Consider the following 55,038-nt stretch of genomic DNA (forward strand, 5'->3'; position numbering starts at 1 on the left):
CACCTGATACTGGCCGCGGCAGAGCAGCGCGTCGGGGAAGTTGATGCACGCCGCGAGCACCTCGATGAGCACCTGCCCGGCGCCGCTTGTGGGCCGATCGGTCTCTTCGAGCCTCATCACCTCGCTTGGCTCGCCGTTCCGGTGCACTCGCCATGCCTGCATGAGGGGCCTCCACAACACTGTCGGCATTACCACTGCTCCGGCGCATACTAAGCGGTCGCTTGCCCCTCTGGGAACAACCTGCCGCTGCCGGTTTCGGCCCGAGGTGGACATGGATGCGCCCGGTCCGGCCCGAAACACTTCGGGCCGGACCGGGCGTGGGACGGGTCCTCAGGCCTGGCCGGGAAGGTGGACGGCACAATCCCGCCCGCGATCCGCCGTCAGGCCTCAGTCCTGGCCGACCACCACTTCGGCGATCTCCGGCGCCGCCGACCCCGCGCTCCAGACCAGGCGTACCGCGTCGGCCGTGCGGCCCGTGGTGGATACCTCGGTGTACGGGCCGACGAGCGCGCCGACGGTCTGCCACGTTCCGTCGGTGCCCCGCAGCTGGATGTCGGCTCGGCCCGCCGACCCGGCGGGCCGCAGGACGATGACGGACCGCACGGGACGCGCGGCGACGAGCCCCACCTCCAGCGCCTCCCCGGCCTCCGGAGCGCGAGCCGCCCGGTAGACGGTGCCCGGGTCTCCGTCGGACGCCGCCCGCAGCGAGGATCCGGTCGCGGCGGGCGGTCCGCCGGTCACCGCACCGTCCTGGGTCACGACGCCGAACTCCCGTACGACGAGCCAGTTGTCCTGGCCCGCGGTCGCCCGTGCCCGCACATAGCGGGCCTTCGTTCCGGCGTCCACGGTCGCGGTGACGTCCGGCTTTCCGGAGAAGGCGGTGAGCTGCTGCCAGCTCTGCCCGTCGGCCGAGTACTCGAGCACCCCTTCGTGGAGGTAGTCGTCGGTACTGCCCGGCTTGGCCATGGCGAGGGTGATGTCGCCGATGTCCCGCGCCCGGCCCAGGTCCACGGTGATCTGGTCACCTGCGGCGGGCGCGCCGTCGCTCCAGAAGTAGGTGGAGTCGTCGCCGTCCAGCATCCGCGCGAGCGTGTTGCTCTGGTACGTGCCCAGACTGGTCGATGCCGAGGGCCGCCCGCTCACCCCGAGAATCCGGTCGTGCTCGGCGTTCGCTGCGTCGATGAACCGGTCCAGCATCCCGTCGCCGACGGCGACCGGCACCTTGCGTCCGTCGAGGCCGGTGTACGTGAAGGACTTCGCCGCGGCGACCTGTGCCGGCAGCTGCTGCCGGAGCTCCCAGGCCTGCGCCCCCTTTCCGGCCCGGGCCGCCTCGACCATGCGCAGGGCGGTGCGGGCGGCGGTCGCCCAGGACTCGGTCGCATCCAGCCAGGGACCGGAGTCGGCGATGAAACCGCGGTCCGGGAGACTGCTGCGCAAGCGGTCGGGCGCCGAGCCGAGCGCACCGAGCACCGAGGAAAGCCGGGCGGCGTCACCGGACTTCCAGTAGCCGGCGAACTCCGCCGCCAGCTCGGGGGCCTGGTCCTTGTTGAGTGCCGAGCTGTAGTTGACGTCGGCGAAGGCCCGCAGCGCCTTCTCGGTGCGGGGGTCGCCGCCCGCGTACTCCTTCAGTCCCTCGCCCCATGAGGTGCGGGGGTCGTACGCGGCGTCGTTCCAGGCGTAGTCGGCAACGGTATGGAGCGCGATCTTCGAGGCGTACGGCTGGATCATCGGGTTGGCGGTGATCCCGGCCAGCTTGCCGGGCAGACCCTTCTCCCGCCCGTTGAACGGGCCGAGCAGCAGCCGGTTGGTCGCATAGTCGTTGACCGGGTAGTTGTCCCACGTCAGGATCGGGTGGTTGAAGACCGTGCGGGCGGCGTCGGCCTGTGCGACGGTCATGGTCGGTGCGACGACACCGACACCGGTCCATTCGACGAGGACATCGGGGTCGAGCTGCTCGGACAGCGCCTTCTTGTACGGCGACGCGGAGACGTCGTAGTACTCGGTGGGGACCATCTGGAGCGGCTGTGCGCCCGGGTGGGTGGAGATGAACTCCTTGTTGACCCGGTTGAGCAGATAGGCCTGCGCCGCGCCTGCCGCACCGCCGCCGGTCCCCCACTTCGCCTTGTCCTCGGCGCAGTTCCAGTTGGTGTAGCTGATGTCGTCGAGCGGCACGGCGAAGGTCCGTACGCCGATGTCCCAGATCGTCTGGAACTTGTCGACCAGCGCCTTGGCGTCGGCGTCCGAGCTGTAACAGACGGAGAGGCCGGGCGAGAGCGCGTACGTGAACTCCACATGCCGCTGGACGGCCCGGTCGGTGAGCTCCTTGATCTGGGCCAGCCGGTCGGCGGGGTAGGCGTCGCGCCACTTCGCGCGGAGATACGGGTCGTCCTTCGGCGAGTACACATAGATGTTCATCTTGTGCTCGCCGTAGTAGTCGAGCTGGTCGAGCCTGGCCTCGTGCGACCACGGGGTGCCGTAGAAACCCTCGATGACGCCGCGCAGTGCGGTGCCGGGCCAGTCGCGTACCGAGAGTCCGGCGACCTCCGCACCCGGATGCTTCGCCTGCGGCAGGACCTGACGCAGGGTCTGCGCGGCGTAGTACGTGCCGGTGGTGTCCTTGCCGGCGAGGACGATGCGACCGGCACCGATGCCGAGGACATAGCCGTCGGCGGGCAGCGCGGACGGGCCGTCGAGGTGCTGGGCGGCGAGCGCGGCGGAGTCACCGACATGGACGGTGAGCCCGCTCCTGCCGGGTCTGTCGCTGCGCACTACGCGCTGTGCACCGGCCCGGCGCAGCGCGGTCTGCACCACCTCGAGGGATGGCTCGTCGGAAGTTGCGCCCGCCACCAGGGTGACCGTGGGGCTGATGGTGATCCGGTCGGATCGGCTCTTCACGGACTGCGGGGTCGGCGTGATGGCGGGGGTCCGATTGCCCGCCGCGACCTTCGCCGGGGTGGCGGTGCGGGTGCTGTCGGCTGCTTGGGCGGGCGGCACGGCGGTCAACAGACCGCCGGCGAGCAGGGTCGCCGCCGCGCCTAGCGCGGTGAGACGGGGTGGGCGAGGCGTCACTGGTCCTCCATTGATCACTCAAGTCACCGGAGTCACACAACACAACAACACCGAATTCAACATCATGTCGCTTACATGTCAATGGTCTGGACAACATCAACACTTGGACCTGGGCTTTTACCGGTGTTGGCCACGTTTCAGCTCTGCCGAAATACCCCCGGGGTATAAATACAGATACCCCCAGGGGTAAACCGAATGGAGGGAGTCGTGCCGTGTTCTTCGTCGACACCATGGAGACAGCGGGCCTCGGCAACCGCAGCTGTCCGGCGGGCGGGCAGCAGGCCGCCGTGGTCGTGGATCCGCCGCGCGACATCGACCGGGTCATCACCGCGGCCGCCCGGCGCGGTGTGCGGATCCCCCTGGCGGCGAAGACGCATCTGCACAACGACCACGTGACCGGTGGCCTGGAGCCGTCGCGCGTCACCGGAGCGCGGTTGGCGGCGGTGCCCGGGGCCTGGGACGGGCAGCGCCTGGCCGCGAGGGTGTCCACGGCCGCGTTGCAACGGGTCTTCGGTGCGGCACTGCTGGCCGTGGCCGTGTTCATGCTCGTCGACGCCGCGATGTGAGCCGCGGCGCCACCCCCGGCCACCAGCCCCCGCCTTCTGGCTCAGGCCAGCGAGAGAAAGAGCTTCTCCAGCCGCGCCCGCATCTGGTCGCGGTCCGCGGGCTCACTGCCGCCGTCGGCCATGCAGTGCTGCAGGCCCGTCGCGATGATCGCGAAACCGGCCCGGTCGAGCGCCCGGGAAACGGCCGCCATCTGTGTGATGACGTCCTCGCAGTCCCGGCCCTCCTCGATCATCCTGATGATCCCGGCGAGCTGGCCCTGTGCGCGGCGAAGTCGGTTGAGGACCGATTTCAGTTCGTCGGCCGCCATGTCGAGTTCCACAACATCCTCCTCCTGATACCCCAAGGGGTATTCTAACCTGAATGGGGAAGGAAGGGCCGAGTCCCTCCTCAGCCCCGGTGAACGAAAGGAAACACTGCTCGTGACCAGCCCCGTCTCCCTCTCCCCCGCCCAGGCCGCGGCCCGTCTCGCGGAGTTCACCGTCATCGATGTGCGGGCCCCCGGCGAGTACGCCTCCGGGCACGTTCCCGGTGCTCTGAACATCCCGCTGGACCGCCTCCACGAGGCCGTGCCCGCGCTGAAGTCCGCCGCGGCCCGCGGATCGCTTCTCGTGGTGTGTGCCTCCGGCGTCCGCTCCACCCGGGCCTGCGACATTCTCGCAGCGGCCGACATCGACGCCGTGACCCTGTCCGGCGGCACCTCGGCCTGGGAGGGCGAGGGCCGCGATCTCGACCGTCCCGCCGGGGCCCGGGCAACCTGGCCGATGGAGCGTCAGGTCCGGCTCGCCGCCGGTTCGCTCGTGGTGGCCGGCCTGCTCGCCGGGGTGCGCTTCCCGGCCGCGCGCTGGATCTCCGCCGGCGTCGGCTCCGGGCTCGTCCTCTCCGCCGTGACCAACACGTGCGGCATGGCGGCGGCGCTGTCGAAGCTTCCGTACAACCGGGCCCCGCACTCGGGCGCGAACCTGGACGCGACGCTGGACGCCCTCCAGAGCTGAGCCGCCCCGTGCCAGGAGGAGCCGGCCGTACGGCAGGAGCCCTCCGCGGCGGGAGGAGCCGGTCACGCACCCGCGCGACCGGCTCCTCCCGCCCCGGGAACGGATCAGACGTCTTCCCGGACCAGGGCGAGCAGGCGGTCCAGTACGCGCGGTCCTCCCGCACGCAGCCCGTCGTGCTCGAACTCGTTGGTCACCCAGGTACGCAGACCGCGGATCGACTCCGCTGTGCGCAACGCGTGCCCGGTGTCGACATACATGTCGTCGTGGTAGACGGCTGCGGCGACCGGCACCTCGTTGGCGGCCAGCCGCTCGGTGTCGTACAGCGGCGCCCAGTCGGTACGGGAGGCCAGCAGCTCGGCCGTCTCGCGCAGCGGGCGCAGCGCCGGGTCCACCTCGAAGTGCCAGGGGTGGATGCTCTCACCCGTGAAGAGCACCGCTCCGTCGCCCTTGAGCGCCGTGGCCGCGTCGAACTGCGGGAATTCGGCACGGACCCGCTCGGCGGCCCAGCCGGTGGGCTGTTCGCCCTGACCGTAGATCGCCTCGTGCATCAGCGCGTACAGCGGATGCCCGGCGAATGAGTTGGCCGTGCGCATCGCTTCCTGGAAGGTGTCGGAGAGTTCGGTGCCGAGCGGCGTACGGACGAAGGCGTTCTCCAGCAGATAGTGCAGCTGGTGACTGCCGTTGCCGCCGCCCAGCATGATGCCGAGGGACTGGAACCCCTCGGGTGTCAAACGGTGTCCCGCGCTTTCCGGGCGGTGCTCGGCGAGGTGAGCGGTGATCTCCCGGGCGCGCTCGACGTCCTGCGGGTAGCGGGCGTAGTGGGCGGCTACCTTGCGCTCGATCCGCGGGTAGGCGGCCCGGTAGACGTCGTCGGCGTGTGCGTCGAGCGAGGGCAGTCCACCGGTGATGAGGACGGCCTTGAGCCCTTCGGGGGCGGCCGAAAGATAGCGGACGGCGCAGAAGCCGCCGAAGGACTGGCCGAGTACCGTCCACGGTTCGCCGCCGGTCAGCTGCGGGCGGATCAGCTCGCAGTCGCGCACGATGTTGTCGGAGCGGAAGTGGGCGAGGTAGTCGGCCTGCTCGCGCGGGCCGCCGCGCAGCGGCAGGGTCTGCCGGTTGGCCGGGGTGGAGAGGCCGGTGCCGCGCTGGTCGAGGAGCAGCACACGGAACTCCTGCACGGCTCGCCCCAGCCATGCCTCCGTGCCGATGAAGCGCCTGGCGCCGAAGCCGGGGCCACCCTCCAGATAGACCAGCCAGGGCAGCTCCTCGCCGTCCTTGCCGCTCGCCACGGCCTCCCTGCCGAAGACCTCGATCTGCTCACCGCCCGGATCGGTGTGGTCGAGCGGGACCGTGAAATAGCGGTCGGTGAAGACGATGCCGGGGTGCCGGTAGCTGTTCACAAGGTGCTCCTGAATCAGATGTTCCACGGACAGTTCAGCACATGGCCGTGACACGGACAGTCGCGGCCCGTGTGCGGCACGCCCGGGGGCCTCCTACCGTGCAGACATGATCCGGTTCGAGCAGGTCAGCAAGGTCTATCCGGACGGTACGAGAGCGGTCGACGGTCTTTCCTTCGAGGTCGCCGAGGGGGAACTCGTCACCCTGGTCGGACCGTCCGGCTGCGGCAAGACCACCACGATGATGATGGTGAACCGGCTGATCGAGCCGTCGTCGGGCCGGATCCTGGTCAACGGCGAGGACATCTCCGGCGTCGATCCGGTGAAACTGCGCCGCCGGATCGGCTATGTCATCCAGCAGGTCGGTCTCTTCCCGCACCGCACGATCCTCGACAACACCGCGACGGTCCCCTCGCTGGTCGGCTGGAAGCGGGCGAGGGCCCGCGAGCGGGCGGCCGAGCTGCTGGATCTGGTGGGCCTCGACCCGAAGACGTACGGCTCCCGCTACCCCGCCCAGCTCTCCGGGGGGCAGCGTCAACGCGTGGGCGTGGCGAGGGCGTTGGCCGCCGACCCGCCGGTGCTGCTGATGGACGAGCCGTTCGGCGCGGTCGACCCGGTGGTGCGTGAGCGGCTGCAGGACGAATTCCTGAGTCTTCAGGCGAGGGTCAGGAAGACGGTCCTGATGGTCACCCATGACATCGAGGAAGCGGTCCGGATGGGTGACCGGATCGCGGTCTACGGGACAGGGCGCATCGAGCAGTTCGACAGCCCGGGGGCGGTGCTCGGGTCTCCCGCGACCTCGTATGTGGCACAGTTCGTGGGCGCCGACCGGGGTCTGAAGCGCCTTTCGGTCACCACGATCGAGCCGGACGATCTGGAGCAGCCGCCGGTCGCGCGGCTGGACGAGCCGGTGAGGTCGGCGGCGGCACGGCTGAGCAGTGCGGGTGCCCGCTGGGCGGTGGTGCTGAACGGCGAGGGCGACCTGCACGGCTGGGTGTCGGCGGACGCGCTGCGGATCGCCGGGGAACATGGCACGGTCGGCGAGCCGGCCCGCCGGATGGACGCCTGGGTGCCGGTCGGTGCACCACTGAAGCAGGCGTTCAGTGAGATGCTCCAGCACGACGCCGGGTGGGTCGCGGTGCTGGACGGGTCGCGGTTCCTCGGCGTGCTGACTCCGGCCAAACTCCACGAGGCGCTGCGCCGCTCGGTGGACGCCGATGCGCAGGGCGTGGGCCGGGACGAGGTGTGGTTCGACTCGGTGGCGGACGCGTAGGGCGCGCGCTGTGCGTCGCAGGCCACGCGCCGGTCAGGACTGGTCCTACCGTCCGCGCCGGTAGCTGCTGCCGTCCTTGGGGCGGACCAGCAGACCGGCGACGACCAGATAGCGGCGCAGCGCCGAGCAGTCCTCGTGCACCGTGAGCAGTGCCTCGTTGACCTCACGTTCGGTGTAGGTCCGGTCCCGCTCGAAGAGCGTCTCGCTGAGGTGGACCAGCAACTGCTCACGGCGTGCCGTCTTGCGGGGGATCGCCGCCAGACGGCCGTGCGAGAAGAGCGCCGCCACCTGGTGCGAACCGCTTGAATCGTTGTCAGGCATGAGGGGGAGCGTCGCAGGCCGCCGGTCTGCGGGCAACGTGTTTTCGGCGCGCCCGCGGGCTGGATGGCGGACGGGGCCTGCCCGTCCCCGATCTGCCGGGCAGGACCTGAGACCGACCGGCAGATGGGAGTGGGAGAAGGAGCGGTTTGCGATGCGTGGTTCATGGCAGAGCTTGCTGACCCGGCCGGCGCCCGGGTTGAGGTCGGTGAGAGCGAGCGCTTCAAAGCGCATCGGGTACCACTGGCGGTACGCCCGGATGCCTTCTCGCAGTCGGCGGTACGAGGCGGTGGTGCCGAACTGCTCCACCCACGGGTGCTCGTCCGGTGGGACGGCCTGGTGGGTGAGCCGGCCGCCGATTCGGACACGACTTCTTCCCGGCGCAAGGGCACCTCGTCCGCGCGCCAACCGCACCCGTACGGTGTGATCGACCATCCAATGGTGATCACTCACCTCTGTGCAAAAGGCGGTTCCGCATGTCCCTGTTCGATCTGCCCCTCGATGAACTGCGTGACTATCGCAGCCGTTCGGTGGAGCCGGAGGACTTCGACGCGTTCTGGTCCGAGACCCTCGACGAGGCCAGGTCCCACGACCTCGACGCCCGGTTCGAGCTGCGTACGGGCACCGGGCTGACGACCGTCGACGTGTACGACGTGACGTTCGCCGGCTTCGGCGGTCACCCGGTCAAGGGCTGGTTCGTTCTCCCGGCGGGCACCACCGAACCGCTGCCGGTGGTCGTGGAGTTCATCGGCTACGGCGGCGGGCGGGGCCTGGCCCACACCCATCTGCTCTGGGCGTCGGCCGGTTTCGCCCACTTCGTGATGGACACCCGGGGCCAGGGCAGCGGCTGGCTCGTCGGCGACACCCCCGACCCGGTGGGCAGCGCGCCCTCGTACCCCGGTTTCATGACCCGGGGCATCGAGGACCCGCACGCGTTCTACTACCGGCGCGTGTTCACCGACGCGGTACGTGCGGTGGAGGCGGCGCGCTCGCATCCGCTGACCGATGCGGCGCGCACCGCGGCCATCGGTGTGAGTCAGGGCGGCGGCATCACGCTCGCCGTCGGCGGGCTGATACCCGACCTCACGGCGATCGCGCCGGACGTCCCGTTCCTGTGCGACTTCCCCCGCGCGCTGACCGTCACCGACCGCAACCCGTACCGCGAGGTGGGCAGCTACCTCAAGACGCACCGGGGCCGGGCCGAACAGGCGAGGGCCACTCTGTCCTACTTCGACGGGGTGCACTTCGCCGCACGCGGGCGTGCACCGGCACTGTTCTCGACGGCTCTGGAGGACATGACCTGCCCGCCCTCGACCGTCTTCGCCGCCTTCAACGCGTACGCCCACCAGGACAAGGCCATCGAGGTGTACGACTTCAACGATCACGAGGGCGGTGGGCCGTTCCAGGAGGCCGCGCAGCTGGGCTGGCTGCCCGGGAAGCTGAAGGCGTGATCCGAGGAGCGGCCCCGGTGCAGCGCCGCGTCAATGCGTTGCGGGGTCGGTGAGCCAGTCTGATCAAACGAAACTGCCTGGGCGTCCGGGCCACCGCCATCGGGTCGGCACGCTTTCGTGTGCCCCGCACGGCCCTCCCTCCCCGGGGCCGACGGCGCCCATGTCCGAGCCCGAGAACGGGCCTGCGTTAATCGCTGGTGTGCGGCCCGGTGACCCTTGTAGGTTGGCAGCGCGACCGCGCCTCCGATGCGCTCGGCTGCGGCTACTTCCTTATGACAACCAAGTGATGCCGCCGCCCCTTTGATCTCGGCAGGCGCGGGCGTCTTCGCCCCGTCGGATCTTTTGGCCGGGGCCCGTCCAATCCATTGAATCCGGGGGGATTCGCTGCCTCGTCACACCCCGCGCGTCTCCAAGATCTGGCCCGAGATGCTCGTGGCCCCGCACGTCTCGGCGGCCGCCCGCTCCCTGCCCCCACCACGGCTCCATCACGGGCCCGCCAGGCCGGACTTGCGCACCTACGAGGGCGGCCCGGCCTTCGTCCGGGAGCCCCGCGAGGAGCTCTTCCTCCTTGCGGTCGGCAACTTCGTCTCCCAGCGGACCTTTTACGAGAGCGGTGAAGAGCGGGACGACCGGTACGCCCGGCTCGTCGGTGAACTCGCTGTGCAGGACCCCGTGTGGACGGCCGGCCTGCTGCGCTGGCTTCGCAGCGAGGGCAACATGCGCACGGCGTCCCTGGTGGGCGCCGCCGCGTACGTGCGGGCCCGGCTCGAGGCCGGGGAGTCCGCAGGCCCGTCCAACCGGTCCGTGATCGACTCGGTGCTCCGGCGCGCCGACGAGCCCGGCGAGCTGCTCGCCCACTGGATCTCGGTGTACGGGCGAAACGTGCCGCAGCCCGTGAAGCGGGGCATCGCCGACGGCGTACGCCGGCTGTACACGTCCCGGTCCCTGCTCAAGTACGACACCGTGTCCAAGGGCTTCCGCTTCGGCGACGTGCTCAACCTGGTGCACGCCTCCCCCGACCCGGACAAGCCCTGGCAGGGCGCGCTCTTCCGGTACGCCCTGGACCGCCGCCACCACCCGGAGCAGGCGGTTCCGCCGGCCTCCGACCACCTGCTGACTGCTCATCGGGCGTTGATGGAGTCGGCTGCGGACGAGCGGCGGGCGGTGGTGACCGGGCCGGGCGGCCCCGAGCGGCTGGCCGCGGCGGGCATGACGTGGGAGGCCCTGGCGGGCTGGCTCCACGGACCGATGGACGCCGCCGTCTGGGAAGCCGCGATCCCCACGATGGCGCCGATGGCGCTCATGCGGAATCTGCGGAACTTCGACGAGGCGGGGGTCTCGGACGAAGTCGCGGCCCGGGTCGCCGCACGGCTCTCGGACGCCTCCGAGGTCGCCCGGTCCCGGCAGTTCCCCTTCCGCTACCTGGCCGCCCACCAGCACGCGCCGTCGCAGCGCTGGGCGGTCGCGCTGGAACGGGCGCTGGGCCACTCCCTGGCCAACGTACCGCCCCTGCCCGGCCGGACTCTGATCCTGGTGGACCGGTCGGACTCCATGTTCTGGGACACCGTCTCCGAGCGGTCCGAGCTGACTCGGGCGGACGCGGCGGCCGTGTTCGGCACCGCGCTGGCCATGCGTGCCGAGCAGGCGGATCTGGTGGAGTTCGGCTGGGGCAGCGCAGAGGTGCCGTTCGAGCCGGGCGAGCCGGTGCTCGAGGTGCTGAAACGATTCCGTAGCCTCGGAGGCACCTACACCACGAAGGCGGTACGGAAGCATTACCAGGAGCACGACCGGGTCCTGATCGTCACCGACGAGCAGGCCGCCTCCTACGACCCAGGCGGGCCGGCCGAACCGGTCCCCGCCGACATTCCGGTCTACACGTGGAACCTTGCGGGGTACCGGCCCGCCCACGGCCCCACGGGCCCCCACCGGCACACCTTCGGCGGCCTCACGGACGCCGCGTTCCGGATGGTCGGCCTCATCGAGGCCGGCCGCGAGGCCGCTTGGCCGTGGACCGCTGAGCCGGCCTGATCCCAGGACACGGCTGAGGAGACCGCTGAGGATCTCGAAGCAGCACCCGACTTGCGCCGATTCAGCCCGCTTTGCATTTACTGGCAATCCGGCATGAGTCGGGTGGCCCGAGCGAGATCTTCAGGAGTCTTCCAGCCGCGCGGGATGAGGTTCCTGGACTCCAGATAGATGCGTGCCACGTCCTCGGGGAGCCGTCGCCAGCTGTCGACCTGCTCGTTGAGCCGGGCCAGGTCGGCGGTCGTCAGAACGGTGTTGAGCTTGTCCAGCGCCTTGCGTACGCCTTCGCTGCCCGCCCGGGACCGGTTGACGACGGGGACGAGGTAGTCGGCGTTCTGCAAGTGCTTGTCGTCGGCGAGCAGGACGAGGCCGAAGTCGTCGAGGGTGGCATCGGTGGTGGTGGTCAGGACCATCTGGTCCTGACCGTTCCGGACGGCCTGTTTGGCCTGGGTGGTGCCGACGCCCTTGGGGTCCACGGCCGTGATGCGGATGCCGTACGTCTTCTTCAGCCCGATTGCGCAGTAGGGGCGTTGTACGCATTCGTCGCCGGCGGCCAGGCGCACGGGCAGTCCGGATCCTCCGAGGTCGCTGAGGGTCTTCAGGTGGTGTTTCGCCGCATACGGGGCGGCGACCGCGAAGGCGTTCCGGTCGACGGCGCGCCCGGGGTCGAGGACGGTGAGGCCACGGGGTGCGGCGAGGGCGCGCAGCGCCTTCATCGTGGCGGTGAGGTCGGGCGAGCCGACGGGGCCTGCGTCGGCGCCGTTCTTCTTGGCGTTCAGCCAGTCCGCGAAAGTGGCCGCGTACTCCGGTACGACGTCGATCTGGCCGCTCTCCAGCGCCGGTTCGTAGATCTCACGGTTGCTGACGGAGATGATCTTTGTGGAGTACCCGGCCCGGTCGAGCAGCAGCGCGTACATCTGGGCGAGCAGATCGCTCTCGGTGAAGCCCGCGGAGCCGATGGTGAGGTGTGTGCTGTCGCCCGGCGGTGCGGTGATCTCACCCTGGTTCTCCAGAGAGGGCCCGGTGGTGCACGCGCTCGCCGACAGCAGGAGCACGAGGAGCACAAGGAGGGCATTGCGCGGCCTCATCCGGATCCCTCGCCGCAAAACCGGTCGGGGGCGAGCCGTTGCGCCACAGCGAAGAGCCCCTCGACGATCAAGGCGAAGACGGCTACGAGCACGGCCCCGGCGACCACCTGCGCGGTGGAGGCGAGGTTGAAGCCCGCGGTGATGATGCGGCCGAGTCCCCCGCCGCCCGCCAGCGCCGCGAGAGTGGCGGTGGCGACGAGCTGGACGGCGGCGATCCGTACGCCGGTGAGAATCAGGGGCAGGGCGAGCGGCACCTCCACGCCCAGCATCAGCTGCCTGCCCGTCATACCCATTCCGGTGGCCGCCCGCACGACGTCGCGGTCGACCTCGCGCATGCCGATGTAGGCGTTGGTGAGCAGCGGCGGTACGGCAAAGAGGACGAGGGCGACGATGGTCGGCCACTCTCCGTGCCCGCCGATCGGGGTGAGGATCAGCAGCACCAGCACGGCGAAGGTGGGGACGGCCCGGCCGATGTTGGAGATGTTGACGGCGAGCGCGCCGCCCTTGCCGAGATGGCCGAGGACCAGGGCGATGGGCAGCGCGATCAGACAGCTGATCAGCAGGCAGACGACAGTGAGGAACAGATGCTGGCCCACACGGTTCCAGATGCCGCCGTCGCCGGACCAGTGCGCCGGGGTCGTGAGCCAGGACCAGGCGGCGGCGAGGGTGTTCACGACCGCCTCCGGGTCCACGGGGTCAGGATTCGTTGCGCGAGAAGAAGCAGCACGTCGGCGGCGACGGCGATGACGACGCAGAGGACGGAGGCGGTGAGCACCTGGGCCTTGAAGTACGTGTTCATCCCGGAGTAGATGAGGTTGCCGAGTCCGCCGTAGCCGACGATCGCACCGACCGTGACCAGGGAGACCGCGGAGACGGTCGCGATACGCAGTCCGGCCATGGCGGCGGGCAGGGCCAGGGGAAGCTCCACGGCGACGAGTAGACGCACGGGGCCGTACCCCATGCCGCGTGCGGCCTGCCTGGTCTCCGCGGGCACGGCGCGCAGTCCGGCGAGGATGTTCCTTACGAGGAGGGTGAGCGAGTACAGGACGAGTCCGGCGACGACGAGCGAGGCGGAGAGTCCGTACACCGGCAGCAGCAGAGAGAACATGGCGAGCGACGGCACGGTGTAGAGGATGGTCGTCACGCCGAGGACCGGGCCGGCCGCCCAGCGCCGGCGGCGCGCCGCGAGGGCGAGCGGAACGGCGAGGACCAGTCCGAGGAGTACGGAGACCACGGTGAGCTGAAGATGCTGGACGACGGCGTCCCAGAGAATCTCGCGACGGCTGGTCAGGTAGGCGCCGCAAAGCCACTCATTGCGCGCGAGGCAGTCGTCGGGAGGCGCGGTCACCCGTCCATTGGAGCGCGGGCGGGCGGGTGGACGCGCGTCCTGATCGACTGTCCGGGGGGACCGTGTGGGGGTCGTACGCGCGTGACGCGGACGGACGGGCGCATGGCGGCACCGCCGAACCGTGCGGCACCGCGGCCTATTCGGACGCTGCTGCCGCGCCCGCGGGGCGTTCGACCTTCTTCACCGTGATGTCGTCCGGTCCGAGCTGCCGCCCGTCGGCCGAGTGGACCTCCAGCGCCCGGGGCGGGCGGCCGTGCCGCAGGTCGACCATCTCCGAGTGCGGTTCGCCGGGATCGAAGAAGTGGCCCTCGCCCCACTGCCGCAGCGCCACGATGACCGGGAAGAGATCCCTGCCCTTGGGCGTCAGCACGTATTCGTGGTACGCGCTGCCGTCGGCCGCCGGAGCCATGTCGAGGATGCCGCCCGCGACCAGATCGCGCAGGCGCGACGCGAGGATGTTCTTCGCCACGCCCAGGCTGCGCTGGAACTCCCCGAAGCGGCGACTGCCGTCGAACGCGTCGCGGACGATCAGGAGCGACCACCAGTCGCCGATCGCATCGACCGAACGAGCCACCGGGCAGTCGCTCTCGTTGAAGCGCGTCCGCTTGACCATGCGGTCCTCCCTCACACCATCGGTTGCAACATGCTACCAGATGAGACTACGATCAACCTGGTAGCAAAATGCAACCAACCTGATCGAGGGGTGTCACATGGCCGGCAGCGAGAGCACGATGCGGTCCGAGAAGGCCGACGGGGGAACACCGGCTCGCGCCCTGTCCGGACGCACGACACTGCTGTTCGCGGTCGCGTCCGGCTTGGCGGTGGCCAATGTCTACTTCGCGCAACCCCTGCTCGCCACCCTGAGCCGGGACTTCCGGATCAGTCCGGCGACCGTCGGCATCGTCGTCACCCTCACCCAGATCGGATACGGTCTCGGGCTGTTCCTGCTCGTGCCCCTGGGCGATCTGGTCGACCGGCGGCGCCTCGTCGTGACCCAGCTGGTACTGCTGGCGACGGCACTCATCGCAACCGGAACCGCGGCCACCGCACCGATCCTGCTGACCGCCCTGGCCGCGGTGGGCTTTCTCGCCGTGGTGACGCAGACCCTCGTGGCGTTCGCCGCGTCGCTGTCCGCCCCGGACCGACGCGGCCGTGCGGTCGGCCTGGTCACCAGCGGAATCGTCATCGGAATCCTGCTGGCCCGCACGGTCTCCGGCGCACTGGCCGACCTGGCGGGCTGGCGATCGGTCTACCTCACATCGGCGGTACTGACCCTTGCGCTCACCCTGTCCCTGCATCGCGTGCTGCCACGACGCGCCACACCGCCCACCCCCATGCGATACATGCAGTTGCTGCGTTCAACACTCGTCCTGTTCGCCGAGGAACGCGTACTCCGTGTCCGAGCTCTGCTCGCCCTGCTGATCTTCGCCGCGTTCAGCACCCTGTGGAGCTGCGTCGCGCTGCCGCTGAGCGAACCCCCGCTGTCTCTGTCGCACACAGCCATCGGCGCGTTCGGGCTCGCCGGGGCGGCGGGCGCGCTCGCGGCCGCTCCGGCCGGGCGCCTGCACGACCGCGGCCTCGCCGGGTGGACAACCGGCGTAGCACTGGCCCTGCTCACCGCGTCGTGGCTCCCCCTCGCCCTCACCCGGCAGTCGCTGTTGGCACTGGCGGTCGGCGCGATCGTCCTCGACCTCGCCGTGCAGGCCGTCCATGTCACCAGCCAGAGCCTGATCTACGCGGTCCGTCCCGACGCGGGCAGCCGTCTGATCGGCGGTTACATGGTCTTCTACTCGGTCGGCAGCGCTACGGGCGCCCTCGCCTCGACAACCGTCTACGCGATGGCCGGATGGGGTGCGGTGTGCGTTCTCGGCGCCGCGATCAGCGCACTCGCGCTGCTCGTGTGGGCGGCGACCCGCAATGAGACGCCTCGGGCAGGCACGACCGGAGCGCCGAGCGCATCCGCCTGATGACCGGGGGCGACGCCCACTGCACCGGCACGGCAGGCCCGGCGAGACCGGGGGCCGGACTTGCTGCGTATGGGGGGCACCCGCGCGCCTACCGCCCGGTACGGCCGCACCTGACGGTAGACCGGGGTTCACATCCCTTCCCCGTATACATACCGAGGAGCCCCCGCATGTCGTCGCCCGGCCTCACCGATGACACCTACCGCTTCGACGATCTGCACGCGCTCTACCTCAACTGCACGCTCAAGCGCTCCCCGGAGACCAGCAATACGCAGGGGCTGATCGACCACAGCCGCGCGATCATGGAGGAGCACGGCGTCACCACCGAGGTGGTCCGGGCCGTCGACCACGACATCGCGACCGGCGTCTGGCCGGACATGCGGGAGCACGGCTGGCAGACGGACGCCTGGCCGGAGCTGTACGAGAAGGTGATGGCCGCCGACATCCTGGTGCTGTGCGGGCCGATCTGGCTGGGGGACAACAGCTCGGTGATGAAACGGGTCGTCGAGCGTCTCTACGCCTGTTCCAGCATCCTCAACGACAAGGACCAATACGCGTATTACGGCCGGGTGGGCGGCTGTCTGATCACCGGGAACGAGGACGGGGTCAAGCACTGCGCGATGAATCTGCTCTACAGCCTCCAGCACCTCGGCTACACGATCCCTCCGCAGGCCGATGCGGGCTGGATCGGGGAGGCGGGGCCCGGCCCGTCGTATCTGGACCCGGGGTCGGGTGGTCCGGAGAACGACTTCACCAACCGCAACACCTCTTTCATGGCCTGGAACCTGATGCATCTCGCCACGATGCTGAGGCGTGCGAACGGCATCCCGGCCCACGGCAACCAGCGCTCCGAGTGGGATGCGGGCTGCCGCTCGGACTATCCCAACCCGGAGCACCGCTGACCCCTCCCCCGGCTGACGAGGCCGCGTCCGGGGAGGCGCGGCGGGCGCACGGCCCTCGCCTCCCCCGGGCGGTCGTCAGTGCTGTTCGGCTGCCGGCTCCAGGACGAAGACCGGAATCTGCCGGTCGGTCTTGAGCTGGTAGTCGGCGTAGTCGGGGAACGCCTCGACCGCGCGCTGCCACCACGCCGCCTTCTCCTCGCCGGTGACCTCACGGGCGTTCATGTCCTGTCGGACCGGGCCGTCCTGCAGCTCCACGCGGGGGTCGGCCACGATGTTGTGGTACCAGACGGGGTGCTTGGGCGCGCCACCCTGCGAGGCGACCACGGCATACGTGCCGTTGTGCTCGACCCGCATCAGCGGGGTCTTGCGGATCTTGCCGCTCCTGGCCCCGCGGGTGGTGAGGAGGATGACCGGCAGGCCCCGCATCGTGGTCCCCTCCGTCCCACCCGAGCTCTCGAACAGCTCGACCTGATCGCGGACCCACTGCGCGGGGCTCGGCTCGTACTCGCCCTTGAGAGGCATGGCATCTGTCCCATCGTCGACATTCGGTTACGCAGACACGCGGACATGCGGGCACAGGTGCGTCCCGCTGCTCCGAGAACTCTTTCATCATTCCGCCCACCCGGGGCCGGGCGGATCCGCGTGTCATGGCGGCAGTCGGGCCGGCGTCAGGGGTGCGGCGGATTCAGCCGCAGTTGCAGCATCGCTTCGAATCTCGCCTCCGGGTCGTCGAGATCGATGCCCGCCACCACGGCCAGCCGCTTGAGCCGGTAGCGGAAGGTGTTGGGGTGGATGTGTACGGCGGCAGCGGCGGCGGCCACATCGCCGAAGGTGCTCAGCCAGGCCTCCAGAGTGTCCGTGAGGGCGGTGTTGTGCTGGGCGTCGTAGGCGCGCAGCCGGATGACCGGGCCGTCGGGGAGGTCGTCCTCGGCGGCGATCCGGTCCGTCAGCTCCTCCAGCAGCGAGGCGGCGTAGACGTCCGACAGCCTTGCGGCCGTTCGCTGCGAGCGGCCGGAGCCGAGAACGCGCAGCGCCCGGTCCGCGTCGGCGCGGGAGCGGCGCAGTTCGGCCGGGCGGGCGGCGAGCCGGCCGACGCCGATGACGGCGGGGACACGGTTGCCTATGCGGCCGAGGAACGCGTCGGCCACCCGTAGCGCGTGCTCGTCCGAACTCGTGGGCAGCACCGCGTAGGTGACGCCCCCGAGTGAGGCCGCGGCCGTACGGGGATGGATCGCGGCCAGGTGCAGGGCGAGGGCCTCGGCGATGCGGTGGCCCGCGGCCACCCGGTCGGGCGCCGACGGCTCGCCGGTCACCGCGAGCGCCAGTACGCATGCGGGCTGCGCGGACAGGCCGAGCCGTACGGCGGCCTGCGGTGCGTGCGTGCCGCCCTCCAGGACCGTGGCGAGCAGATCCGCGCGCAGCCGGCGTTCGACGTCCTCGCCCGTGCGGTGGCGCAGCAGATGCAGGGCGGCCACCTTCGCCGCCTCCTGCAGGGCCTGCATACGGTCCTCGCTCAGCGGTCCGTCGACCACGACCCAGATCGAACCGAGGATCTCGCCGCCTGCGCGGACGGCGATCGCGACGCGGGGCTTGTCGGAGATGCCCGCCACATAAACGGGTTCTTCCTTGCGGTAGAGGGCCTGGAAGGCGCCGAGTTGCTCCAGGGCGCGCAGCTTCTCGGCGGGCACCTGACGGTCGAGGACGGTCGCGATCCTGGCGTCGTCGCCCTCGTCCTGCCGGCTGGAGAAGGCGAGCACCCGACCGCTGCGGTCCTCGACGGTGACCGGGCCGTCCAGCAGTCCGGCCGTCGCGTTGGCCAGCGCGAACAGGTCACCGGCGAGCGGCTCGGCGCCATCGGCCTCGTCGGGGCCGCCCACCGTCCCCAGTTCGTCGACCGCGAGCAGCGACCGCAGCAGCGCGGCCACCTGGGCCCAGGACGCGCCGGGGGTCAGGCCGAGCACGGTCAGGCCGGTGCGCGCGGCCGCCTCGGCCACCGGCCCGTCCACCGGGACCGGGGACCGGACGACCACGGCCGCCGCGCCGAGCCCGGCGGCCCGGTCGACCAGAGCGGCGACCGGCTCGGCGCCGTACACGCCGACGCCGAGCACCACCGCGCCGGGCAGCCTGGCCGGCTCGTCCAGCGGGTCCTGGATGAGCACTCCGCTGACGGTGCGGGCCGGGTCGGCCTGCCCGGCCACCACCTCGATCAGCGTCGATCCCAGATCGTTGAGGATCCGGCCGAGCACGGCCCGCGGCTGCTCCGTCATCTTCACAAGGTAGTTGATCGGAGTTCGTCGACGGCGAGTGCTGCCACCTGCCCGATCACCCGGTCCGCCCGGGAGTTGTGCAGGTCCGGCCGGTCGGACCGGGTGAAGACTGCCACCGCCCAGCGCCCGCCGTCGCGGTCCTCGATCACCCCGGCCTCGTTGCGCCAGCCCGGCAGTGTCCCGGTCTTGCCGGCGACGCGGTAGCTGTCGTCGAAGCCGGACCACAGTCGGTGCGGCCAGATCTGCTGGGACATCACGGCCCGTACCTCGGCGCAGGCTTCGGCGGGGCCGGCCTCGTCACGCCAGATCCGGACCAGCAGTTCCGCGATGTCGCGGGCCGTCCCCCGGGTGGTGCGTTCGGGGACGCACACCGAAAGCTTCAGAAGCTCCTTGGGCCCCTGCGTGGCGAGTGCCGCCATCCTCGCGTGCGCCTCGACCTCGGTGGTCACGCCGAGGTCGGCGAAGAGCGAGCCGGTCAGCTCCAGACAGCCACCGATCAAGTGGGTTTTGCGCAGGCCAAGTTCGGCGAGCAGTCCATTGACGGTGTCGAGACCGACCCGGGCCAATACCACATCGGTGGCTGCGTTGTCGCTCATCGTCAGCATCATGTGGACCAGGTCGCGCAGGCTCATCTCGACCGGGTCGGCGCAGCCGGAAGTGCCGATGCCGCCGTCGCGGTAGTGCGGGTCCACCGAGTGGCGCTGGGTCCTGTCCAGCCGTCCTGCGGCGGCCTCGCGTGCGTAGGCGAGTGCGATCGGGATCTTGAACACGGAGGCGAGGCAGACCGGTTCGTCCGCCGCGACGCCGATCGTGCGGTCGCCGTCCACCTCTCGGGCGAAGAAGTACCCCTGGACCTCGGCGTCGTCGAACGCCGTCCGGATCCTGTTCCCGACGGTGCCTGACACAGTTGCGGTCATCGGCTGATCCATTCGGTCGATTCGGTCACTTCGGCCAGCTGTGCGGGGATCGGGGAGAGTCCGAGCCCCGGTGCGCGGGGCACGTCGAGATGGCCGTCCTTCAGCACGAACGGTTCGGTGATGTCGGTCCGGTAGTAGCGGTCGGACGCGGAGGTGTCGCCGGGCAGGGTGAAGCCCGGCAGGGCGGCGAGGGCGACATTGGCGGCCCGGCCGAGGCCGGTCTCCAGCATTCCGCCGCACCAGACCGGGACGCTGTGCGCGGCGCACACGTCGTGGATCCGCCGGGCCTCCAGATAGCCGCCGACCCGCCCCGGCTTGATGTTGACGACCGAACAGGCACCCATGGCGATCGCGTCGGCCGCCGAGCGGGCCGAGACGATGGATTCGTCCAGACAGATGGGGGTGCGCACCCGTTCGGCCAGTGCCGCGTGGCCCCGGATGTCCTCCTCGTCCAGGGGCTGTTCGATCAGCAGCAGCCCGTACGGGTCGAGCCGGGCCAGCTGTGCGGCGTCGGCGAGGGTGTACGCGGTGTTGGCGTCCACCTGGAGCAGTACGGCGTCGCCGAAGCGCTCCCGGACCGCACGCACCGGTTCCACGTCCCAGCCTGGTTCGATCTTCAGCTTGATCCGCAGATAGCCCTCGGCGAGATAGCCGTCGACGGCGTCGAGCAGTGCGGGGATCGAGTCCATGATGCCGACCGACACCCCGGCCGGCACCCTCTCGGCCGTCGCCCCCAGCCACTGCCCCATCGACAGTTCATGGGCGCGCAGCCAGGCGTCCAGCACCGCGGTCTCCAGTGCGGCCTTGGCCATCCGGTGCCCCTTGAACGCGGCCAGTGCCGGGGCGACCGCCCAGGGGTCGAGCGCCGGGAGGGCGGTGAGCGCGGGCACGAGATAGCTGCGCAGCACGTCCGCCGCGGCCGCGGTGTACTCCGAGGAGTACAGCGGATCGGCCATGGTGACGCATTCGCCATAGCCCTCATGGTGCTCGGTCTCGACCCTGACCAGCAGGATCTCCCGGGTGGTCATGGTGGCGAACGAGGTTCGGAAGGGTGCGACCAGCGGCATCGCGATCCGGCGCAGTTCCACACCGACGAGCTTCATGCCTGCCTCTCCTGACGTTTGTCGATCACGTACCAGCCGTCCCGGGTGAATCCGGTGACGGTGTGTCCCTCGGCCATCAGGCCGCCGAGTACCTCGCGCAGCGCGTAGCGCCATTCGCGGGCCAGGGGCGGGTCGGTGCGGCGCACTGTCTCGATCTCCGTGGGGATCCGGACGAGGACGGTGTCGCCGTCCCGGCGCCCGACGGCGGGGCGGCCGTCGGGCTTGGCGTCCAGACCGACCACGGCGTGTGCACCCGCTTCGTCGACCGTGACGATGTGAGGTGTGCCCGCCGCGGATCCGACGGCATGACGGCCGGTCAGCTCCCAGCGGACCATCAGCCGGTCCGTCTCGGTCCCGGCATTGACCTCGTCCTGCATCGCGCCGTAGAAGTCGGCCAGGTACTCGCTCGGCGCCGCCCCCAGTTTGGCCAGGTTGAAGTAGGCGTTGCGGCTGATCAGCGGGTCGAAGGTCCAGGTGACCGCGGTGATGCCACGGGCCAGGGCCCAGGCCCGCTGATGGAGTTTGACGGCGAAGCCGACATTGCGGCCCCGGACGCTGTCGTCCACCCCGGCGATGTGCGAGTGCAGTCCGGCGGTGGCCAGGAAGCCCAGGCAGAATCCGACCATCCGGCCGTCCTGGTGGACACCGACGACATAGCTGCCGGAGTGGGCGAAGACCCGCAACAGCTCCGGGGTGATCAGCGGGTTGCCGGGAACGGGCCGCCAGACCCGGTCCAGCACCTTGCAGGCCGCCAGCATCTCGTCCAGCCCGTGCAGCTCCGTGACGGTCACGCCGGCACGGTGCGCGGCCAGATCCGCGGCGGCTGCCGCGGCAGCCGCCTCCGTACCGTTCACGATGTCACCCGACCGGGTACGGACAGCGGCTCGCGTACGAGCGAGGCCACCAGGGAGGCCACGAGTGCCGCGCGGCGGGGCAGCTCGGCGACGACCACATGCTCGTCGTCCGCGTGCGCCCCGCCGCCCACGGCCCCGAGCCCGTCCAGCGTGGGCGTGCCCGCTCCGGCGGTGAGATTGCCGTCGGATCCGCCGCCGACCGCGACACCGCGCAGCGGGCCGAAGCCCAGCTCCGCGTAGCGGCTTCGGGCGAGTTCGAACAGCTCCGCCGACGCGCTCGCCTGCAGCGGCGGGCGGTCCGGGCCTCCGGCGAGCCCCAGCGAGGCGCCCGCGAGCACCGGCGCGAGCCCCTGCACGGCACGGTCCACCCGGTCCTGTTCGGCGACCGTCTCCACCCGTACGTCGACCAGCAGCCGGGCCGCATCGGGCACCGTGTTGCGGGTGGTGCCGGAGGAGGCCACGGTCGGCGTCACCGTGGTGCCGGTCGCCGGATCGGCGAGTGCGGACAACGCGAGTACCTGATGGGCCAGTTCGGTGGTCGTGTTGACCCCGCGCTGGGGTTCGAGTCCGGCGTGCGCCGCGCGTCCGGTGATGTTCAGTTCGTAGCCGGACACACCCTTGCGCGCGGTCTTCAGTGCGCCGCCCTCGCTCGCCTCCAGGACGAGTACGGCCCCGGTTCGGCGGGCCTCGGCCTCGATCAGGGTGCGCGAGGTCGGGGAGCCGATCTCCTCGTCGCCCGTGAGCAGGACCGACACCCCGTCCAGGTCGTCGAGCACCGACAGCGCGTGGAACAGCTGCGCCACGCCGGCCTTCATGTCGAAGCAGCCGGGTCCTGTCAGCCGTCCCCCGGCCACCTCGAAGGGGTGCCCCGTCAGCGAGCCCACCGGCCACACCGTGTCGAAGTGGCCGAGCAGCAGCACCCGGTCGCCGGAGCCGAAGCGCCAGCGCAGAGCGGGCCGTCCCGAGCCGTCGAGCCACTCGGGCGCCGCGCCGGTCAGCCGGGTGCCGAGCCCGGCGACGACCCGGGCGCAGTCGGCGACGGCAGCCAGGTCCTCGCTGGGGGACTCGGTGCGGACCAGCTCCTCGATGTCGGCCAACAGGCCCGGCAGCCCCGCCTCCAGGGCGGTGGCGATTGCGGTCACGTCAGCCCACCTTGGGGGTGGCGCGGCCACCGTGGTGAATGTAGGGCGTGCCGTCGGCGAGTGTGTAGAACACGACCGGGAACCAGGACTTCATCCCCGGCCGCTGCACCACGAACAGCCCCGGCTCGACCGGGTGCAGCTCGTACTCCTGCTCCGTGTCGGGGGTCAGTTCGGCCAGCGGTCCGGTGATCCGGTTGAGCATCACCAGGCCGCCGTCCCGCTCCACGATCTCGACCCGGCTGGAGAGCCGCTCGTACACACCGACGTAGTCGGCGGGGTCCACCGCAACCGGCTCCGTGGCCGGCTGGAGGGTGGTGCGCATCGTCACGCCTGCCAGCTCCTGGACGATCTCCGCGAACACCTCCCGGTAGAGGCTCATGGTGTCGCCGCCATTGGTGAGCAGGCAGATCGCCAGGTCGGCCTCGGGCAGCACCCGCAGGAACGCGCTCTGCCCGATCGTGCCGCCGTCGTGTCCGTACACCCGCTGTCCGTCCCAGGTGTCGAGGAACCAGCCCAGCCCCCAGGCGTTCCCCAGGATGTACGGGTCGGGGAGCTCGATCTGCGGGGTCTGCATGGCGGTGACGCCCTCGGCCGAGAGGATCTTGGTGCCCTCCTCGGTGACGCCGTTGTCGAGGTGCAGCCGGGCGAACTGCAGTACCTCGCGCGGCGTCGAGCAGATCAGTCCGGCCGGTCCGGCCGAACGCATCAGGCCCCACAGCGGGGCCTGCAACGGCGGATCCCCCAGATGTCCGATGGCGGCGCGGAAGCGCAGCGCCTCCTCGGGCAGGGTCACGGTGTGCGTCAGGCCGAGCGGACGGAACAGGCGCTCACGCATCAGCTCGTCCCACTGGACGCCGGTGACGACTTCCAGCACCCTGCCGAGCAGTGTGAAGCCCGCGTTGCAGTACGACATGGTGGCGCCGAGCGGGTGGTTGGGAGTGCTGTCACCCAGCAGCGCGGCGAACTTCTCCAGGCAGTCGTCGCCCCGGCCGGTGTCGGTGAAGAGGTCGCCGTCGATGCCGCTGGTGTGGTCCAGGAGATGTCGGAGCGTCACGCCGCGGGTCAGCTCCTCGTTCGCGAGCCGCAGTTCGGGGAGTACGGAGACGATGGGCGCGTCCAGTTCGAGCAGCCCCTCGTCGACCAGGGCCATGGCCACCGTGGTGGTCCACACCTTGGAGATCGAGCCGATCTGAAACAGGGTGTCGGTGGTCGTCTCGATCCCGGCGTCGGTGTTGGCCAGGCCTACAGCGGCCTCCGCGATCAGTTCGCCACGGTGCAGGATGCCGAGGTTGGCGCCGGGGACGGAGTGACGGGCGGTCAGTTCGGTGAGGCGGGCGGTCCAGCGGGCGGACAGGTCGGTGGTGTCGGTCATGTTCGGCTCCGATTCCGTTTCGTTCAGGGATTCCAGGGTGTTCAGCGGGTTCAGCGGTCGGTGTGGGTCGTGACCCATTCGATCAGTCGGCGGGAGTAGTCCTCCCGGTGCGAGGGCCGGCCGTCCAGGAGGAACAGGTGCGAGCCGCCGGGGTACACGACCAGCCGGACCGGCACTTCCCGGCTGCGCAGGGCGTGGAACCACTGCTCGGCCTGGCCGACCGGGCAGGTGTCGTCCGTACCGCCGTGCAGGATCAGGGTGGGCGCGCGCACCGCGTCGGCATGGCTGATCGGCGAGAGCGCTGTCAGCCGTTCCGGGTCGCCGATCTCGTGGGCGGCGATCAGATGTCCTTCTTCCGAGGTGCCCGCCATGCTCTTCAGATCGACCAGGATGCCGCCCGGTACGACGGCGGCGAAGAGGTCGCTGCGGGCGGAGAGCCAGCAGGTCAGATAGCCGCCGTAGCTGTAGCCGGTGAGCGCGATCCGTTCCGGATCGACGAGCCCCTCGGCGACGAGGGTGGCGACCGGTTGCAGGACGTCCTGTTCGTCGGTCTCGCCCCAGGCACCCACGGCGGCCGTGTAGAACGCCTCGCCGTAGCCGTCGCTGCCGCGGACGTTCAGCGTCAGGATCGTCCAGCCCTGCGAGGCCAGCTCCTGGTGGTAGAGGTGGACCGGGTCGGAGTGCGGCGCCCAGGCGTTGTGCGGGCCGCCGTGCACGTCGACCAGCAGCGGCCCGCCCGGGGGTGTCTGAGCGGCGCGGGTGATCATGCCGTGCACCACCGTCCCGTCCGAGATGGTGAACTCGCGTTCGGTGACCGGGTGGAGGGCGATCTCGGGCAGTGACCGGGCCATGTGGTCGGTGAGCCGCGCGGGCTGTCGCCCGGCCGAGGGCTCGCCCGGTTTCCCGGACGTCCAGGCGTCCAGGTCGAGCAGAGCGATCTCGGCGAAGCTCGATGCGTCGGAGACCACCACCGCCGCTCGCCCGGTCTTCGTCGCGACCGAGCAGCCGCTGACCCCGGTGCCGACGGGCAGCGGGGACGCGCTGATCCCGGCCGCGTCCACCCGGTACAGGCGTGTGGCGCCCCGGTCGCGGGCGCAGAACACGATGTCGTCACCGTGGAACTGAGGCAGCGCGCCCGGGTAGCCCGGGCCGCCGCCCATGACGTTGCGGTCCAGAGCTGCGCTGATGGACACCGGCTCCGATCCGTCCAGGGGCTGGCGCAGCAGCTCCAGGTGGCCGACGCCGAACGTGTTCCGGCCGACGACGAGCAGCGCGGCCCCGTCGGGGAACCAGCTCACCGGGCCGGCGAGACCGTCGGCCGGGCCGACCCGGCGGGGCTCGGGCGCGCCTTCCCCGACCCCTACGACATGGGCGGCCGAGGTCCCGAGGACAGCCGCGTCGGGGCCGCTCTGCGCCGGGTAGGCGAGCTGTGTTCCGTCGGGCGACCAGGTGGGCGAGCCGACGTGCCGGTCGGCCTCGGTGAGCTGCCTGACCTCGCCCGATTCCGTCCCGACCACGAACAGTTGCGTCCGGACCGACCCGATCAGGCCCACGCCGTCCGCCTTCCAGCCGAGGGCGTCGATGACCACGGGTGCGCTGTCGTCGCGCCGGGTCGCGGGGGCCGAGAACGCGATCCGTGATCCGTCCGGGCTCCAGACCGGTGTGCCCGCCCCCGCCGGGCACCGGGCGGGCGTGGTGAGTGCTACGGCCTCCCCTCCGTCGACGGGCAGCAGATGGAGCTGTCCCTCGCGCAGGAACGCCAGTTGCGTCCCGTCCGGGGACCAGCGCGGCGCAGTGTCCGCGGGTCCGCGGGTGAGCCGCCGGGCCGGGCCACCTGCGCAACGTACCTCCCAGATGGAGCGCACCACGAGGTCGTTCTCGGCGTCCTGGGTGGTCAGTGTGTAGGCGACGCGTTCGCCGTCGGGGGACAGTGCGGGATCGCCGGGGATCTCGAACCGGTACAAGTCGTCGATCGTCAGTGGTCGGGTCATGACGCCTCCTCGGCGAGGGCAAGGGTGGGTACGCAGGAGATCAGGTTCCGGGTCGTCGGGTGCTCCGGTCGCTCCAGCACCCGTTCGGTGGGGCCGCACTCGACGAGGTGCCCGTCGTCCATCACGGCGACCTGGTCGGACAAGTAGCGGACGACCGCGAGGTTGTGGGAGATGAAGAGCATCGCGAAGCCCAGTTCGCGCTGGAGCCGGCGGAGCAGATTGAGCACCGCGCCCTGTACGGACACGTCCAGGGCCGAGGTGATCTCGTCCGCGATCAACACGGCGGGCCTGGCTGCCAGGGCCCTTGCCAGGGCCACCCGTTGACGCTGGCCGCCCGAGAGCGCGTCCGGGGCGAGTACCGCCCGTGCGGGGTCAATGCCGACGAGCTCCAGGTAGCGGGCCACTTCCGCGTCGCATGCGGACCGGCGTTCGCGTGCTGGTGCCTTGCGGGCGGGTGTTTCGCACGAGGCTGCTTCGCGGGGCAGCGCTTCGGCGACCGATGCGCCGATGGTCATGCGCGGGTCGAGCGAGGCGTACGGATTCTGGAACACCAGCTGCACCGGGCTGCGCCCGCGTCGGCGCCCGGCATCGCTCCCGGCGACCAGTACGCGCCCCGACTGCATCGGGGCCAGCCCGACGACGGCCTTCCCGAGGGTCGATTTGCCCGACCCCGACCCGCCCACCAGTCCGGTGACCGTGCCCTCAGGCACCAGCAGGTCGACGTTGTCCACCGCGGTGAAGCGGCCGTAGCGCACGGTGATCCCGCGCAGTTCGAGTGAGCTCATGACGTGGCCTCCGCTCCGTGCGATGCGGCCTGGGCGGGGGCGACGGCCGTTTCCGCGTCCACGGGGTACCAGCAGGCGACCCGTTGGCCCGGCCCGAAGCCGGCCAGCTCGGGGGCGTCGTCGTGGCAGCGTTTACGGGCGCGTTCGCAGCGCGGTGCGAAGGGGCATCCCGCGCCGGCCTCCCCCGGTTCCGGCGGGCGGCCGGGGATGGTCGCCAGCTCGGTGCCGGGATCCGTGGCCATCGTCGGGACCGCCCCCACCAGTGCCCGGGTGTACGGGTGGGCCGCGCCGCCGACCAGCTGGGCAACCGGGAGGTCCTCGACGATCAGGCCGCCGTACATCACCAGGACCCGTTCGCAGACCTGGGCGACGACGGCGAGGTCGTGCGAGATCAGGAGCAGCGCGGCGCCGGAGTCCGCGCGTACCTCGGCAAGCAGGTCGAGCACCTGTTGCTGGACGGCCACGTCGAGCGCCGTGGTCGGCTCATCGGCGACGATCAGTTTCGGCTCCCCCATCAGGCCCATCGCGATGACGGCCCGCTGTCGCATCCCGCCGGAGTACTCGTGCGGCCGCTGCCGGGCGCGCCGCTCCGGCAAGGGGATACGGACTGCGCCGAGCCGGTCCACGGCGCGTGCCGTGGCCTGTGCGCGGGTCGCGCCGAGGTGCACCTCGGCCACCTCGGCGAGCTGGCGGCCCACGCGCAGGGCCGGATTGAGCGAGGCCATCGGGTCCTGGAAGACCATGGCCAGTTCGGTGCCCAGGCGCGGGTCCGCCCGCAGATCGTGCCCGTCGAAGCGGAGGGTGCCGGCGCAGACCCGTCCTGGATGCGGGACGAGGTCCGCCAGTGCCAGCGCGGTCAGGCTCTTGCCGGAACCCGATTCGCCGACCAGGCCGACGGCCTCGCCCACGCCGATGCTCAACGAGATCCCGCGTACGGCCCGGCGCCCTCCCGGGAACGTCACCCGCAGATCCCGAGCCCGGACCAATGCCCCGCCATCACCGTCAGGGGCTGTTTCATCCTGCGGCTTCACCTGCTGCGGCGTCGCCTCCCGGGCCTGCGGCGCACGTCGGCCGCCGGCCTGTGCGAGTACTTCACCGACCAGCCCGAACATCAGTCCCGTGAGGACCACGGCCGCGCCGGGCGCGAGTGCCGCCACCGGGTTCACATAGATCCGGTTCAACTGTTCGTTGAGCAGCCGCCCCCAGTCGTACTCCGGCGGCTGTACACCCAGTCCAAGGAACGAGAGGCCGGAGAAGGCGACCAGGATGCCCCCTGCCGCCTGGGTGGCGAACAGCACCGACGGCTCGGCGATGTTGGGGAGCAGATGACGTACCACCAGCTTGAACCGGCCCACGCCGAGGATCCGTGCCGCAGCGACGTAGTCCGAGCCCGCGATCGACGCCGTCAGGTTCTGCACCAGCCGTGCCATGGGCGGGACCATGGCCAGCCCCACGGCGAACACCGCGCCGGTGCTGCCCACCCCGAAGATCGTGGCGAGGAAGAGCAGGAACAGCAGCCCGGGAAAGGCGACCAGTACGCCCACGGTGGCGGTGATCAGCCGGCCGAGGCGTCGGCCCACGACCGCCGGCGCCACACCGAGCAGCAGCCCGCCGCCGACCCCGATCACGGCTGCCAGCAGGGTGAGTCGCAGGGTCAGCCGGGTCGCCACCACCACGCGGGCGGCGATGTCGCGGCCGAGCTGGTCGGTGCCCAGGAGATGGGCGGCACTGCTCCCCCGGTTGATCGCGTCCGTGTCGATCCGCGCGGCCTGATCACCGAGCAGGACGGGCCCGAACACGGCGACCAGCACCACCAGCAGGCAGGCGGTGAGAGCGGTGACACCGATCGGCGTCCTGAGCGTGCGCCCCAGCCGGTGCCGTAGCGAGGTGTCTTGGTCCTGATGAGGCATCGTCAACTCCCGCGGACGGTGGACTGGGGGTCGGCGACGGCCACGGCCACGTCGACGGCGAAGGTGATCAGCAGTGCGGCCGCCCCGTAGACCAGCACGACGCCCTGAACCAGCGGATAGTCCTTCTCGGTGATCGCCTGGACGATCGTGGTGCCGAGGCCGGGCCAGGCGAAGACGTTCTCGACCAGTACGGTGCCGGCGAGCAGCGAACTGAACAGCAGGCCGCCCAGGGTGAGCGAGGAGGTCAGCAGATTGGGCAGCGCGTGCCGCAGATAGCGCAGCCGGGCCGGGAGCCGCTTCGCCCGCGCCGTACGCATGTAGTCCTCGCCGAGCACCCGCAGGGTCTCCACCCTGACGATGCGCGACAGCGTGGCCGCCGGGACGACGGTGAGTGCCAGCACCGGCAGTACGTAGGAGTCCATGCCGCCTCGCGAGGCCACCGGGAAGACCGGCCAGGCCACTGCGAACGCCGCGATCAGGCCCACCGCCAGCAGGAATTCGGGCACCGCGCCCAGGAAGCCGGTGACGCCGGTGAAGGCGAGCTCGCCGCGCCGTCTGCGGCCGTCCTTGGTCAGTACGGCGGCGGTCATCCCGACCGGGATGGCAAGCAACAGGATCAGTACGAACGCGGGGACGGCGATCTGCAGGGTCGCCGGGAGCCTGCTGGAGATGATCTCGGAGACGGGCATCTGTGCGCCGATCGAGTCACCGAGCCGGCCGTGGAGGAGATGGCCCACGAAGTCGCCGTACTGCTTCAGCAGCGGCTGGTCCAGGCCGAGCGAGTGTCTGCGGGCGGCGATCAGCGCCGGGTCGGCGGTGGTGCCGAGGGCCGTCCGCACGGGGTCGCCGGGAATCAGATGGATCATCGCGAAGGCGGCTGTGACCAGCGCGGCCAGTGACACCACCAGGCGCCAGGTGCGGCGCAGGGCGAATCCGGCCCAGGGGCTGCGAGCCGTCGTACCCGGGGAGTTCAGGGTGAGCGTCGCCATCAGCCGGCGCTCCGCCGCAGAGTGCTGGGGATGATGCCGGCGCCGTCCACCTTGAAGGTGATGCCCTTTCCGTAGTACCGGAGCGGCCTGCTGACGATGGGCACGATGTCGACGTCCTTGACCAGGGCGGCATCGGCCGCTTCCCACAGTGCACAGCCCGAGGCGCCGGTTCTGGCCGAGGCCTGCGCGGCGAGGCGGTGGTAGTCGGCGTTGGTGATGGAACCGAAGTTGTTGCCCTCGGGCGGTGGCGGTCCGTCGTAGAACTGGGTCAGCTGGTCCGGGAGCGTGACTCCGATGGGTGCCCAGGCGACGTCCCAGTCGCCGCCGCTGAGGGTACTGAGGATGCTGGAGGAACCCGTGGGCTTCGCCGATGCCTTCACGCCGAAGGACGTCCACTGCTGGACGGCCAGTTCGACCGCCGAGGCGACCTGTGCGCCCTGATTGGTCGGATAACCGAGCCCGACGGTGAGGGGCTTGCCGTCCTTGGTCCAGGTATCGCCGGTCTTCGCCCAGCCGGCGGCGGTGAGCGCGGCCGCGGCCTGCGCGGGGTCATGGCCGGGGAGGTTCCCGGTCACCGTGTCGCCGGTACAGGGGGTGGGGGCGGTCTCGCCGATCGCGGTGGCGGGTTTGCCCTTGCCGCCGGTGGCCACGTTTCCGAGCTGCTTCAGATCCAGTACGGAGACCAGAGCCTTGCGTACCGCCGGGTCGGCGCCCGGACGGCCGGCGGCCTGGTTGAACAGGAACTGCCCGAACAGCGCCTCGATGCTCTCGTTCTTCACCCCGGCCGCGTCCAGCCGTTCCTGATCGGCACCGCCGATCAAGGCACCGTTGATCTGCCCGGCCATCAGGAGATTGGCTGCGGTCGACTCGTTGGCGACCACCTTGAACACGAGCTTGCCGGGGAGGCCCGCGCCGGTGGATCCGCGGGGCCCCCAGGCGTATCCGTCCCGCTTGACATATGTGTAGTGGTCGCCCGGGACCGCTTCGGTCAACCGGTACGGCCCGCTCGCGTCGGTGGCCTTGGCCAGCGCATCGGGCGCCGCCAGGCTCTTCTTGCAGAGCAGCGGCAGCAGCCGGGCCATCTGCACGATGAACGGCGCCGGTTTCGACGTGGTGACGGTGACGGTCCGGCTCGCCCTGTCGGCCTTCGCGTCAGCGGTGACGGGGACGGACAGCCCGAGCATCGGAGACTGGTTCTTCGGATCGGCGATGTGGTTGTACTCGGCGGCCACGTCGTCCGCGGTGAGCGGCGATCCGTCCTCGCAGGTCACCCCGGAGCGGATGGTGAACTGCGCGGTCGTGGACGTGGCGGACCATTTCTCGGCCACCCCTGGAACCAGCGAACCGTCGGCTGCGAAATGCACGAGCGTGTCGTACGCGAAGGAGTTCATCGAAATTGCCGTGCTGGCCAGCGCTGTGGTGGGGCTGAGTGTGCCCGGGTCGGCGGCGACGGCGAGCACCACCGCCGACCCCTCACCGCCGTCGGCGGACGAGCCGCCGCCGCAGGCGGCCGCGGTGGCGACCAGGCCGAGCACCGTGGCCACCGCGGCCGCCGACCGGGTCCTGCGCGTGGTTCTGCTGCTCGTCTCCGTGCCTGCGGTGCTGGCCATGGTCACCTCCGAGGGAGCGGCACGCCGCCGCCGAGTGAGGGAACATTAGGCAGCCGCGCACCGGCCCCGAGTGGTCGCGAAGCACGAAAAACCGCCTCGCCGACGGTGCGCCACGACGAAGACGGACGCGAGAATGCGAGGACGTGAACAATCCGGTCGGGCGGGGAGAAATCCGATCGCGCCGGAATCGGGTCCCTGGCAGCCTGTGGCGCATGGCCCCCCAGCACCAGGTACGAGCCCACTACGATGCCCGGACGATCGTGGTCTACCAGGCGTACTCACCGGCAGTCGCTGATCCGTCCCTGCGGGCGAAACGGTTTGTGCCACCGTTCTCGTTCAACCGGATGACCTGGATCAAACCGTCCTTCCTGTGGCTCATGCACCGTAGTAACTGGGCGCAGAAGTCGGGACAGGAACGCATCCTCGCGGTACGGATCACCCGTGCCGGATGGGAGGAGGCCCTCTCCCGGGCCGTGCTGACGACGGCCGACCCGGCGGCCATCGCCCGGGCCGCCGTACACGTCCAGTGGGATCCCGAACGCTCGCTGCGGGGAGCCGCGCTCAATCACTACAGCATCCAGGTCGGGGTCGGACGCGGACTGATCCGCACCTTCGCGGAGGACTGGGTCGTCGACCTGACCGACGTCACTCCACAGGCCCGCAGGATCGCGGCACTCAAGCAGAGCGGCCGGACCGCGCAGGCCCAGCGGCTGCTTCCGCCCGAGCGGATCTACCCGGTGCCTCCGGCCATCGCGAGGAACCTGCTCATCGAGGTGTGAGCGCCGGCTCCGCACCGGCATCGGCACACTCACCCGGTCGATGCTCTCAATCGCCGTGACGATTGAGAGCATCGGTTGCAGCAGCATCTCATCATTCACGCCGCACAGCGAAACGCACGGTACCGAAACCGGCTCACGTACTCCGGGCCTGCGCGGTTGCCTCTACAGCGGTGGCTCGATGAGGAGTTCAAGCAGCCACTGGGCACCCTCAGAGTCACCTGCCGCACCCACGCTGTCGGACGCACCGGGAAAGAGACGCCCCAGGAGCAGGCCCCTCCTCAGGAGTTGAGCAGGTCGTAGAGCGCGACGGCATCGGCATCGGAGTACATCTCGGCAGTATGCCGCCACGACTTCGTCTGCCTTCACGGGCCTCCATGGACCGTCCGTTCCATCGACCGCAGCGGCAGCAACGGTGTCTTCCGGCGGCAGCGCGAAAAACAAAGGGCACAGGCAACGCGACGGGCCCGGGACCGCCAAATGCACCACAGCGGGTTCCTGTTGACCGACAGTCCGTGGCTGCGATTCCCCGGATGCACCTCCGGCAGGAGGTGCATTCCCGTCCGGATCGTCGCCGGTGATCAATACGTCAGGCAAGCGCGGGTGGCATATGTGAGGATCTGGCCATGAGTACATCTTCGCAGTCGCCGGCCGACAGGCTTCAGACGGACCGGCCGCATTCGGCACGCGTGTGGAACTACCTCCTGGGCGGCAAGGACAACTACTCCGTCGACCACCAGATGGGCGACATGATCCTCAAAGCGTTCCCGGACTTCGCCGCCATCGCCCGCCTCCAGCGGGCCTTCCTCGCCCGCGCCGTGCGCTTCCTGACCGCAGAGGCGGGCATCCGTCAATTCCTCGACATAGGCACGGGCCTGCCGACGGCCGACAACACCCACGAGGTGGCCCAGCGGGTGGCCCCGGATTCCCGGATCGTGTACGTCGACAACGACCCGCTCGTACTGACCCATGCCCGCGCCCTGCTCACCAGCACTCCCGAGGGCGCGTGCGCATACATCGACGCCGACGTCAGGGACGCCGACGCGATTCTCGCCGAGGCCGCCAAGACGCTGGACTTCAGCCGGCCGGTCGGGCTGACCATGCTGGGGATCATGGGGCAGCTCCCGGATGAGGACGACCCGTGGGCGCTGGTCGACCGGCTGGTGGCCGCGCTCCCTTCAGGAAGCTATCTGGCCCTCAGCGACGGCACGGACACGAGTGACTCGCTGAACCAGGCCGTCGCCTCCTACAACGCGAACTCGGCAAGCTCGTACCATCTGCGCAGCCCTGAACGGATCGCCGACTTCTTCCACGGCCTGGACCTGGTGGAGCCGGGCGTCGTGCGGACGTCGGCCTGGCGCCCCGATCCCGACCAGAGCCCGGCGGACACCCTGCAGGGTCATGCGGTGAGCGGCGTCGGGCTCAAGGTCTGAGACACCGGGGTCCTCCGGGAGCCGTGACCACGCGGTCCGCGACCCCGGCTCCGGAGGACCAGGGCATGGAACAGGGACCGGAGTGCGCCGACGCCGTCCGACGGCACAACAGACCCCCGCTCGCGTCGAGTTCTACCGGCGCTCGAGCGCGCCCCGTACGAAGGCCGCCTGGCCGGCGTGCTGAAGGTCGTCCGAGATGACGCTGATCAGACGGACCCCGAGGGTGACCGGCGGCGACCATGCCTCGTCGACGACGCGGTTCAGAGCCCTGCCGTCGAGCCCACTGATGAATCCGAGAGTCTGTTCATGGACGTCGTCGTAGTAGCCGAGCAGCAGTTCGGGCGAGCCCACCTGCACAGCCGCGACGTCTGCGGTGCTGTGTCCGTACCCGGTGGCGTCCTTCGCGAAGGGCAGATCGAAGCGGGAGGCCCAGTCCCGGGTGAACCAGACCTGCTCGATATCTGCCGCATCCGAGATGTGGTCGTCCTGGATCCGGGTGAGGTGCCACACGAGCCACGCGATCGTGTTCGCTCCGTCGTCGAGGCGAGCGTGGAGGTCGGCGCGTGAAAGGCCCTCGACCACCGAGTGCACCGTCTCCTGGACGCGGGTGAACGCGTCCGTCAAAAGGTCAGCACTGTTCATGCCCTCACCATCTCCGCTCTCGCGCTCGTCCCCTGCCACCGACACGCGCCGTACACGACTCGGCCGACGGCCACCGCCCCTGACTCACAGGGGCAATTCAGCATTCCGCGTAGGGTGGAGACATGATGTGACGCATGTCCGGAATCCGGGACCCCGTGGCCTCTTTCGTGCCTGGGCGAACCCGATTCCGACGAGGGAGAAGAACCAACATGACCCCGTCGAACCCCATCGACGTCCCCGACGCGTTCGCCGCGTCGTACGGCCAAAACAGCGGCGCGTCCGGCCGTGCCTGGATCACCGCCCTGCCGGCACTGGGCGCAGAGTTCCTGGACCGTTGGACACTGCGGCCGGACGGCTCCGCAGCACATGGCATGGCCTCACTCGTACTGCCCGTGATCCGCGCGGACGGTACACCCGCGGTGCTGAAGCTCCAGCAGGTAACCGAGGACAACATCGGGGCCGCGCCCGGCCTGCGGGCGTGGAACGGCAACGGAGTCGTGCGCCTGCTCGACCACGACCCGGACACCGGCACCACGCTGCTGGAACGACTGGACGCGGCCCGGCCGCTGTCGTCGGTGGCCGACGACACCGCAGCCATGCAGATCCTCGCCGAGCTGCTGGCCCGCCTGGTCGCGGTGCCCGCGCCACAGGGTCTTCGGCACCTGGCCGACATCGCCGCGGCCATGCTCGATGAGGTGGCACGCGCCGTGCCGAGGCTGCGTGACCCCGTCGAGCGACAGCTGGTACGCACCTGCGCGGCGGCGGTGGCCGAACTGACCGGCGAACCCGGCGACCGCCTGCTGCACTGGGACCTGCACTACGACAACATCCTCGCCGGACAGCGGGAACCCTGGCTGGCCATCGATCCCGAACCCCTGGCCGGCGACCCCGGTTTCGAGCTGCTGCCCGCGATGGACAACCGGTGGGCGGAGGTCATGGCGACCGGCGACGTGACACGCGCGGTGCTCCGCCGCTTCGACCTGCTGACCGAGGTACTCGGCCTGGACCGCCAGAGGGCGACGGGCTGGACACTCGGCCGCGTCCTGCAGAACGCGTTGTGGGACATCGACGACGGCAACACCGCACTGGAGCCGGCCCAGGTCGCCATCGCCACTGCCCTGTTGAGCCGATAGGCGCAGGAGTGCTGCCCCGAAAGCCGGATGCGGTTTCAGAGCGGCGGAACCGCGGGTGCTGCGGCCGGAGCCGTTCTGAGGTGGTCGGCGCCCGAGTGCACCGCCCACACGAAGACGCCGAGCGACACGGCCGCGACCGCCACGGAGTCGTACGGTGCCGGCAGGTGGCCGGAACCACCGAAGGTGCCGAGCCATGACAGCAGCGTCAGCGCGGCCAGATGAAAGACGAGCCGGCCTGCCACGGAGTCGACGTGCGCAGCCCCTGAACAGTAGCGCTCAGGGGCTGCGCGACGGTTGTGCGCCCATGGCGTCGGGTGAGACAGCCCTGGCATTCGGCCGCGCCCCGGCGGCGACTACTCCATGGGATAGATGTCCCCGCTCGCCATGCCGCTGAGCTGATCACTCTCCGCTTCGATCCTGCGGGCCTTCTCCTTCAGGCGTTGGCGTTCCTTGGGGTCGGTGGTGCGCTCGGCTGCGTCCTGGAGATCCTTCGCCTTGGCGCGCATCTGCCTCACCCGACCGCGATATTCTTCTGATTCGCTCATGATCACTCCTTGGATCTGCGGACGGAGCGGGCCCCACACGGATCAGGCTTTTCCGGGGCAGCGCACTCCAGGCAGTTACCCACTGTTGTGCCGGACGCGGCAGAGGGTCATCCGCCGGCCCGGCGTCCCGGGCGGCGACGCCGCTCGGGACGCGGTTTCCCACCTCCAGAGTAGGCAGTATGCGCCTGACGTGGGCCTTCACCGTGCTCTCGCTCATCCGTAGCCGCCCACCCGGGCCCCTGCCGGGCCCTCAGCCTCGGGACCGGCGCCAGGGACAGCGGGATGCGCCGGCGCCTGCCCAGTGGGCACCCGCGCCCGGGAAGCCGAGTCCGATCGCCGGCATCCAGGGGGCCTCGGCCGGCGGGGTGCCGTTCCGGGTGGGCCGCAGGCTGCCGGGCTCCCGCACCCCGGGGACCCGCAGGTACGGGCCGAGCAGGCCGCCGGAGAACCCTGTCAGCGCCAGTCCGGCCATGCGCGAGGGCTTGAGCGGGCTCACGCTCGGCGCCGACGTGATGGAGACGGTCACACTCCTGTCCGACGTCCCGGCCGCACTGCGCTCCGCGGCCGGGGCTGCCCTGCCCTTGCCTCCCGGTACAGGCAATGGCGACTTCTGTTGATCACGGAGCAACCTCGGACACGCCACTGCCGTCTTGATCCACAGCAAGGCGGTTCGCCGCAAGCAACAAGCCACGTCCGACCCCCCACGAACGCCCGGGTCCGACCACCGGACGACTATGCACTTTGCGTATACATGAAATGCATAGGTTCCCTGCTGTCGACCCGGCCGCGCGCGAAAGGCTCCCATGCACAGCAAGGCACTGGCGCCCGAGTACCAAGGCGCCCTCACCAAGATGTCGGTGAACTCCTCACTCACGGATGTACTGGCCGAAGGAGTACGTCACTTGAGGGAGGCCGAGCACAGCGGTTCACAACGGGAAGTGGCGCGATGCGGGCTCGCGGTCGCCGAGGCGCATCGCAGGCTCGGCAACGTGAAGGAAGCCGATCAGGCGTGGAAGGCCAGTTACCGGGCCGCCCGCTCGGCCGGTGACCTCGGGGCCATGGCCTGGGCACTGTGGAGCGGTGGGACACTCGCCCGGCAGCGCGGTGAACTCAGGCTCGCTTTCAGGCTGTTGGCACTCGCGGCCGACATGGGGAAACGAGGCGGGGATATCGTCGCCCGTGGCTACTCCCTCGCCGGCCTTGCGGAGACCGGGCGAATACAGGGCGACTACCAGACCGTCGCTGTCCTGCACGAACAGCTGCTCGCCGAGGCACGCGCCCGTGGCGAGGCGCGCCACACCGTGTGGGCACTGGAGGGCATCGCACAGATCCACCGCAACACCGGATCGCTCGACAGCGCCCTGGCCATGTTCGAGGAAGCGGCGCAGTTGGCCGGAAATGCGGACGACCGGCGTGGCCGCGCGTGGGCCCTGCGCGGCATGGCCGACATCATCTCCCTGCGGGACGACGATCCGGAGCGTGCCCTGGCCCTGCTCACGGAGGCCGAACTCACCTGCCGCGAGATGAAGTTGTCCAGTGCGCTCGCGTACAACCACAAGATGCGCGCCAACGTGCTCTTCCGCGCGCGCCGTTACGAGGAGGCGCGCCAGGTCTACGAGGAAGCGCTCGCCGAGTTCCGTGCCATGTCCGAACCCCGCGGTGAAGCGCTGGCCCGGCTCGGTCTCGTCAAGTCGCTCGCCCGGCTCGGCCGCGACCGGAACGAGACCGCCGCCGATCTGGACGAGTTGCGCCGCACCCTGAGCCGGATCGGCCTGCTCAACGCCCGGGACATGGTGGACAAGGCGTACGCCGAACTCGGGGTGACACCGGTCGGTGGAGAGACGGAAGAGGAAAGCGGACGACGATGACACCACCACCCGTAACCCACCGGGCCACGGCACCGCAGATCCTCGCCCGCTGCCGCGACCTCGTACGCCCGGCGCTTGCAGAGGCCGTACAGCGTCTGCACCCGTGGCACGCGGAGATGGCCGCCTTCTCCCTGGGGTGGAGCACGGCGGACGGCAGACCCGTCACGGGCGCACAGGGCAAGGGGGTGCGCCAGGCCCTCGCGCTGCTGAGCGCCGAGGCCGCCGGTGCCCCTGCAAAGGACGCTGTCGTCGGCGCGGTCGCCGTCGAGCTGATCCATGTCTTCTCCCTCCTGCACGACGACATCATGGACGGCGACGAGACGCGCAGGCAGCGCGCCACCGTCTGGAAGGTGTACGGGACCGGCCCCGCGATCCTCGCGGGGGATGCGCTCTTCGCGCTGGCTGTACGGACTCTGGCCGACGCTCCGGGCGTGCACAGTGCGACGGCGGTTCGGCATCTCGCCGGAACGCTGACGGACCTGGTGCGCGGTCAGGCCGAGGACCTGCGCTTCGAGTCCCGGCCCTGGACCGGACCCGAATCGGTGCAGCCGCACGAGTACCGGTGGATGGCCGAGCACAAGACCGGCGCGCTGCTCGGCTGTGCGGCGGGCCTGGGTGGGGTGCTGGCCGGAGCCCCTGCCACAACCGTCGACGCCCTCGCCAGGGCCGGTCGGCATCTCGGGGTGGCATTCCAGGCCGTGGACGATCTTCTGGGGATCTGGGGAGATCCGCAGGTCACGGGCAAGCCCGTCCACAGTGATCTGCGCCGGCTGAAGAAGACGTACCCCGTCCTTGCGGCCCTGGCCACGGACCACCCCGCTGCCCGGCGCCTCGCCACGCTTCTCGGCACCGGCAACCCGCTCGACCGCACCACGGCCCGGCGGGCAGCCGACCTCGCCGAAGAAGCCGGTGGGCGCTCCGCGACACTGGCCGAAGCCCACCAGCAGCTGGAGGGCGCCCGCCGCAGCCTGGACGGCGTTCCGCTGGCCCCGGCTGCGCTCGGTGAAATCCTCGCGCTTCTCCCGTTCTTCGTGGACCGCACCATGTGAACCGACACGGGACCCCGACCGGGTCACCACTCCTCCGGCTCTCCCCATCGGTGCCGGGGGCCGGAACCCCGGGTCCGGCCCCCGGTACATCCTGAACTGCGGCGGAGAACTGACGGGTCCCCGCGCTCACCCGAACTGCTCTACTCCTCGATGGCCCCACCGGTCCGCCGGAGATGCTGCCGGAAGGTGTACGACGGATCGGCTGCGCGCTGTGCCAGGTAGTCGTCGAAGGACGTCTGCTTGCGCAGTGTCTCGCCCGCCCCGATCACCCGGCCCCGCCGGTGTCCGCCGAGTGTGCCCGGCGTGGTGCCGCGACAGGGCTCGCCGTCGGGGCCGAGCAGTGTGTGGATGCGGTGACCGGCTTCTTGGCGGGCATCGGTGCGATCGTTCATTTGGCGTCGTGGAAGACGAGGCCGAGAGTGCGGCGCCGGCCTGAGCGGACGGTGCTGACACCGTGCCGCATGGGCGCGGTCGACCAGCCGCGCCTGGAGGCGACCGGCCAGTCCCGGGTGGTGAAGACCAGCCCGTGTCCCTGGAGAAGGGCAGTGGCCGATCCCCGGGACTGGGCGCGGGGACGCTGCTCGGTCATGAGGAAATCGCCACCGGTGTAATCGGTACCCGGCGCGTCGAGTCCGATGACGACCTGGAGCGGGAAGAGCATGTCGCCGAAGACGTCGCGGTGCAGGGCGTTCCAGTCCCCGGCAGCGTAACGCAGAAGGATCTGGGAGGACTTGGACTGCCCGGCCGCGTGACACATGTCGAGCCATTCCTCCAACTCGTCCGGCCACGGCGCGGACTGCCCCAGCTTGTCGGCCCAGGCGCGGGCGATCGGCAGCAGGTGCGGGTAGAACGCCTCGCGCAACTCCCGGACCAGCTCGGGCAGATCGTGGGTGAAGTAGCGGTACTGGCCGGAGCCGAATCGGTGGCGGGCCATGTCGATGGTGGACCGGAAGTGTTCGGACCGGTCGTACAGCCCGGCGAGCTCGCGGCACCGGTCGGGGGCGAGAAGCTGCCCGGTCAGCGCGCTGCCGTATGCGTCGAGCTCGTCGGTGAGCCCGGCCCAATCGGTGCCGTCGACCAGGTCGCTCACGGTTCGGGCCTGGCGTGTTGTGTCGATCACGCGTCTCGTTCCTCAGTATGCGGTGGGCAACGGGCAGGGTCGTGGGCGTCGCCGCGGCCCCGCGCGACGATGCCGGTCGGGCTGCAGCCTGGGCGACACCTTCGTGGGGCAGCTGCTGCTTTGCCGGAAACAGGCGGATGGATTCAGCGGGCGTTGTGGAAGATGAGGCCCAAGGTGTTGCGTCTGCCGGATTCAACGGCACCGGTGCCGTGCCGTACGGGGTGCCGGCGATAGCCGTTCTTTCCGCGCACCGGCCGATGGCGGACCGGGAAGATCACCCCTTGGCCCAGCTCCGGCTTGACGACAATTGCCTTCGACTGAGAGCGGGGGTGCTGCTCGACAAAGACGTTCTCCCCGCCCGCGAAGTCCTCGTTCGGCTGGTTCAGCATGATCGTGATCTGGAGCGGGAACACGATGTCGCCGTAGATGTCCTGATGCAGGCAGGCGTAGTCACCCTTCCCGTAAGTGAGGATCAGCGGAGTCGGGCGGTTCTGGCCGTTGGCCGCGCACTCCTCGGTGAGTTCCGCAAGCGTGTCAGGGAAAGTGCTTTCACCCAGCATCGGCGCCCATTGGTTGGCCATCCATGCCATCGGCGGGTAAAAGCTCTCGCGCAGCGCCCGCACCAGCGGTGGGAGCGGGTTCGCGTAGTACTTGTAGGTGCCGCGGCCGAAGTTGTGGCGCTGCATCACCACCGTGCTGCGGAACATCCCGTCCTCGTCGAACGTGCCGATGAGCTCCTCGCACTGCTCGCGGCTGAGCAGGGGCGGGGTGAGCGCAACACCACGCTCGTTCAACTGACCGTACAGAGATGTCCAGTTCAGCTCGCTCAGTGCGGGCAGGTCCTTGTCGTACGGAACGTGTGGTGCGCCACCGGTCCGGGGTGTGTCGCCGAACAGCGTCGGGGCGACGGCGGAGTGGTTCATGGTGTGTTCCTCGGTGGTGTGTTGTCGTCGCAGCGGTCAGGGCCCGGCAGACGCCTCGACCGTGCGGGTGCGTACGGCTTCACAGCCTGCGCGCTGTCGCAGCGACACAGTCGAAAGCCCTCGACGATCAATGCTGGCTGCCCCCGAGCAGCAAATCTGGCGCCTTTCAGACATTGCGCTACGGGTCGTGTGCCGCGAGCAGCCCGAGGCCGGTGTCCGCCGTATCAAAGGCATGCGTGGTCGGCCCGCCCGAGTGCGGCAAGCACGCGGTCTTCGCCGCGACAGTCGGGCCGCCGGCCCTGGTGAGCACACCCTGCCCCGGCAGCTGCGGTCCCGCCTGACCGCGGGCATTGCTGGTACTGACCGACCGCGGCCTCTACGGGTTCGAGCGCGGCGGCGTTGTCCACGCTGGTGCCGACCGCTGCGCGCGAGCGGGACACGCCGAGTCCGCGGCACACGTTCGCGAACTCCTTGAAGCTCACCGGCGTGCGGGCCCGCGGGAACGGTCGTGAAATACGTCGCCCGGCGTCGCGCGACAACGCCCGGCTGCGGGATCTACCGAGACACGCATGACCATCGGGATCGCGATCTCGGGGCAACGGTCGTGCGGGGTCGCCGCCGGCCGACCCATGATCCCGTCATCGTCGGCCCATGCTGTCCTGCTCACGATCCGCCTTGGCGGCGGGCGTGACCGAGGAGGGCGCCGACGGCGGAACGGCAGTCCTACCAGTAATGCCGTCGGCCTCCCACCGCATGCCCGACGGCACCCAGGATCCAGAGAACGATGCCGATCACGACGAGCACAACACCGATCGTCCAAAGGATCGAGATACCTGCCACCAGGCCGATGACCAGCAGAATGGCACCGAGGATGATCATGACGACCTCCCACCTCGCATCTCTTCCAGTATGCGCCTGCCGCCTTCGCGGGGTGATAGCGGTCGTGCGAGGAGCATCGCCTCCGGCCGCGGAGGCACCGCTCGAACGGCCCAAGGCGCGAATGTGAAGCACGACAGGCAGGGACGTCGTCACCGTATGCATCCGCCGCACTCGCGGATGACCGGCGTGGCCCGGTGCAGGACGCTCACCTCGGACGTGTCGCTGGAGACCTGCATGCGGAACTCCGGTGGCAGTTGGATCGACCAGTCCGTCGGTAACGACAGCCACGGGTGAACGGCCGGTGGCTCCGCCCGTAGGGGTGACTTCCTGCGCATGTCGCGGCGGGAGCCCGAAAGGACGCGGCCCAGGCTGGTACCAGCAGGGAATGCCCAGGCCATCGCATCCGCAGCCCGACAACACGGACCCCGGCGTGCCGTCCGAAGGGCGACGGCACCGTATCCGCACCGCGTCACGTCAGGCGCTGCGCGACATCACCCGCCCTGCGAACCGGAACCTGGGCGCACAACATGCGCCGCCCGGCCCGCGGTACGAACCACGCGTGAACCCCACGCTGCAGACGACCGCTGCCTACGCCTGGCGAATCCTCGTCGTGGGAGCCCTCGTGTACGCCGTCTTCTCCGCGCTGGGACGGTTCCACGAGGTAGCGGTAGCCGTCTTCCTCGGCCTGGTCGGCACCGCGATGTTGCGCCCGGTGGCCGATCTCCTGGTGCGTCTGATGCCGCGGCCTCTCGCTGTCGCTGTGGCGCTTGTCGGCAGCATCGTCCTCGTCCTCGGCATTCTGACCCTCATCGGTGAAGTAGTCGCCACAGAACGGACCGGGCTGGAGCGGGAGTTCGGCAACGGCCTCGTCAGGATCGAACACTGGCTGGAGGGGCCACCGTTCCGGCTGAGCCCCAAGGCGCTCGACGACATGCAGTCCCGGATCGGGCAGTTCCTGTCCAGCCATCGCTCCACCCTCATCAGCACGGCCCTCAGTGGCGTGGGCCGGCTGGTGGAGGTGGTGACCGTGTTCGCTCTCGCATTGTTCTGCTCGGTCTTCTTCATTCACTCGGGCGACCGGCAGTGGGACTGGTTCTGCGACCAGCTTCCGAAGACGGCCCGGACCCGGGTCACGATCGCGGGCCGTGCGGCGTGGCGGACGTTCACCGGATACACACACGGCATCGTCCTGGTGGCGGCGACGAACGCAGTACTCGTCGGACTGGCCCTGTTCGCACTAGGAGTACCGCTGGCCCTTCCCCTGGCGCTGCTGGAGTTCTTCGCCGCCTTCATTCCGTTGATCGGCTCACCGGTCGCCCTCGCAGTCGCCGCCGTGGTGGCTCTGGCGGCGAAAGGCCCGATCGTGGCGGCCGTCGTCATCGCGCTGATCGTGGTCATCGGCCAGCTCGAGGGCCATCTTCTGCACCCGATCGTGATGAGCTGGGCCGTCCGCCTGCACCCGGTGGTGGTCGCACTCGCGGTGATCGGGGGCGCCATCGCGGCGGGGGTGCTGGGCGCGGTGGTGGCGGTACCGCTCGTGTCCGTCGTCTGGTCGGCCCATCAGGCCCTGCGCCAGGCACGTGAATCCGCACAGGCGAAGGACTGAAGGACGCGCGGGACGGAAGCAGGGCAGAAGCCCGGCACCCAAGTTCCCGGCCGGCCTGCCACGGGCACAGGCCGCAAGCCGAACTGCCGGCGCGGGTTCCGTCGTACCGCTGTTGCTGCCGCCCCCGGCGATCTCGGCCGCCTGGTCCGAGGCAGGCTCGCCCCGGCCCACGGGGTCCTGCCTCGAATCGGGCACAGCCGCTGTGGGTCAACGGGGCGTCGTGTGCTGCCTCCTCACCACCAGGCCCTTCGGCGCCTCGATGTGCGCCGTGCCGTCGGCGTCGACGGAGATGTCCAGCCGCTCGCCCGCGACGTCGAGCCCCTCGACCTTCAGTGGCCGGTAGGCCTCCGCGAACCCGGGCGCGACCGTGAGCGTTCCGCCGGGGACGTCGGCGGAAAGCCCCCCTGGTGCTCAACACCTTCGGGCTCTTCGACACATACACCGGCATGATCCTGCCGTTGCTGGTGGACGCGGCGGGCATCTTCATCATGAAGCAGTTCTTCGAATCGGTACCGCGCGAGGTCGAGGAGGCCGCACGGGTCGACGGGGCTGGTGTGTTCCGGATCTTCTGGTCCGTAGTCCTGCCGATGGCCGGACCGGCGTTGATCACCCTGACGATCCTGTCGTTCCAGGGGTCGTGGAACGAGTTCACGCACTTCCTCGTCAGCACGCAGTCCGGCCAGTACGAGACGCTCACCACGGGCCTGGCCCGCTTCGTCTCCGGCGGACTCGGCGGCGGAACGCAGTACCCGCTGAAGCTGGCGGCGGCGCTGCTCTCCACCCTCCCGGTGGCCGCGCTGTTCTTCTGCTTCCAGCGCTACTTCGTGAGCGGCGCCAACGCGGGAGCGGTCAAGGAGTGAGCTCCGGCGCCGTCGGGACCGACGGCGCCGGAATCCGACGCACCGACCGGACCGGGCCCCGCTGTTCCGAGCGTAATGTCCTGATCACCTAGACTCGGCGGATGGCGAAGTACTTCGACGTACACCCCGAGAATCCTCAATCACGCACCATCCGCTCCGTGGCCGACAGCATCCGGGCCGGCGCGCTCGTCGCGTACCCGACGGACTCCTGTTACGCCTTGGGATGCCAGCTGGGCAGTCGTGACGGCATCAGCCGGATCCGGTCGATCCGGAACCTCGACGACCGTCACCATTTCACCCTTGTGTGCCAGAACTTCGCGCAGCTGGGTCAGTTCGTGCACATCGACAACGATGTGTTCCGCGCGATCAAGGCAGCGACACCCGGCAGTTACACCTTCATCCTCCCCGCGACGAAGGAGGTGCCGCGTCAGCTGCTGCACCCGAAGAAGAAGACGGTCGGAGTCCGGATTCCCGACCATGTCGTCGCGCAGGCGCTGCTCGCCGACCTCGGTGAGCCGCTGCTGTCCAGCACCTTGCTCCTGCCCGACGAGGACGAGCCGCTGACACAGGGCTGGGAGATCAAGGAACGGCTCGACCATGTGGTGGACGCCGTGGTCGACTCGGGCGACTGCGGCACCGAGCCGACCACGGTCATCGACTTCTCCGGCGGTGAGCTCGAGATCGTACGCCGAGGGGCGGGCGACACCGCACGGTTCGAGTAGCCCCGCCTCGGGCATCACGGCGTCTGCCGGGCGGCCTCCGTGCCGGAACGCCGGTGACTCATGCGCAGGGTGCCTGCGGCACGGTCGCGAGGGCGGGGTTGCGGCAGCGCCGCGCGCGGCGGACGGCCCGGGCTCCGCAGAGCGCCCTGGTGTGCGATGCGCTCGATGAGCAGGCGGTTGAACACCGCGGGCCGCGCCGCTGCCAGGTTCTCGAGCATGGCGATGTCGCGTGTGACGGACGTCAGCGCCTCTTCCCGCCGCCCCATCTCGTCCTGCCTGACCGCGCAGTTGCTCAGCGAAGTTGCGAGGTCGGGAGAAACGCGCCCGGGTGCACGGTCGCCAGACGCTCGCGGATCTCCACCGCGCGGCCGATCACCACGAGGGCTTCCTTGTTCCGGCCCAGTTCCGCCGGCCGGTTGGACTGGTTGTTCAGCGACACGGCGCGGCCGGGCAGAAACACCTCGGGGCGCGCGCGGCCGCCGGCTCCTCACGGATCCCCACCGCACGCACGCTCGCCGCCAACGCCTCCTCCCGCCTTCCCAACTCGGCAAGATCCGCCGACAGATTGTTCAGCGACACCGCAAAGCCCGGCAGAAACACCTCAGGACGCGCCGCCGCCAGGTCTGCTCCTCCCCCGGACTCACCGAGGTGCCCGGCGGACAGATGCTCCGACTGGGCCAGTTGCCCCACCGCCCAGTCCTCGGCGTCGAGACGAAAGGCCACTTCACGGGCCGGACGGGTCTTGCCCTGCCCTCCGGGTCCGGTCATCAGCAGACCGGACGCTCCCAGAGGCCGCCCAAGTGCGTGTGGAGGACGTCCTGCGCCTCTCGCGGGGTGAGATGGCCGATGAGGACGTGCGCGGTGAGGCCGTCCGCGAGGGCGAGGAGGGTGCGGGCCTCGCGTTGCGGATCGAGGGGCACGGCACAGTCGGCGCCCTCACCGGCTTCCGAGATGAGGCGGGTGAACGCCTCTTGCAGAGCTGCGTAGTTCGCCTTCAACGTCCTCGCGAGGGCCTCGCTGACAGCCGCCTGCGCAACGAAGGCGAGCCAGACCCTGGCCTCGGCGCGGTGCTCTTCCTGCAGCAGTGAGACCTCGGTCACCGCATGCCCCAGGGCGGTGGCGGCCGACTGGGCCGGACACCTCACTACGCGGGCCTGTACACGCTCACTGATCCGCTCGCCGATGTATCCGAGCGCGAACACAAGCATTTCTTCCTTGGTACGGAAGCATCGCTGAACGGCGCCCATCGACACCTGCGCACACGCGGCGACGTCTCGAAGGGTCACGCCCTCCAGCCCGCGTTCGTCGGCGAGTCGGCAGACGGCCTCAGCGATCCGGCGATGTCGGTCTGCGTGATCCACCTGCTTGGGCATACCCGGTCGCTCCCTGGTTCCACGGTGATCCGTTCCCCGGCTCACTTTATCCGATGCGCACGTATCGGTTCGGGGGCTACAGTTCCGATGCAAGTGCATCGGAACATGGATGGGAAAGGACACGAGCGCATGCAGGATGCCCTGTGGAAGATGCCGGCCACCGCGCAGGCGGAGGCGGTGCGCCGCGCAGATGTCTCGGCTGTCGAACTGGTCGACAGCCACCTGGAGCGCATCGCCGAGGTCAACCCGCAGATGAACGCGGTCACACAGCTCCTGGCGGAGCGCGCACGCGCCGCCGCAGCGCAGACAGACCGCCGACGGGCCGCCGGTGAAGCGCTGGGGCCGCTGGCGGGCGTGCCGTTCACGGTGAAGGAGAGCACCGCCGTCGAAGGCGTACCGACCACGTTCGGCACGGAGCGCTTCCGCGATCTGGTGGCGTCGGCCGACGCGCCCCCGGTGGCCCGGCTGCGCGCAGCCGGGGCCATCCCCATCGGGCACAGCAACATACCCACCCTGATCCTGGCGGGGATGCACACGCGAAGCGAGCTCTTCGGCGACACGGTCAACCCATGGGACCGCGGCCGGACCCCGGGTGGCACCAGCGGAGGCGACGGGGTGGCCGTCGCCACGGGCATGGCAGCGCTCGGGCTCGGCAACGACTCCGGTGGATCGGTGCGCATCCCGGCCCAGTTCTGCGGCGTGGCCGGGCTGAAGCCGACAACCGGGCGTTTTCCCGCGGACCACCGCGTCCTCGGCCCCGACGACCCCGGCCCGGCGTCCCAGATGCTGGTCACCGACGGCCCGCTGGCGCGGAGTGTGGGCGACCTCCGGTTGGCGTTCGAGGTGCTGGCCGGGACCGACCCGCGCGACCCGCGGGCCGTACCGGTACCGGCCTACGGCGAACCGCTCCCCGGACCGGTGAAGGTCGCGGTCGTGGCGGACCCGGGTGGGCACGGCGTTCACCCCACGGTTCGCCGGGCCGTCGAGACCGCGGCCGAGGCGCTGCGCGACGCCGGGTACGACGTGCGGGAGGTACAGGACGTTCCGAGACTGGACGAAGCGCTCGAAGCGTACGGCCGGATCGCCGTGACCGAGTTCGCTGCGACCTGGCCGGTGGTGCGGAAGCTGCTCGGAGCAGGCGGGGACCGCTATATCGAGATGACGATGGAGCGAACGCCACCGGCAAGCGCCGACGAGTTCATGAAACTGATGGGCACCTGGATGAACATCCGCCGCTCATGGGCCGAATTCCTCGACGAATACCCGCTGTTGCTCGGCCCGGTTTTCACCGAGCCACCGGTCGAGCCGGGATTGGAGTCGCGCGACAGGGCCGGACGGGACCAGGTCGGCTCGGCGATGCGCCTGTGCACCGTGACCAGTTTCGTGGGTGTGCCCGGCGTGGCCGTACCGACCGGAGTGGTCGACGGACTGCCGTCCGGGGCGCAGGTTGTCGGGCGCGCGTTCCGGGAAGACCTGTGCCTGGGCGCGGCGCAGGCGATCGAGGACCGGCTCGGAGTTCTCACACCGGTCGACCCGCGCGTGGGGGGTCAGGGCTGATCGAGCCCTTGCGCCCTCGGCTCTCGGTCGGCTGCGCGCAAGTCCGAACGGACCCCGCCGTGGCGGACGGCTGCCGGGCCCCCGCGAGCCGCCCTGACCGGCCCGGGAGTCCGTGCGCAGGACACGGCCCGGCCAGGAACGGACGTGGGTGCAAAGACAGGCGAGGCCGGGCATCGGGAAGCGAACTCGCTGATCAACGCAAGAGCGCGGCCCACCGGGCCTCCTCTTCGCACTGCTCCCGGCCTCGGCACAGCCGCGCGCGGACGGCCAGGGACACCGTGGTGGTGGTACCCGCGACCGCCACCAGCGCGACCGCGGACAGGGTGACCGGCATGAGCAGCAGGAGCATCGTGAGGGCCGCCGATCCCCACCCGGCCAGTACAGCGGCCGCGACCAGCCGGCGGGATCGCGGCCGGTCCTGCCCGGCACGCAGGTCGATGCAGGCGGGCAGGTACCAGACGTTGCCCGATACGCAGAGCACGGCGACGCCGAGCGCCAGAACACCATGGGACATCGGACAGCACTCTCCTCAGGAGCGGGGCTTGCGGTGGTGGACGGGCTCAGAGGTCAGTGCGGTGCGGCAGGGTCGAGCGCGGCAATCTCCGGATGGTGCAGATCGAAGGCCGGGGACTCGCTGCGGATTCGGGGCAGGGCGATGAAGTTGTGCCGGGGAGGAGGACACGACGTGGCCCACTCCAGGGAGCGGCCATAACCCCAGGGGTCGTCGACGGTTACCTTCTTGCCGTACTGAGCGGTCTTCCAGATGTTGTAGAAGAAGGGGAGGAACGACAGCCCGAGCAGGAACGAGCCGATAGTGGACAGGGTGTTGAGGGCGGTGAAACCGTCGGCGGCGAGATAGTCCGCGTATCGGCGGGGCATTCCCTCCACACCGAGCCAGTGCTGCACCAGGAACGTGAGATGGAATCCGACCGTCAGCACCCAGAAGGTGATCTTCCCCAGGCGCTCGTCGAGCATCTTGCCGGTGAACTTCGGCCACCAGAAGTGGAATCCGGCGAACATCGCGTAGACGACTGTACCGAAGAGTGTGTAGTGGAAGTGGGCGACCACGAAGTATGAGTCGGAGACGTGGAAGTCCAGTGGTGGTGAGGCCAGGATTACTCCGGTCAGTCCACCGAAGACGAAGGTGATCAGAAATCCGGTGGCCCACAGCATCGGCGTCTCGAAAGACAGCGACCCCTTCCACATCGTGCCGATCCAGTTGAAGAACTTCACTCCGGTCGGTACGGCGATCAGGAAGGTCATGAAGGAGAAGAAGGGCAGTAGTACACCACCGGTGACATACATGTGGTGGGCCCAGACGGTGACGGACAACCCGGCAATGGCTATCGTCGCGGAAATGAGACCGATATAGCCGAACATCGGCTTCCGGGAGAAGACCGGAATGATCTCGGAGACGATGCCGAAGAACGGCAGAGCCAGCACATAGACCTCCGGGTGCCCGAAGAACCAGAACAGGTGCTGCCACAGAAGTGCACCCCCGTTGGCGGCGTCGAAGATGTGCGAGCCGAACTTCCGGTCCATCTCCAGCGCGAGGAGTGCTGCGGCGAGGACCGGGAAGACCAGGAGGATGAGTACGGCGGTCAGCAGTACGTTCCAGGTGAAGATCGACATCCGGAACATGGTCATTCCCGGGGCACGCATGCAGATGATGGTGGTGATGAAGTTCACCGCTCCGAGAATGGAACCGAAGCCGGACAGTGCCACGCCCATGATCCACATATCGGCGCCGATACCCGGGGAGTGGGTGGCGTCGGAGAGCGGAGCATAGGCGAACCAGCCGAAGTCGGCAGCACCTTGAGGAGTGAGAAACCCTGCCGCGGCGATCAGTGAGCCGAAAAGGAACAACCAGTAGGCCAGCATGTTCAGTCGCGGAAAGGCCACATCGGGTGCGCCTATCTGGAGCGGCATGAGCCAGTTGGCGAATCCCGTGAACAGCGGCATGGCGAACAGCAGCAGCATCACCGAGCCATGCATCGTGAATGCCTGGTTGAACTGCTCGTTGGACATTATCTGCGTCCCGGGACGCGCGAGTTCGGCGCGCATCACCAGCGCCATCGCCCCACCGATCAGGAAGAAGGCGAACGCGGTGACGAGATAGAGCGTGCCGATCTGCTTGTGGTCGGTCGTCGTGAGCCACGAGACGACGATCCGGCCGCGCGAGGAACGGCCCGGCAGACCGGTGCCGGGCTGCGTCGTGCCCGGCCGAGTGGACCGGTGACCGGCCGAGGTGGCCTCCGCGTCGGCGGGGCCGGCCCCGGGGCCGGGGGGCTCGGGTCCATATGCGGGGGCGGCCTGATTGCCCTGCGATTCCATTGCGTCCACCGGACCGTGTCCTCCAGCTCTGGCAGTTCTCCGAACACTCCCCGGCCGCACGGGGGCGTGTCCGGGGAGCGGTCGGGAAGGTCCGGCGGATCACGAGGGGACGGACCGGACCTTCCCGGCCGCACCATGCTGGCCGCCGCCCGCGACGCTCTCCAGGGACCGACGGGCACCTTCCACGGGGCCGACCGGCCCTACTGCCGTGTTCATCCGGCAGCAGACCGGCCCTGCCCTCGCCGGCCTTCGGGACCACACACCGCCGGGCCCTCGACACCAGGGCTGTCGTAGGCTGACCGCCCGTGGACCGGTCCCAGCCCTGCGGTGATCCGGTGAGCAAATTCCCGGCATACGGCACACGGCCCCAGAGAACGGCACCCCGATGGCAGAGACAGCACCTCCCGAGCCCGGCTCCCACTTCTAAGCCCCCTCCCCCGGCCCCTCCTGCCCCGGTCCGGCCGCGTGGCCGCAGCCCAGCCGACCGGACCGGATGCGCAGTCTGCTGGATGCCGTGATGAGTCTGGGACGGGGCCTGGAACTCCCGGAGGTGCTGCGCGGCATCGTGGAGGCAGCGGTGACGCTGACCGACGCGGAGTACGGAGCACTCGGCATTGTCGGGGACGGGCAGAAGCTCCTGGAGTTCCTGCCGGTGGGCCTGACACCACGATCCGGATCATCCGCTCCACCATCTTCGATCTGCGCACGACGGACGGTTCGGGCCGCAGCGGGCTGCGGCACCGGATAGCGGAGACCACTCGTACAGCGGCACATGTCCTCGGCTTCCGGCCCACCGTGCGGATCGACGGGCCGGTGGACACCACCGTCCCGGACGAACTCGCCGAACACGTGGTGGCGGTCGCCGCCGAGGCGGTGTCCAACGCGTCCCGCCATGCCAGTGCGAGTCGTATCGGCTGTCGGCCGACGACGGGGTGACTCTGACCGTCACGGACAACGGCATCGGCATCGGCATCGGCATCCCGGACGGTGACACGACCACGCCCGTGACGCCGACAGCGGTCGATGACGGCGCGGGGGCAGCCATCGATGACGGCGATCAGCCGGCAAGGCGCGGCGGTGGACCGGCCAATATGCGTACGCGGGCGGAGCTGTGCGGCGGCACGCCCGCCATCGAACGGCCGGCGGACGGCGGCACCCGGATCACGTGGTGCGTGCCGCTCCACGACTGACGCCTGAGTACCTGTCAGATGCGCCGGACCGGGGTCTGCCCCTGGCGGTCCTTGATCCGGCCGACGAGCATCGCCGCGTGGATCCGGCGGCCGACGCCCAGTTTGGCGAGGATCGAGGAGATGCGGTTCTTTACGGTCTTCTCGGCCAGGAAGAGGCGTTCCGCGATTTCTCGGTTGGTGAGGCCCTCGCCGATGAGGTCCAGGATCTGGCGCTCCCTGGTCGTGAGCTGGTCCAGTTCCGATGCCTCCGACTCCTCGGCGGGGGTCTGCTGGGGACCCCGCAGCCGTGCCATCACACGAGCGGTCGTCCGTGGATCGAGCATCGAGGTGCCGGACGCGACCGTGCGTACGGCGGCGATCAGATCGGCTCCGTTGATCTGCTTCAGCACGTAGCCGGCCGCGCCCGCCATGATGGCGTCGAACAGTGCCTCGTCGTCGTCGAACGACGTCAGCATCAGACATGCCAGTTCGGGCATGAGGGCACGCAGTTCCCGGCATACCTCGATACCGGCGTGGTCACCGCGGGGGTCGTCTCCGAGCCGTACGTCCAGTACGGCGACCTGTGGTCTGCTGGCCGGTACGCGGGCCAGTGCCTCCCGGGCGTCGGACGCCTCGCCGACCACCTCGATGCCGTCTTGGGCCTCCAGTAGATCGCGTACGCCGCGCCGGACGACCTCGTGGTCGTCGAGGATGAAGACGCGTACAGGGGCTGCGGACTGCGGCGTCGTACTCAGCGGGGACTTCGCGAGGTCATTCACACCATGCTCGATCGGTTCGGGGAAAGGGACTCGGACCAGTATGTGCATCCGTCCGCAGGCCGTTTCGCCGGGGTGTCAAAGCATGTCGAACTGGCTCTGAACAGGGCCGAAAGGCCCTGTGGCCAGGGCCGGTCGGCAGGCCGGGCCCGGTGCCATACTGACGCCGCCGAGACAGTCCGGGCGCCGCGGACGTCTCTTTGTCCCGGCCACCCCCACCGTGCTGTCCCAAGGAGTCACCGGCCCATGAACACCCCGAGCGAGGACTACCACGCACTGCTCGCGCGGCATGACGCGATGCGGCTGCGACGACGCATCCTGTCCCCGGCCGAAGCCGGCGCCGAACCGTGGTGCGCCGAGGCACCGCAGCCGTACGACGGATCGTCCGACCAGCAGCTGATCAGCGAATTCCTGCCGCTGGTGAGCCCGCTGGAGGAGCTGATCGCCGAGTTGTACCGGGTCCTGTTCGAGCGGCATCCGTATCTGCGGTCGTTGTTCCCCGAGTCGATGGCCTTCCAGCAGGCCCATCTCGTCGGGATCTTCCGCTATCTGATCGGCAATCTGCACCGCACGGACGAGATGATCGGCACCCTCACGCAGTTGGGTCGCGACCATCGCAAACTCGGTGTGCGCCGCGCGCACTTCGAGGCGTTCGAGGCGGCGCTGATCGAGGCGCTGCGCACGCGTGCGGGCGCCCGGTGGACCGATGTCCTGGAGGACGCCTGGCTGCGGATGCTGCGGCTGGCCGTTTCGGCGATGGTCAGGGGCGCGGACGAGGCGATCGCCGAACCGCCGAGCTGGGAGGCGACGGTGACCTCGCACGAGTTCCGTACGCCGCATCTCGCGGTGCTGAGAGTGCGCCCCCATCAGCCCTACGCCTTCAGGGCCGGGCAGTTCGCGTCCTTGGAGTCGCCGCTGCTGGAGCAGGCATGGCGTCCCTACTATCTGGCCCGCGCGCCGCATCCGGACGGCGAGTTGGAGTTCCATGTACGGGCCCGTGGTGCGGACGGGGTGAGTGATGCGCTGGTGCACGGCACGCGAGAGGGCGGCACTGTCCGCCTCAGCGCGCCGCGCGGCGCGCTCGCCCTGCCCGATCACACCCCGTCCGCCGACGTTGTGTTGATCGCTTCCGGTACCGGATGGGCCGCGATGAAGGCTCTGCTCCAGCAGATCGACGCCGAACGGTTCCGTGCGCACCGGGTGCGTCTGCTGCTGGATGGAGGGGTGGGGCAGGGCGTGTACGACGCGGCGTACCTGGAGGCGTTCCGGCGCGGACGTCCCTGGCTGACCGTCCTCACGGGCGGTCCCTCCGCAGATCCCGGTCTGCGGGCCCTGGACGGAATACTGGCGCAGCGTCCCGGGGCAGCCGCCCGGCAGCACGTCCATCTGGCCCTGGCACCCGAGGCATCCACAACAGACTCCGCGCGGATCGTCGCAGCCCGGCTGGCCGCCGCCGGAGTCCCGGCCACGCACATCCATCACGACACCAGCGGTTTCGTACAGGTCACAGCAACGTCTGCCAGTACGACCAGAACCGGGTTGCTATCAGCATGACGATGGCCAGGCACCACGTCACCGGCACCACAAGGGGGAACTCCAGTACCGCCGCGACCAGGGCGCGTGGGGCGGGCAGGACACCGTGGCGCAGATTGTGCACGGTGGTGTGCCAGAACATGAAGATGGTGGCCACCCACACGAGTACGCACCACAGGCAGAGCGCGCCGATGTCGTACAGCGCCTGCGTCATCAGCCACATGCAGAAGCCGACGCCGAACAGGGTGCCCAGGTTCAGCCCCAGCCAGTACCACCGCCGGTAGCGCGCACCTGCGAGCAGCCCCGCGCCGGTCCCCATCACCACTCCGAAGGCGATCAGCCCGATGAGCGGATTGGGGAAGCCGAACACCGACGCCTGTTCGCTGCGCATCACGTCCGCGCAGGAGACCACGGGGCTCAGCGAGCAGGCGGGGACGAAGCCGGGATCGGCGAGCAGTTCGAACTTGTCGGTGGTGATCACGAAGGAGCCCAGCAGCCCGAGGGCGGCGGTGATCACCAGCAGCCATGCGATTCCCTGGCGTGCCCCGGCCCGATCCCGTTCGTCGCTCGTCCCCGAAGAACCGTCGTTCGCCCGGTCCTTTGAGGAGCGAACCTCCTGTTCATCAGCCTCGGGGGCTTCCGCCGCCATCTCCGGCTCACGCGTCGACGCGCTCATGCCCACCCCCGCACGGAGCCGTCCGGCCAGACGATCTCCACCCGGATTCCACGCGCCCGAGCGAAGGCAACCAGATGTGCGGTGGCGTCCCGGCCGTCCGACGGCGAACCGTCCCACACGGCCAGCAGGGTCCGGCACGTCTCCACCAGACGTTCATCGGCGCTGACACAAGCGTCGCGGTCGGCCGGATCAAAAGCCAGCAGCCGTACGCTCTCGGCCAGGACCAGCAGTTCCCCTGCGGCTCGCCGGTCCCGCTCGGGCAGCACTGCGGGCACCGCGCCCTGGGCCGGCAGCAGTACCGTCAGCTTCCGTCCGGCCTCCCGGGCGGCGCGCCCGAACACGAGCGGCAACCCCGCCCCGACCCGTACGAGAGCAGCCACTCCCTCTGCCAGGCAGTCCAGCCGCGCTCTCAGTTCAGCCTCCACCAGCGCCATGGTCCTGTTGTTGAGGTCTCTGTGTCCGACGACCGCTATCACCACGTTCCCCTCCTGTACGCATCCGCACTGCCGCTCCGACCGAACGCTCCACAAGCCATGGGCCGGCGCCCGGAGCCGTCGTTGGGCCGGCCCATGGCATGCGGTCCACCGCAGTGAACCCATCGGGGGTCCGACGCCGCTAGGGCCGTTCGGCCCTGGGCCGTTCGGCCCTGGCGTGGGGATGGCCGCACGCGATGTACTCGTGCGGCAAGTAAGCAGATCAGGAGACGAGGCCGCCCCATGAGCCACGCAGG

At 70.0% G+C, this 55,038-nt stretch carries 57 protein-coding genes and 3 pseudogenes (2 of these 60 only partly in view); 21 read left to right on the forward strand and 39 right to left on the reverse strand.

The features are described from left to right. Both IEZ15_RS23950 and IEZ15_RS23955 read right to left on the reverse strand, forming a co-directional pair. On the reverse strand, positions 1-162 hold the 5' end (the start) of the coding sequence (locus IEZ15_RS23950) for an NADPH:quinone oxidoreductase family protein (RefSeq protein WP_189279296.1). The gene continues 807 nt to the left of window position 1, outside the view; only the first 162 of its 969 coding nucleotides appear in the window; it begins with the start codon at positions 160-162; its stop codon lies off the left edge, out of view. A 225-nt stretch (positions 163-387) separates the two neighbouring features. Beyond that, a complete protein-coding gene (locus IEZ15_RS23955; protein ID WP_189279297.1) occupies positions 388-3,069 on the reverse strand; it encodes a glycoside hydrolase family 84 protein in 2,682 nt (893 codons plus the stop codon). Positions 3,070-3,281: 212 nt separating this feature from the next. Between IEZ15_RS23955 and IEZ15_RS23960 the strand changes: the two are divergent. After that, positions 3,282-3,524 (forward strand): annotated as a pseudogene (locus IEZ15_RS23960) (MBL fold metallo-hydrolase); the annotation flags it as partial. A 152-nt stretch (positions 3,525-3,676) separates the two neighbouring features. On the opposite strand, the gene IEZ15_RS23965 reads toward IEZ15_RS23960, so the two are convergent. Then, positions 3,677-3,955: a metal-sensitive transcriptional regulator gene (locus IEZ15_RS23965; protein ID WP_093896672.1), complete on the reverse strand. Its 279-nt coding sequence runs from the start codon at positions 3,953-3,955 to the stop codon at positions 3,677-3,679. A 100-nt stretch (positions 3,956-4,055) separates the two neighbouring features. On the opposite strand from IEZ15_RS23965, the gene IEZ15_RS23970 reads away from it, so the two are divergent. Beyond that, positions 4,056-4,628 (forward strand): rhodanese-like domain-containing protein, encoded by a 573-nt coding sequence (locus IEZ15_RS23970; RefSeq protein ID WP_189279298.1) that lies wholly within the window; start codon positions 4,056-4,058, stop codon positions 4,626-4,628. Between the two features lie 104 nt (positions 4,629-4,732). Here the strand turns inward: IEZ15_RS23970 and IEZ15_RS23975 are convergent, their stop codons facing one another. After that, positions 4,733-6,028 (reverse strand): alpha/beta fold hydrolase, encoded by a 1,296-nt coding sequence (locus IEZ15_RS23975; RefSeq protein WP_189279299.1) that lies wholly within the window; start codon positions 6,026-6,028, stop codon positions 4,733-4,735. A gap of 106 nt (positions 6,029-6,134) precedes the next feature. On the opposite strand from IEZ15_RS23975, the gene IEZ15_RS23980 reads away from it, so the two are divergent. Continuing rightward, positions 6,135-7,298, forward strand: a complete 1,164-nt coding sequence (locus IEZ15_RS23980; protein ID WP_189279300.1) for an ABC transporter ATP-binding protein — start codon at positions 6,135-6,137, stop codon at positions 7,296-7,298. 45 nt (positions 7,299-7,343) lie between these two features. Here the strand turns inward: IEZ15_RS23980 and IEZ15_RS23985 are convergent, their stop codons facing one another. Continuing rightward, positions 7,344-7,619: a DUF2087 domain-containing protein gene (locus IEZ15_RS23985; RefSeq protein ID WP_114248080.1), complete on the reverse strand. Its 276-nt coding sequence runs from the start codon at positions 7,617-7,619 to the stop codon at positions 7,344-7,346. Positions 7,620-7,766: 147 nt separating this feature from the next. Beyond that, a pseudogene (locus IEZ15_RS44950) lies at positions 7,767-8,051 on the reverse strand (FAD-dependent oxidoreductase); the annotation flags it as partial. A 41-nt stretch (positions 8,052-8,092) separates the two neighbouring features. On the opposite strand from IEZ15_RS44950, the gene IEZ15_RS23990 reads away from it, so the two are divergent. Next, positions 8,093-9,067 carry an acetylxylan esterase gene (locus tag IEZ15_RS23990; protein ID WP_189279301.1) on the forward strand — a complete coding sequence of 325 codons (975 nt, stop codon included), beginning with the start codon at positions 8,093-8,095 and terminating at the stop codon, positions 9,065-9,067. 426 nt (positions 9,068-9,493) lie between these two features. After that, positions 9,494-11,095 (forward strand): TROVE domain-containing protein, encoded by a 1,602-nt coding sequence (locus IEZ15_RS23995; RefSeq protein ID WP_189279302.1) that lies wholly within the window; start codon positions 9,494-9,496, stop codon positions 11,093-11,095. Between the two features lie 77 nt (positions 11,096-11,172). Here IEZ15_RS23995 and IEZ15_RS24000 read toward each other — a convergent pair whose 3' ends face one another. The 4 genes from IEZ15_RS24000 to IEZ15_RS24015 all read right to left on the reverse strand — a co-directional run bounded on the left by IEZ15_RS24000 (position 11,173) and on the right by IEZ15_RS24015 (position 14,141). After that, positions 11,173-12,180, reverse strand: coding sequence for an ABC transporter substrate-binding protein (locus IEZ15_RS24000; RefSeq protein ID WP_189279303.1), 1,008 nt, complete (start codon positions 12,178-12,180; stop codon positions 11,173-11,175). Continuing rightward, entirely contained in the window at positions 12,177-12,854 is a 678-nt protein-coding gene (locus IEZ15_RS24005; RefSeq protein WP_189279338.1) for an ABC transporter permease, read from the reverse strand. Before IEZ15_RS24005 ends, IEZ15_RS24000 begins: the two co-directional genes overlap by 4 nt. Then, entirely contained in the window at positions 12,851-13,528 is a 678-nt protein-coding gene (locus IEZ15_RS24010; RefSeq protein WP_189279304.1) for an ABC transporter permease, read from the reverse strand. The genes IEZ15_RS24005 and IEZ15_RS24010 overlap by 4 nt, the downstream gene beginning before the upstream one ends. Positions 13,529-13,664: 136 nt before the next feature. Continuing rightward, positions 13,665-14,141 carry a winged helix-turn-helix transcriptional regulator gene (locus IEZ15_RS24015; RefSeq protein WP_114248075.1) on the reverse strand — a complete coding sequence of 159 codons (477 nt, stop codon included), beginning with the start codon at positions 14,139-14,141 and terminating at the stop codon, positions 13,665-13,667. Positions 14,142-14,259: 118 nt separating this feature from the next. Between IEZ15_RS24015 and IEZ15_RS24020 the strand changes: the two genes are divergently transcribed. Both IEZ15_RS24020 and IEZ15_RS24025 read left to right on the forward strand, forming a co-directional pair. Continuing rightward, positions 14,260-15,495, forward strand: a complete 1,236-nt coding sequence (locus tag IEZ15_RS24020; RefSeq protein ID WP_229846085.1) for an MFS transporter — start codon at positions 14,260-14,262, stop codon at positions 15,493-15,495. A 167-nt stretch (positions 15,496-15,662) separates the two neighbouring features. Then, positions 15,663-16,394, forward strand: a complete 732-nt coding sequence (locus IEZ15_RS24025) for a flavodoxin family protein (RefSeq protein WP_189279306.1) — start codon at positions 15,663-15,665, stop codon at positions 16,392-16,394. Between the two features lie 75 nt (positions 16,395-16,469). On the opposite strand, the gene IEZ15_RS24030 is transcribed toward IEZ15_RS24025, so the two are convergent. The 12 genes from IEZ15_RS24030 to IEZ15_RS24080 form a co-directional block, all read right to left on the reverse strand. Then, the gene (locus IEZ15_RS24030) at positions 16,470-16,916 is read right to left on the reverse strand and encodes a nitroreductase family deazaflavin-dependent oxidoreductase (RefSeq protein ID WP_114248072.1); all 447 of its coding nucleotides are present in this window, start codon (positions 16,914-16,916) and stop codon (positions 16,470-16,472) included. Between the two features lie 146 nt (positions 16,917-17,062). Beyond that, positions 17,063-18,661, reverse strand: coding sequence for a PucR family transcriptional regulator (locus tag IEZ15_RS24035; protein ID WP_189279307.1), 1,599 nt, complete (start codon positions 18,659-18,661; stop codon positions 17,063-17,065). Between the two features lie 2 nt (positions 18,662-18,663). Beyond that, positions 18,664-19,578 (reverse strand): serine hydrolase, encoded by a 915-nt coding sequence (locus IEZ15_RS24040; protein WP_189279308.1) that lies wholly within the window; start codon positions 19,576-19,578, stop codon positions 18,664-18,666. Then, positions 19,575-20,681 carry an o-succinylbenzoate synthase gene (gene menC, locus IEZ15_RS24045; protein ID WP_114248069.1) on the reverse strand — a complete coding sequence of 369 codons (1,107 nt, stop codon included), beginning with the start codon at positions 20,679-20,681 and terminating at the stop codon, positions 19,575-19,577. Before menC ends, IEZ15_RS24040 begins: the two co-directional genes overlap by 4 nt. Further along, the gene (locus tag IEZ15_RS24050; protein ID WP_229846072.1) at positions 20,678-21,535 is read right to left on the reverse strand and encodes a GNAT family N-acetyltransferase; all 858 of its coding nucleotides are present in this window, start codon (positions 21,533-21,535) and stop codon (positions 20,678-20,680) included. The genes menC and IEZ15_RS24050 overlap by 4 nt, the downstream gene beginning before the upstream one ends. Next, positions 21,532-22,677 (reverse strand): M20 family metallopeptidase, encoded by a 1,146-nt coding sequence (locus tag IEZ15_RS24055; RefSeq protein WP_229846073.1) that lies wholly within the window; start codon positions 22,675-22,677, stop codon positions 21,532-21,534. Before IEZ15_RS24055 ends, IEZ15_RS24050 begins: the two co-directional genes overlap by 4 nt. Before the next feature lies 1 nt (position 22,678). Further along, on the reverse strand, positions 22,679-24,049 hold the full coding sequence (locus IEZ15_RS44955; protein WP_229846074.1) for a serine hydrolase domain-containing protein: 1,371 nt from the start codon (positions 24,047-24,049) through the stop codon (positions 22,679-22,681). 50 nt (positions 24,050-24,099) lie between these two features. Further along, complete coding sequence (locus IEZ15_RS44960) at positions 24,100-26,040, reverse strand: S9 family peptidase (protein WP_229846075.1); 1,941 nt, start codon at positions 26,038-26,040, stop codon at positions 24,100-24,102. Then, positions 26,037-26,825: an ABC transporter ATP-binding protein gene (locus IEZ15_RS24065; RefSeq protein ID WP_189279309.1), complete on the reverse strand. Its 789-nt coding sequence runs from the start codon at positions 26,823-26,825 to the stop codon at positions 26,037-26,039. Before IEZ15_RS24065 ends, IEZ15_RS44960 begins: the two co-directional genes overlap by 4 nt. After that, positions 26,822-28,735: a dipeptide/oligopeptide/nickel ABC transporter permease/ATP-binding protein gene (locus IEZ15_RS24070; RefSeq protein WP_189279310.1), complete on the reverse strand. Its 1,914-nt coding sequence runs from the start codon at positions 28,733-28,735 to the stop codon at positions 26,822-26,824. The genes IEZ15_RS24065 and IEZ15_RS24070 overlap by 4 nt, the downstream gene beginning before the upstream one ends. Before the next feature lie 2 nt (positions 28,736-28,737). After that, on the reverse strand, positions 28,738-29,724 hold the full coding sequence (locus IEZ15_RS24075) for an ABC transporter permease (RefSeq protein ID WP_189279311.1): 987 nt from the start codon (positions 29,722-29,724) through the stop codon (positions 28,738-28,740). Beyond that, a complete protein-coding gene (locus IEZ15_RS24080) occupies positions 29,724-31,334 on the reverse strand; it encodes an ABC transporter substrate-binding protein (protein ID WP_189279312.1) in 1,611 nt (536 codons plus the stop codon). The genes IEZ15_RS24075 and IEZ15_RS24080 overlap by 1 nt, the downstream gene beginning before the upstream one ends. A 212-nt stretch (positions 31,335-31,546) precedes the next feature. Here IEZ15_RS24080 and IEZ15_RS24085 point away from each other — a divergent pair, with 212 nt between their 5' ends. Together IEZ15_RS24085 and IEZ15_RS24090 are read left to right on the forward strand one after the other, a co-directional pair. Beyond that, positions 31,547-32,113, forward strand: coding sequence for a DUF4291 domain-containing protein (locus IEZ15_RS24085; protein WP_189279313.1), 567 nt, complete (start codon positions 31,547-31,549; stop codon positions 32,111-32,113). A gap of 623 nt (positions 32,114-32,736) precedes the next feature. After that, positions 32,737-33,543 carry an SAM-dependent methyltransferase gene (locus IEZ15_RS24090; RefSeq protein ID WP_114248064.1) on the forward strand — a complete coding sequence of 269 codons (807 nt, stop codon included), beginning with the start codon at positions 32,737-32,739 and terminating at the stop codon, positions 33,541-33,543. A 132-nt stretch (positions 33,544-33,675) separates the two neighbouring features. Here the strand turns inward: IEZ15_RS24090 and IEZ15_RS24095 are convergent, their stop codons facing one another. After that, positions 33,676-34,185, reverse strand: coding sequence for a mycothiol transferase (locus IEZ15_RS24095; RefSeq protein WP_189279314.1), 510 nt, complete (start codon positions 34,183-34,185; stop codon positions 33,676-33,678). A 209-nt stretch (positions 34,186-34,394) separates the two neighbouring features. Between IEZ15_RS24095 and IEZ15_RS24100 the strand changes: the two genes are divergently transcribed. After that, entirely contained in the window at positions 34,395-35,318 is a 924-nt protein-coding gene (locus tag IEZ15_RS24100) for an aminoglycoside phosphotransferase family protein (protein ID WP_189279315.1), read from the forward strand. Positions 35,319-35,353: 35 nt separating this feature from the next. Here the strand turns inward: IEZ15_RS24100 and IEZ15_RS24105 are convergent, their stop codons facing one another. The 3 genes from IEZ15_RS24105 to IEZ15_RS24115 form a co-directional block, all read right to left on the reverse strand. After that, a complete protein-coding gene (locus IEZ15_RS24105) occupies positions 35,354-35,560 on the reverse strand; it encodes a hypothetical protein (RefSeq protein ID WP_373302608.1) in 207 nt (68 codons plus the stop codon). A 111-nt stretch (positions 35,561-35,671) separates the two neighbouring features. Next, positions 35,672-35,863 (reverse strand): DUF6381 family protein, encoded by a 192-nt coding sequence (locus tag IEZ15_RS24110; RefSeq protein WP_114248061.1) that lies wholly within the window; start codon positions 35,861-35,863, stop codon positions 35,672-35,674. Between the two features lie 250 nt (positions 35,864-36,113). After that, complete coding sequence (locus IEZ15_RS24115; RefSeq protein ID WP_229846076.1) at positions 36,114-36,389, reverse strand: hypothetical protein; 276 nt, start codon at positions 36,387-36,389, stop codon at positions 36,114-36,116. Positions 36,390-36,666: 277 nt separating this feature from the next. Here IEZ15_RS24115 and IEZ15_RS24120 point away from each other — a divergent pair, with 277 nt between their 5' ends. Both IEZ15_RS24120 and IEZ15_RS24125 read left to right on the forward strand, forming a co-directional pair. Then, on the forward strand, positions 36,667-37,731 hold the full coding sequence (locus tag IEZ15_RS24120) for a tetratricopeptide repeat protein (protein WP_114248059.1): 1,065 nt from the start codon (positions 36,667-36,669) through the stop codon (positions 37,729-37,731). Beyond that, positions 37,728-38,780 carry a polyprenyl synthetase family protein gene (locus tag IEZ15_RS24125; RefSeq protein WP_189279317.1) on the forward strand — a complete coding sequence of 351 codons (1,053 nt, stop codon included), beginning with the start codon at positions 37,728-37,730 and terminating at the stop codon, positions 38,778-38,780. Before IEZ15_RS24120 ends, IEZ15_RS24125 begins: the two co-directional genes overlap by 4 nt. 140 nt (positions 38,781-38,920) lie before the next feature. Here the strand turns inward: IEZ15_RS24125 and IEZ15_RS47140 are convergent, their stop codons facing one another. The 4 genes from IEZ15_RS47140 to IEZ15_RS24145 all read right to left on the reverse strand — a co-directional run bounded on the left by IEZ15_RS47140 (position 38,921) and on the right by IEZ15_RS24145 (position 41,702). Next, entirely contained in the window at positions 38,921-39,172 is a 252-nt protein-coding gene (locus tag IEZ15_RS47140) for a hypothetical protein (protein WP_373302609.1), read from the reverse strand. Next, entirely contained in the window at positions 39,169-39,900 is a 732-nt protein-coding gene (locus IEZ15_RS24135; RefSeq protein WP_229846077.1) for a 2OG-Fe(II) oxygenase, read from the reverse strand. Before IEZ15_RS24135 ends, IEZ15_RS47140 begins: the two co-directional genes overlap by 4 nt. Before the next feature lie 143 nt (positions 39,901-40,043). Then, positions 40,044-40,823 carry a 2OG-Fe(II) oxygenase gene (locus IEZ15_RS24140; RefSeq protein WP_189279318.1) on the reverse strand — a complete coding sequence of 260 codons (780 nt, stop codon included), beginning with the start codon at positions 40,821-40,823 and terminating at the stop codon, positions 40,044-40,046. A gap of 723 nt (positions 40,824-41,546) precedes the next feature. After that, positions 41,547-41,702 (reverse strand): DUF6131 family protein, encoded by a 156-nt coding sequence (locus IEZ15_RS24145; protein WP_189279319.1) that lies wholly within the window; start codon positions 41,700-41,702, stop codon positions 41,547-41,549. Between the two features lie 559 nt (positions 41,703-42,261). Here IEZ15_RS24145 and IEZ15_RS24150 point away from each other — a divergent pair. From IEZ15_RS24150 to IEZ15_RS24160, 3 genes are all read left to right on the forward strand, one after another. Beyond that, the gene (locus IEZ15_RS24150; RefSeq protein ID WP_308427435.1) at positions 42,262-43,308 is read left to right on the forward strand and encodes an AI-2E family transporter; all 1,047 of its coding nucleotides are present in this window, start codon (positions 42,262-42,264) and stop codon (positions 43,306-43,308) included. A gap of 407 nt (positions 43,309-43,715) precedes the next feature. Further along, positions 43,716-44,168 carry a carbohydrate ABC transporter permease gene (locus IEZ15_RS24155; protein ID WP_229846078.1) on the forward strand — a complete coding sequence of 151 codons (453 nt, stop codon included), beginning with the start codon at positions 43,716-43,718 and terminating at the stop codon, positions 44,166-44,168. A gap of 101 nt (positions 44,169-44,269) precedes the next feature. Continuing rightward, positions 44,270-44,890 (forward strand): L-threonylcarbamoyladenylate synthase, encoded by a 621-nt coding sequence (locus IEZ15_RS24160; protein ID WP_114248054.1) that lies wholly within the window; start codon positions 44,270-44,272, stop codon positions 44,888-44,890. A 14-nt stretch (positions 44,891-44,904) separates the two neighbouring features. Here the strand turns inward: IEZ15_RS24160 and IEZ15_RS24165 are convergent, their stop codons facing one another. Genes IEZ15_RS24165 through IEZ15_RS24180 form a run of 4 tightly spaced genes read right to left on the reverse strand, consistent with a single transcriptional unit; the run spans position 44,905 to position 46,263 of the window. Next, positions 44,905-45,156, reverse strand: a complete 252-nt coding sequence (locus IEZ15_RS24165; protein WP_189279321.1) for a hypothetical protein — start codon at positions 45,154-45,156, stop codon at positions 44,905-44,907. Between the two features lie 26 nt (positions 45,157-45,182). Beyond that, positions 45,183-45,329 (reverse strand): hypothetical protein, encoded by a 147-nt coding sequence (locus IEZ15_RS24170; protein ID WP_189279322.1) that lies wholly within the window; start codon positions 45,327-45,329, stop codon positions 45,183-45,185. Next, positions 45,320-45,658, reverse strand: a complete 339-nt coding sequence (locus tag IEZ15_RS24175) for a tetratricopeptide repeat protein (protein WP_189279323.1) — start codon at positions 45,656-45,658, stop codon at positions 45,320-45,322. The genes IEZ15_RS24170 and IEZ15_RS24175 overlap by 10 nt, the downstream gene beginning before the upstream one ends. After that, on the reverse strand, positions 45,658-46,263 hold the full coding sequence (locus tag IEZ15_RS24180; protein WP_189279324.1) for a TetR/AcrR family transcriptional regulator: 606 nt from the start codon (positions 46,261-46,263) through the stop codon (positions 45,658-45,660). The genes IEZ15_RS24175 and IEZ15_RS24180 overlap by 1 nt, the downstream gene beginning before the upstream one ends. Before the next feature lie 129 nt (positions 46,264-46,392). Here IEZ15_RS24180 and IEZ15_RS24185 point away from each other — a divergent pair, with 129 nt between their 5' ends. Then, positions 46,393-47,820 carry an amidase gene (locus tag IEZ15_RS24185; protein ID WP_189279325.1) on the forward strand — a complete coding sequence of 476 codons (1,428 nt, stop codon included), beginning with the start codon at positions 46,393-46,395 and terminating at the stop codon, positions 47,818-47,820. Positions 47,821-48,013: 193 nt separating this feature from the next. Here the strand turns inward: IEZ15_RS24185 and IEZ15_RS24190 are convergent, their stop codons facing one another. Together IEZ15_RS24190 and ctaD are read right to left on the reverse strand one after the other, a co-directional pair. Next, positions 48,014-48,334 carry a hypothetical protein gene (locus IEZ15_RS24190; RefSeq protein WP_114248049.1) on the reverse strand — a complete coding sequence of 107 codons (321 nt, stop codon included), beginning with the start codon at positions 48,332-48,334 and terminating at the stop codon, positions 48,014-48,016. A gap of 53 nt (positions 48,335-48,387) precedes the next feature. After that, positions 48,388-50,154: an aa3-type cytochrome oxidase subunit I gene (gene ctaD, locus IEZ15_RS24195; protein WP_373302612.1), complete on the reverse strand. Its 1,767-nt coding sequence runs from the start codon at positions 50,152-50,154 to the stop codon at positions 48,388-48,390. 493 nt (positions 50,155-50,647) lie between these two features. Here ctaD and IEZ15_RS47145 point away from each other — a divergent pair. The 3 genes and pseudogenes from IEZ15_RS47145 to IEZ15_RS44970 all read left to right on the forward strand — a co-directional run. Beyond that, positions 50,648-50,815, forward strand: a pseudogene (locus IEZ15_RS47145) (histidine kinase); the annotation flags it as partial. Positions 50,816-50,967: 152 nt separating this feature from the next. After that, on the forward strand, positions 50,968-51,090 hold the full coding sequence (locus tag IEZ15_RS46445) for a hypothetical protein (RefSeq protein WP_268250416.1): 123 nt from the start codon (positions 50,968-50,970) through the stop codon (positions 51,088-51,090). After that, positions 51,087-51,344, forward strand: coding sequence for a sensor histidine kinase (locus IEZ15_RS44970; protein WP_229846079.1), 258 nt, complete (start codon positions 51,087-51,089; stop codon positions 51,342-51,344). The genes IEZ15_RS46445 and IEZ15_RS44970 overlap by 4 nt, the downstream gene beginning before the upstream one ends. A 14-nt stretch (positions 51,345-51,358) precedes the next feature. Here IEZ15_RS44970 and IEZ15_RS24210 read toward each other — a convergent pair whose 3' ends face one another. Then, entirely contained in the window at positions 51,359-52,150 is a 792-nt protein-coding gene (locus IEZ15_RS24210; protein ID WP_114248046.1) for a response regulator transcription factor, read from the reverse strand. A gap of 195 nt (positions 52,151-52,345) precedes the next feature. On the opposite strand from IEZ15_RS24210, the gene IEZ15_RS24215 reads away from it, so the two are divergent. Then, positions 52,346-53,653, forward strand: a complete 1,308-nt coding sequence (locus tag IEZ15_RS24215; RefSeq protein ID WP_189279327.1) for a globin domain-containing protein — start codon at positions 52,346-52,348, stop codon at positions 53,651-53,653. Here IEZ15_RS24215 and IEZ15_RS24220 read toward each other — a convergent pair. After that, complete coding sequence (locus IEZ15_RS24220) at positions 53,604-54,281, reverse strand: vitamin K epoxide reductase family protein (protein WP_114249450.1); 678 nt, start codon at positions 54,279-54,281, stop codon at positions 53,604-53,606. The genes IEZ15_RS24215 and IEZ15_RS24220 overlap by 50 nt on opposite strands. Before the next feature lie 23 nt (positions 54,282-54,304). Further along, the gene (locus IEZ15_RS24225) at positions 54,305-54,784 is read right to left on the reverse strand and encodes a hypothetical protein (protein ID WP_114249449.1); all 480 of its coding nucleotides are present in this window, start codon (positions 54,782-54,784) and stop codon (positions 54,305-54,307) included. A 240-nt stretch (positions 54,785-55,024) separates the two neighbouring features. Between IEZ15_RS24225 and IEZ15_RS24230 the strand changes: the two genes are divergently transcribed. Further along, positions 55,025-55,038 carry the beginning of a pyridoxamine 5'-phosphate oxidase family protein gene (locus IEZ15_RS24230; protein ID WP_189279328.1) on the forward strand. It continues 493 nt past the right edge of the window, so only the first 14 of its 507 coding nucleotides appear in the window; it begins with the start codon at positions 55,025-55,027; the stop codon falls past the right edge of the window.

Source organism: Streptomyces atratus, from assembly GCF_014648655.1.
Lineage (GTDB): Bacteria > Actinomycetota > Actinomycetes > Streptomycetales > Streptomycetaceae > Streptomyces > Streptomyces atratus.

Coding starts and splice junctions, on each gene's coding strand:
- IEZ15_RS23980 (WP_189279300.1), top strand. CDS start 6,135: ATGATCCGGTTCGAGCAGGTCAGCAAGGTCTATCCGGACGGTACGAGA.
- IEZ15_RS23985 (WP_114248080.1), bottom strand. CDS start 7,619: ATGCCTGACAACGATTCAAGCGGTTCGCACCAGGTGGCGGCGCTCTTC.
- IEZ15_RS23990 (WP_189279301.1), top strand. CDS start 8,093: ATGTCCCTGTTCGATCTGCCCCTCGATGAACTGCGTGACTATCGCAGC.
- IEZ15_RS23995 (WP_189279302.1), top strand. CDS start 9,494: ATGCTCGTGGCCCCGCACGTCTCGGCGGCCGCCCGCTCCCTGCCCCCA.
- IEZ15_RS24000 (WP_189279303.1), bottom strand. CDS start 12,180: ATGAGGCCGCGCAATGCCCTCCTTGTGCTCCTCGTGCTCCTGCTGTCG.
- IEZ15_RS24015 (WP_114248075.1), bottom strand. CDS start 14,141: ATGGTCAAGCGGACGCGCTTCAACGAGAGCGACTGCCCGGTGGCTCGT.
- IEZ15_RS24020 (WP_229846085.1), top strand. CDS start 14,260: ATGCGGTCCGAGAAGGCCGACGGGGGAACACCGGCTCGCGCCCTGTCC.
- IEZ15_RS24025 (WP_189279306.1), top strand. CDS start 15,663: ATGTCGTCGCCCGGCCTCACCGATGACACCTACCGCTTCGACGATCTG.
- IEZ15_RS24030 (WP_114248072.1), bottom strand. CDS start 16,916: ATGCCTCTCAAGGGCGAGTACGAGCCGAGCCCCGCGCAGTGGGTCCGC.
- IEZ15_RS24035 (WP_189279307.1), bottom strand. CDS start 18,661: ATGACGGAGCAGCCGCGGGCCGTGCTCGGCCGGATCCTCAACGATCTG.
- IEZ15_RS24040 (WP_189279308.1), bottom strand. CDS start 19,578: ATGACCGCAACTGTGTCAGGCACCGTCGGGAACAGGATCCGGACGGCG.
- menC (WP_114248069.1), bottom strand. CDS start 20,681: ATGAAGCTCGTCGGTGTGGAACTGCGCCGGATCGCGATGCCGCTGGTC.
- IEZ15_RS44955 (WP_229846074.1), bottom strand. CDS start 24,049: ATGACCGACACCACCGACCTGTCCGCCCGCTGGACCGCCCGCCTCACC.
- IEZ15_RS44960 (WP_229846075.1), bottom strand. CDS start 26,040: ATGACCCGACCACTGACGATCGACGACTTGTACCGGTTCGAGATCCCC.
- IEZ15_RS24065 (WP_189279309.1), bottom strand. CDS start 26,825: ATGAGCTCACTCGAACTGCGCGGGATCACCGTGCGCTACGGCCGCTTC.
- IEZ15_RS24070 (WP_189279310.1), bottom strand. CDS start 28,735: ATGCCTCATCAGGACCAAGACACCTCGCTACGGCACCGGCTGGGGCGC.
- IEZ15_RS24075 (WP_189279311.1), bottom strand. CDS start 29,724: ATGGCGACGCTCACCCTGAACTCCCCGGGTACGACGGCTCGCAGCCCC.
- IEZ15_RS24080 (WP_189279312.1), bottom strand. CDS start 31,334: ATGGCCAGCACCGCAGGCACGGAGACGAGCAGCAGAACCACGCGCAGG.
- IEZ15_RS24085 (WP_189279313.1), top strand. CDS start 31,547: ATGGCCCCCCAGCACCAGGTACGAGCCCACTACGATGCCCGGACGATC.
- IEZ15_RS24090 (WP_114248064.1), top strand. CDS start 32,737: ATGAGTACATCTTCGCAGTCGCCGGCCGACAGGCTTCAGACGGACCGG.
- IEZ15_RS24095 (WP_189279314.1), bottom strand. CDS start 34,185: ATGAACAGTGCTGACCTTTTGACGGACGCGTTCACCCGCGTCCAGGAG.
- IEZ15_RS24100 (WP_189279315.1), top strand. CDS start 34,395: ATGACCCCGTCGAACCCCATCGACGTCCCCGACGCGTTCGCCGCGTCG.
- IEZ15_RS24110 (WP_114248061.1), bottom strand. CDS start 35,863: ATGAGCGAATCAGAAGAATATCGCGGTCGGGTGAGGCAGATGCGCGCC.
- IEZ15_RS24120 (WP_114248059.1), top strand. CDS start 36,667: ATGCACAGCAAGGCACTGGCGCCCGAGTACCAAGGCGCCCTCACCAAG.
- IEZ15_RS24125 (WP_189279317.1), top strand. CDS start 37,728: ATGACACCACCACCCGTAACCCACCGGGCCACGGCACCGCAGATCCTC.
- IEZ15_RS47140 (WP_373302609.1), bottom strand. CDS start 39,172: ATGAACGATCGCACCGATGCCCGCCAAGAAGCCGGTCACCGCATCCAC.
- IEZ15_RS24140 (WP_189279318.1), bottom strand. CDS start 40,823: ATGAACCACTCCGCCGTCGCCCCGACGCTGTTCGGCGACACACCCCGG.
- IEZ15_RS24145 (WP_189279319.1), bottom strand. CDS start 41,702: ATGATCATCCTCGGTGCCATTCTGCTGGTCATCGGCCTGGTGGCAGGT.
- IEZ15_RS24160 (WP_114248054.1), top strand. CDS start 44,270: ATGGCGAAGTACTTCGACGTACACCCCGAGAATCCTCAATCACGCACC.
- IEZ15_RS24165 (WP_189279321.1), bottom strand. CDS start 45,156: ATGGGGCGGCGGGAAGAGGCGCTGACGTCCGTCACACGCGACATCGCC.
- IEZ15_RS24175 (WP_189279323.1), bottom strand. CDS start 45,658: ATGACCGGACCCGGAGGGCAGGGCAAGACCCGTCCGGCCCGTGAAGTG.
- IEZ15_RS24180 (WP_189279324.1), bottom strand. CDS start 46,263: ATGCCCAAGCAGGTGGATCACGCAGACCGACATCGCCGGATCGCTGAG.
- IEZ15_RS24185 (WP_189279325.1), top strand. CDS start 46,393: ATGCAGGATGCCCTGTGGAAGATGCCGGCCACCGCGCAGGCGGAGGCG.
- IEZ15_RS24190 (WP_114248049.1), bottom strand. CDS start 48,334: ATGTCCCATGGTGTTCTGGCGCTCGGCGTCGCCGTGCTCTGCGTATCG.
- ctaD (WP_373302612.1), bottom strand. CDS start 50,154: ATGGAATCGCAGGGCAATCAGGCCGCCCCCGCATATGGACCCGAGCCC.
- IEZ15_RS24210 (WP_114248046.1), bottom strand. CDS start 52,150: ATGCACATACTGGTCCGAGTCCCTTTCCCCGAACCGATCGAGCATGGT.
- IEZ15_RS24215 (WP_189279327.1), top strand. CDS start 52,346: ATGAACACCCCGAGCGAGGACTACCACGCACTGCTCGCGCGGCATGAC.
- IEZ15_RS24220 (WP_114249450.1), bottom strand. CDS start 54,281: ATGGCGGCGGAAGCCCCCGAGGCTGATGAACAGGAGGTTCGCTCCTCA.